This is a genomic window from Brachyspira pulli, assembly GCF_036997785.1.
Lineage (GTDB): Bacteria > Spirochaetota > Brachyspiria > Brachyspirales > Brachyspiraceae > Brachyspira > Brachyspira pulli.
In genome coordinates this window covers 1-55,058 of sequence record NZ_JAWLQI010000016.1, presented here as the reverse complement: position 1 = coordinate 55,058, position 55,058 = coordinate 1, and the positions used below count along the sequence as shown (strand labels likewise).

The 55,058-nt window shown below is 26.2% G+C and carries 54 protein-coding genes and 1 riboswitch; of the genes, 40 read left to right on the top strand and 14 right to left on the bottom strand.

The genetic code is table 11. The annotated features are described in order from the left end of the window. The 3 genes from R4K56_RS05435 to R4K56_RS05425 form a co-directional block, all read left to right on the top strand. On the top strand, positions 1 to 491 hold a 491-nt coding region (locus tag R4K56_RS05435), incomplete at its 5' end, for an aldo/keto reductase (RefSeq protein WP_335772222.1). A gap of 626 nt (positions 492 to 1,117) precedes the next feature. Next, positions 1,118 to 1,621, top strand: coding sequence for a flavodoxin (locus tag R4K56_RS05430; RefSeq protein ID WP_048594537.1), 504 nt, complete (start codon positions 1,118 to 1,120; stop codon positions 1,619 to 1,621). Positions 1,622 to 1,798: 177 nt separating this feature from the next. Next, a complete protein-coding gene (locus tag R4K56_RS05425) occupies positions 1,799 to 2,245 on the top strand; it encodes a (R)-mandelonitrile lyase (protein ID WP_335759505.1) in 447 nt (148 codons plus the stop codon). A gap of 65 nt (positions 2,246 to 2,310) precedes the next feature. Here the strand turns inward: R4K56_RS05425 and R4K56_RS05420 are convergent, their stop codons facing one another. Then, a complete protein-coding gene (locus R4K56_RS05420; RefSeq protein WP_335772221.1) occupies positions 2,311 to 3,204 on the bottom strand; it encodes a LysR family transcriptional regulator in 894 nt (297 codons plus the stop codon). A gap of 154 nt (positions 3,205 to 3,358) precedes the next feature. On the opposite strand from R4K56_RS05420, the gene R4K56_RS05415 reads away from it, so the two are divergent. The 19 genes from R4K56_RS05415 to thpR all read left to right on the top strand — a co-directional run bounded on the left by R4K56_RS05415 (position 3,359) and on the right by thpR (position 20,560). Further along, on the top strand, positions 3,359 to 3,709 hold the full coding sequence (locus R4K56_RS05415; RefSeq protein ID WP_335772220.1) for a MerR family transcriptional regulator: 351 nt from the start codon (positions 3,359 to 3,361) through the stop codon (positions 3,707 to 3,709). Between the two features lie 84 nt (positions 3,710 to 3,793). Then, the gene (locus R4K56_RS05410) at positions 3,794 to 4,306 is read left to right on the top strand and encodes a (R)-mandelonitrile lyase (protein WP_335772219.1); all 513 of its coding nucleotides are present in this window, start codon (positions 3,794 to 3,796) and stop codon (positions 4,304 to 4,306) included. A gap of 18 nt (positions 4,307 to 4,324) precedes the next feature. Then, positions 4,325 to 4,753 carry a cyclophilin-like fold protein gene (locus R4K56_RS05405; protein WP_335772218.1) on the top strand — a complete coding sequence of 143 codons (429 nt, stop codon included), beginning with the start codon at positions 4,325 to 4,327 and terminating at the stop codon, positions 4,751 to 4,753. Positions 4,754 to 4,780: 27 nt separating this feature from the next. Then, positions 4,781 to 5,626, top strand: coding sequence for an aldo/keto reductase (locus R4K56_RS05400; protein ID WP_335772217.1), 846 nt, complete (start codon positions 4,781 to 4,783; stop codon positions 5,624 to 5,626). Between the two features lie 29 nt (positions 5,627 to 5,655). Next, a complete protein-coding gene (locus R4K56_RS05395; protein ID WP_335772216.1) occupies positions 5,656 to 6,882 on the top strand; it encodes an NAD(P)-dependent alcohol dehydrogenase in 1,227 nt (408 codons plus the stop codon). 28 nt (positions 6,883 to 6,910) lie between these two features. Next, positions 6,911 to 7,747 carry a carboxymuconolactone decarboxylase family protein gene (locus R4K56_RS05390; protein WP_335759496.1) on the top strand — a complete coding sequence of 279 codons (837 nt, stop codon included), beginning with the start codon at positions 6,911 to 6,913 and terminating at the stop codon, positions 7,745 to 7,747. Between the two features lie 126 nt (positions 7,748 to 7,873). After that, complete coding sequence (locus R4K56_RS05385) at positions 7,874 to 8,431, top strand: flavodoxin (protein WP_335759495.1); 558 nt, start codon at positions 7,874 to 7,876, stop codon at positions 8,429 to 8,431. A gap of 72 nt (positions 8,432 to 8,503) precedes the next feature. After that, positions 8,504 to 9,574, top strand: a complete 1,071-nt coding sequence (locus R4K56_RS05380; RefSeq protein ID WP_335772215.1) for an alpha/beta hydrolase — start codon at positions 8,504 to 8,506, stop codon at positions 9,572 to 9,574. A gap of 27 nt (positions 9,575 to 9,601) precedes the next feature. Then, positions 9,602 to 10,450, top strand: a complete 849-nt coding sequence (locus tag R4K56_RS05375) for an aldo/keto reductase (RefSeq protein WP_335772214.1) — start codon at positions 9,602 to 9,604, stop codon at positions 10,448 to 10,450. Positions 10,451 to 10,475: 25 nt separating this feature from the next. Next, positions 10,476 to 11,309 carry an SDR family oxidoreductase gene (locus R4K56_RS05370; protein ID WP_335772213.1) on the top strand — a complete coding sequence of 278 codons (834 nt, stop codon included), beginning with the start codon at positions 10,476 to 10,478 and terminating at the stop codon, positions 11,307 to 11,309. Between the two features lie 47 nt (positions 11,310 to 11,356). Beyond that, a complete protein-coding gene (locus tag R4K56_RS05365; RefSeq protein ID WP_335772212.1) occupies positions 11,357 to 12,061 on the top strand; it encodes a flavodoxin in 705 nt (234 codons plus the stop codon). Between the two features lie 374 nt (positions 12,062 to 12,435). Beyond that, the gene (locus R4K56_RS05360; RefSeq protein WP_335772211.1) at positions 12,436 to 13,095 is read left to right on the top strand and encodes a DUF4405 domain-containing protein; all 660 of its coding nucleotides are present in this window, start codon (positions 12,436 to 12,438) and stop codon (positions 13,093 to 13,095) included. 239 nt (positions 13,096 to 13,334) lie between these two features. Further along, positions 13,335 to 15,353 carry a penicillin-binding protein 2 gene (gene mrdA, locus R4K56_RS05355; protein WP_335772210.1) on the top strand — a complete coding sequence of 673 codons (2,019 nt, stop codon included), beginning with the start codon at positions 13,335 to 13,337 and terminating at the stop codon, positions 15,351 to 15,353. Beyond that, a complete protein-coding gene (locus tag R4K56_RS05350; RefSeq protein ID WP_335759489.1) occupies positions 15,346 to 16,668 on the top strand; it encodes an FtsW/RodA/SpoVE family cell cycle protein in 1,323 nt (440 codons plus the stop codon). Before mrdA ends, R4K56_RS05350 begins: the two co-directional genes overlap by 8 nt. A 12-nt stretch (positions 16,669 to 16,680) precedes the next feature. Continuing rightward, a complete protein-coding gene (locus R4K56_RS05345) occupies positions 16,681 to 17,835 on the top strand; it encodes a fused response regulator/phosphatase (RefSeq protein WP_335757704.1) in 1,155 nt (384 codons plus the stop codon). Positions 17,836 to 17,986: 151 nt separating this feature from the next. Further along, on the top strand, positions 17,987 to 18,712 hold the full coding sequence (locus tag R4K56_RS05340; protein WP_297297055.1) for a periplasmic-type flagellar collar protein FlbB: 726 nt from the start codon (positions 17,987 to 17,989) through the stop codon (positions 18,710 to 18,712). Between the two features lie 146 nt (positions 18,713 to 18,858). Further along, positions 18,859 to 19,434: a hypothetical protein gene (locus R4K56_RS05335; protein WP_335772209.1), complete on the top strand. Its 576-nt coding sequence runs from the start codon at positions 18,859 to 18,861 to the stop codon at positions 19,432 to 19,434. Between the two features lie 34 nt (positions 19,435 to 19,468). Beyond that, a complete protein-coding gene (locus R4K56_RS05330; RefSeq protein ID WP_335772208.1) occupies positions 19,469 to 20,026 on the top strand; it encodes a hypothetical protein in 558 nt (185 codons plus the stop codon). 3 nt (positions 20,027 to 20,029) lie between these two features. Beyond that, positions 20,030 to 20,560, top strand: a complete 531-nt coding sequence (gene thpR, locus R4K56_RS05325; protein ID WP_335772207.1) for an RNA 2',3'-cyclic phosphodiesterase — start codon at positions 20,030 to 20,032, stop codon at positions 20,558 to 20,560. A gap of 88 nt (positions 20,561 to 20,648) precedes the next feature. On the opposite strand, the gene thiM is transcribed toward thpR, so the two are convergent. The 7 genes from thiM to uvrC form a co-directional block, all read right to left on the bottom strand. Further along, positions 20,649 to 21,443 carry a hydroxyethylthiazole kinase gene (thiM, locus tag R4K56_RS05320; RefSeq protein ID WP_335772206.1) on the bottom strand — a complete coding sequence of 265 codons (795 nt, stop codon included), beginning with the start codon at positions 21,441 to 21,443 and terminating at the stop codon, positions 20,649 to 20,651. 598 nt (positions 21,444 to 22,041) lie between these two features. Then, positions 22,042 to 23,391 carry a YjiH family protein gene (locus R4K56_RS05315; protein ID WP_335772205.1) on the bottom strand — a complete coding sequence of 450 codons (1,350 nt, stop codon included), beginning with the start codon at positions 23,389 to 23,391 and terminating at the stop codon, positions 22,042 to 22,044. Between the two features lie 101 nt (positions 23,392 to 23,492). Continuing rightward, a riboswitch (TPP riboswitch) is annotated at positions 23,493 to 23,596 on the bottom strand. A gap of 43 nt (positions 23,597 to 23,639) precedes the next feature. Beyond that, complete coding sequence (locus R4K56_RS05310) at positions 23,640 to 24,407, bottom strand: class I SAM-dependent methyltransferase (protein WP_335772204.1); 768 nt, start codon at positions 24,405 to 24,407, stop codon at positions 23,640 to 23,642. Between the two features lie 54 nt (positions 24,408 to 24,461). Next, positions 24,462 to 25,388: a helix-turn-helix domain-containing protein gene (locus R4K56_RS05305; RefSeq protein ID WP_335772203.1), complete on the bottom strand. Its 927-nt coding sequence runs from the start codon at positions 25,386 to 25,388 to the stop codon at positions 24,462 to 24,464. A gap of 105 nt (positions 25,389 to 25,493) precedes the next feature. Further along, complete coding sequence (locus R4K56_RS05300) at positions 25,494 to 26,132, bottom strand: DUF3226 domain-containing protein (protein ID WP_335772202.1); 639 nt, start codon at positions 26,130 to 26,132, stop codon at positions 25,494 to 25,496. Further along, positions 26,125 to 27,102 carry an AAA family ATPase gene (locus R4K56_RS05295; protein WP_335772201.1) on the bottom strand — a complete coding sequence of 326 codons (978 nt, stop codon included), beginning with the start codon at positions 27,100 to 27,102 and terminating at the stop codon, positions 26,125 to 26,127. Before R4K56_RS05295 ends, R4K56_RS05300 begins: the two co-directional genes overlap by 8 nt. 117 nt (positions 27,103 to 27,219) lie before the next feature. Next, positions 27,220 to 29,061 carry an excinuclease ABC subunit UvrC gene (uvrC, locus tag R4K56_RS05290; RefSeq protein ID WP_335772200.1) on the bottom strand — a complete coding sequence of 614 codons (1,842 nt, stop codon included), beginning with the start codon at positions 29,059 to 29,061 and terminating at the stop codon, positions 27,220 to 27,222. A 224-nt stretch (positions 29,062 to 29,285) separates the two neighbouring features. On the opposite strand from uvrC, the gene R4K56_RS05285 reads away from it, so the two are divergent. After that, a complete protein-coding gene (locus R4K56_RS05285) occupies positions 29,286 to 30,203 on the top strand; it encodes an Rpn family recombination-promoting nuclease/putative transposase (RefSeq protein ID WP_335772199.1) in 918 nt (305 codons plus the stop codon). 254 nt (positions 30,204 to 30,457) lie between these two features. Here R4K56_RS05285 and R4K56_RS05280 read toward each other — a convergent pair whose 3' ends face one another. The 4 genes from R4K56_RS05280 to R4K56_RS05265 form a co-directional block, all read right to left on the bottom strand. Then, positions 30,458 to 30,856, bottom strand: a complete 399-nt coding sequence (locus R4K56_RS05280) for a phosphoribosyltransferase (RefSeq protein WP_335772198.1) — start codon at positions 30,854 to 30,856, stop codon at positions 30,458 to 30,460. Positions 30,857 to 30,883: 27 nt separating this feature from the next. Further along, on the bottom strand, positions 30,884 to 33,307 hold the full coding sequence (pheT, locus tag R4K56_RS05275) for a phenylalanine--tRNA ligase subunit beta (RefSeq protein WP_335772197.1): 2,424 nt from the start codon (positions 33,305 to 33,307) through the stop codon (positions 30,884 to 30,886). A gap of 66 nt (positions 33,308 to 33,373) precedes the next feature. Continuing rightward, complete coding sequence (gene pheS / locus R4K56_RS05270; protein WP_335758510.1) at positions 33,374 to 34,393, bottom strand: phenylalanine--tRNA ligase subunit alpha; 1,020 nt, start codon at positions 34,391 to 34,393, stop codon at positions 33,374 to 33,376. 109 nt (positions 34,394 to 34,502) lie between these two features. Further along, positions 34,503 to 35,303, bottom strand: a complete 801-nt coding sequence (locus R4K56_RS05265) for a DUF4037 domain-containing protein (RefSeq protein WP_335769292.1) — start codon at positions 35,301 to 35,303, stop codon at positions 34,503 to 34,505. A 171-nt stretch (positions 35,304 to 35,474) separates the two neighbouring features. On the opposite strand from R4K56_RS05265, the gene R4K56_RS05260 reads away from it, so the two are divergent. The 17 genes from R4K56_RS05260 (at position 35,475) to R4K56_RS05180 (ending at position 52,711) form a co-directional block, all read left to right on the top strand. Further along, the gene (locus R4K56_RS05260) at positions 35,475 to 36,053 is read left to right on the top strand and encodes a hypothetical protein (protein WP_335759479.1); all 579 of its coding nucleotides are present in this window, start codon (positions 35,475 to 35,477) and stop codon (positions 36,051 to 36,053) included. Between the two features lie 101 nt (positions 36,054 to 36,154). Further along, positions 36,155 to 38,641 carry an NAD-binding protein gene (locus R4K56_RS05255; protein ID WP_335769291.1) on the top strand — a complete coding sequence of 829 codons (2,487 nt, stop codon included), beginning with the start codon at positions 36,155 to 36,157 and terminating at the stop codon, positions 38,639 to 38,641. Positions 38,642 to 38,643: 2 nt separating this feature from the next. Beyond that, the gene (locus tag R4K56_RS05250) at positions 38,644 to 39,288 is read left to right on the top strand and encodes an RNA polymerase sigma factor (protein ID WP_335758514.1); all 645 of its coding nucleotides are present in this window, start codon (positions 38,644 to 38,646) and stop codon (positions 39,286 to 39,288) included. 33 nt (positions 39,289 to 39,321) lie between these two features. After that, positions 39,322 to 42,195, top strand: a complete 2,874-nt coding sequence (locus tag R4K56_RS05245; RefSeq protein ID WP_335772196.1) for a toll/interleukin-1 receptor domain-containing protein — start codon at positions 39,322 to 39,324, stop codon at positions 42,193 to 42,195. Between the two features lie 88 nt (positions 42,196 to 42,283). Beyond that, complete coding sequence (locus tag R4K56_RS05240) at positions 42,284 to 45,385, top strand: toll/interleukin-1 receptor domain-containing protein (RefSeq protein ID WP_335772195.1); 3,102 nt, start codon at positions 42,284 to 42,286, stop codon at positions 45,383 to 45,385. Next, on the top strand, positions 45,351 to 46,244 hold the full coding sequence (locus R4K56_RS05235; protein ID WP_335772194.1) for a hypothetical protein: 894 nt from the start codon (positions 45,351 to 45,353) through the stop codon (positions 46,242 to 46,244). Before R4K56_RS05240 ends, R4K56_RS05235 begins: the two co-directional genes overlap by 35 nt. 155 nt (positions 46,245 to 46,399) lie before the next feature. Further along, the gene (locus R4K56_RS05230; protein ID WP_335772193.1) at positions 46,400 to 46,681 is read left to right on the top strand and encodes a hypothetical protein; all 282 of its coding nucleotides are present in this window, start codon (positions 46,400 to 46,402) and stop codon (positions 46,679 to 46,681) included. Between the two features lie 22 nt (positions 46,682 to 46,703). Then, complete coding sequence (locus R4K56_RS05225; protein WP_335772192.1) at positions 46,704 to 47,006, top strand: hypothetical protein; 303 nt, start codon at positions 46,704 to 46,706, stop codon at positions 47,004 to 47,006. Positions 47,007 to 47,039: 33 nt separating this feature from the next. After that, entirely contained in the window at positions 47,040 to 47,315 is a 276-nt protein-coding gene (locus R4K56_RS05220; protein WP_335786892.1) for a hypothetical protein, read from the top strand. A 32-nt stretch (positions 47,316 to 47,347) separates the two neighbouring features. Then, a complete protein-coding gene (locus tag R4K56_RS05215; protein ID WP_335786891.1) occupies positions 47,348 to 47,614 on the top strand; it encodes a hypothetical protein in 267 nt (88 codons plus the stop codon). A 244-nt stretch (positions 47,615 to 47,858) separates the two neighbouring features. Then, positions 47,859 to 48,131, top strand: coding sequence for a hypothetical protein (locus R4K56_RS05210; protein ID WP_335786890.1), 273 nt, complete (start codon positions 47,859 to 47,861; stop codon positions 48,129 to 48,131). A 31-nt stretch (positions 48,132 to 48,162) separates the two neighbouring features. Beyond that, entirely contained in the window at positions 48,163 to 48,429 is a 267-nt protein-coding gene (locus R4K56_RS05205) for a hypothetical protein (protein ID WP_335786889.1), read from the top strand. 20 nt (positions 48,430 to 48,449) lie between these two features. Next, positions 48,450 to 48,692 carry a hypothetical protein gene (locus R4K56_RS05200; protein WP_335786888.1) on the top strand — a complete coding sequence of 81 codons (243 nt, stop codon included), beginning with the start codon at positions 48,450 to 48,452 and terminating at the stop codon, positions 48,690 to 48,692. A 37-nt stretch (positions 48,693 to 48,729) separates the two neighbouring features. Beyond that, a complete protein-coding gene (locus R4K56_RS05195; protein WP_335773095.1) occupies positions 48,730 to 49,020 on the top strand; it encodes a hypothetical protein in 291 nt (96 codons plus the stop codon). Positions 49,021 to 49,121: 101 nt separating this feature from the next. Then, on the top strand, positions 49,122 to 49,883 hold the full coding sequence (locus R4K56_RS05190; protein ID WP_335773094.1) for a GAF domain-containing protein: 762 nt from the start codon (positions 49,122 to 49,124) through the stop codon (positions 49,881 to 49,883). Positions 49,884 to 49,886: 3 nt separating this feature from the next. Continuing rightward, positions 49,887 to 50,654 carry a S8 family peptidase gene (locus R4K56_RS05185; RefSeq protein ID WP_335773093.1) on the top strand — a complete coding sequence of 256 codons (768 nt, stop codon included), beginning with the start codon at positions 49,887 to 49,889 and terminating at the stop codon, positions 50,652 to 50,654. A 14-nt stretch (positions 50,655 to 50,668) separates the two neighbouring features. After that, positions 50,669 to 52,711, top strand: a complete 2,043-nt coding sequence (locus tag R4K56_RS05180) for an ABC transporter ATP-binding protein (protein ID WP_335773092.1) — start codon at positions 50,669 to 50,671, stop codon at positions 52,709 to 52,711. 95 nt (positions 52,712 to 52,806) lie between these two features. Here the strand turns inward: R4K56_RS05180 and R4K56_RS05175 are convergent, their stop codons facing one another. Together R4K56_RS05175 and R4K56_RS05170 are read right to left on the bottom strand one after the other, a co-directional pair. After that, complete coding sequence (locus R4K56_RS05175) at positions 52,807 to 53,343, bottom strand: flavin reductase family protein (protein WP_335773091.1); 537 nt, start codon at positions 53,341 to 53,343, stop codon at positions 52,807 to 52,809. A gap of 75 nt (positions 53,344 to 53,418) precedes the next feature. Continuing rightward, on the bottom strand, positions 53,419 to 54,762 hold the full coding sequence (locus R4K56_RS05170; RefSeq protein ID WP_335759475.1) for an MATE family efflux transporter: 1,344 nt from the start codon (positions 54,760 to 54,762) through the stop codon (positions 53,419 to 53,421). Between the last annotated feature and the right edge of the window lie 296 nt (positions 54,763 to 55,058).

Below are 55,058 nucleotides of genomic sequence, written 5' to 3'. Positions count from 1 at the left end.
AAGTATGTAAATTAACAGCCATACAAAGCGAATATTCTATGATTTGGAGAGAGCCGGAAAAAGAAATTATACCATTATTAGAAGAATTAAATATTGGTTTTGTTCCCTTCTCTCCATTAGGCAAAGGATTTTTAACTGGAAGATTCAATGCTGATTCAGAGTTTTCAAAAAATGATTTTAGAAGTTCTGTACCAAGATTCCAAAAAGAAAATTTAAAGCAAAATCAAGTATTGATTGAAATTTTAGAAGATATTGCTAAAACAAAAAATGTATCAAAATCACAAATAGCATTAGCTTGGGTATTATATCAAAAACCATTTATAGTACCAATACCGGGAACAAGAAAAATAGAAAGATTAAAAGAAAATATATACTCTGTTAATGTAGAGTTTACTAATGAAGAATTAAATAAAATAAATGAAGCAATATCAAAAATAACTATACAAGGAGAAAGATATCCGAAGGAACATTTAGAAATAGTAGGAAGATAATATTTTTTGTATTTATAATATTATACTTGGGGCTTTGCCCCATACCCCACTTCTTTTGCGACCGCAGGGAGTGCCTGTGGTATTGCCACAAAGAAGCTTATATCCTCGATAAACTCGGATACGCTTCGCGAAAGGCTATATTTGCCAAAGTCCACCTTCACTCTGCGTGCCTTTGGAAAGGTGTACTTAAACTTAATAGTTTATATTACATGTAAAAAAACTTAGTATTATTTAGTACTAAGTTTATACTTGCACTTTTTGGTTCTTTGACGAAGTCCGCAGAGCGTATGCGGCGGGAAAAAGAACAACAAAAAATTTATAAACTTAATTTTTTTTAGTATATACATAAAAAACTATATTTTATAAAAAATTTGTTTATTATTTTAATTATTTGTAATGACTAGTATAAATTATAAAATATAGTAAATACTTATTAATTTGTTAAAAAATAATTATATTAAATAAAATAAGCAACAATAAAAATAAACGAGCAGCTAATAATTTTAGTTATTAGCTAATCTAAAGCGAGTTTATTGATAACAATAATAAAATAAACGAGCAGCTAATAACTTTAGTTATTAGCTAATCTAAAGCGAGTTTATTAATAACAATAATAGGAATTTAAAATGAAAGCATTGATAGCATATTATTCACATTCATCAAACACTAAAAAACTTGCTGAGTTCATAGGAAAAGTTGTAAAATCAGAATTTGCAAATGCTGAAATAGACTTTTTTTATACAGAACCAGAAAAAGCATATTCACCAAGTTACAACACAGTTTTAAATGAAGCTAAAAGAGATATAAACAGTAATATAAAACCAAAATTAAAAAACAATATAAAAAGCATAGATGATTATGATGTTATATTTATAGGAAGTCCAAATTGGTGGAATACAATTGCACCTCCGGTAAATACATTCTTGAATAGTTTTGATTTCTCTAATAAAATAATAATGCCTTTCTGTACTCATGGAGGCGGAGGTTCTGGAAGCATTAAAAGAGATATAGAAAAAGAATCAAAATCTAAACAAGTGTCCAAAATATTAAGTGTATATGGAAGTTCTGCCTCAAGTGCTGAAAATGAAATAAAGAAATGGATCAAAGATATATTTGTAAAAATAAAATAATGTAATTTATATTTCATATTAATAGATTATATAAAAATGCAGTCTTTCGCAAAGCATATCCGAGCTTGTCGAGGATATAAGCTTCTCGCCGCAGGCGGGCTTCGCCTGTGCCAACAAAAGAACTAGGTGTGTGGGCAAAGCCAGCACAAATAATTAAAATAAAAAAGGAGAAATAAAATGTCAGATTATCAATATCCAAAATCACCAGAAAAAACTATATTTATAAAAAACGGAGAAGGTAAAAAATTCAAAGGAGCAAAAGAATATTTTACAGGAGATGTTGAAGTAGAAATTCTTACAGAGCCTAATGAAGATTCACATTTCTCTGTAGCTTATGTAACATTTGAAGCAGGGGCAAGAACCGCATGGCATACTCACCCTTGCGGACAGCATTTAGTAGTAGTTGAAGGTATAGGACTTACTCAAGAAGAAGGCGGAGAAGTTTTGGAGTTCCATGCGGGAGAGGCTCTTTACTGTCCAAAAGATAAAAAACATTGGCATGGTGCTTCACCAGACTGCAAAATGAAACACATTGCTATCACTGGAGACAAAGACGGCAACAATGTTACTTGGTTAGAACATGTTACTGATGAAGAATATAATGCTTATAAAAAGAATAAATAATTAATTATATAAATTGTTAAAAACTTATGAGTGCCTTTTACAAATAAGACGCTTATAAGTTTATATTATTGACATAATTTATTTTTTAATTTTTCTAAAAATATTTTTGAAGCTTCTGAAAATACTTGATTCTTTTTCCAAACCACCCTCAATTCTATTTCTAATCTTGGATTTAATTGTATAAAGTGTAAATCACTTGTATTAGTTGTATTAACTAATTTATCTATAGTTAAAGCATATCCTATACCTTCCTCAACCATTAATGCTGCATTATAAATCAAATTATAACTTAATATAATATTCAATTTATCAAAATCATTTCCTATCCATTCACTAAATTTTGAAGTCTGTATTTTATTATTAAAAAATATTTTTGGACACATTATAGGTATATCAAATAAATCATGTTTTTCTATGAATTTATTTTTAGATAAATGCGAATCTTTTCTCATTAATAATCCGTAAACTTCTTTATAAGGAATATCTATATAATCATATTTAGATAAATCTATATCGCCTATAAGTATTCCAAAATCTAAAAGTCCTTTATCAAGTTTCTCTGTAATTTCTGAATATGCTCCGCTATGAATATGGTATATTATTTTAGGATAAGACTGTCTAAGACCTTTTATAACATCTGCAATTAATTTTATATAATAAGTTTCTGCACATCCTATATAAATATCGCCTGCTATAACATCATCAGAAGATTTAAACTCCATTCTAGTTTTTTCTATCATATCAATAATTTCTTCTGCTCTCTTTTTAAGTAAAACACCATCGGAAGTAAGTTTTATACTATAATTACTTCGTATAAATAATTTTTTGCCAATTTCTTTTTCTAAATTGTTTATTTGTCTTGATAAATTAGGCTGTGTCAAATTAAGAGAATTTGCTGCTTTAGTAATACTTCCCTCTCTGGCAGCAGTTAAAAAATATGTTAAAGACTTTATATCCATTTTTTAAGACCAATTAATTTTTATTTTATAATATCATATTCAGCATTATATATCAATACCTTTTTAGCATAACTAATTATAAGATATAAGTATTTGATATATTTCAATAATAACTTAAAATTACTACATAAAACAAAGAAAAAAGGAGAATATTATGACTATATCAGAAGTAAGCGAATTAACAGGTTTATCAAAAGACACTTTAAGATATTATGAAAAAATAGGAATAATACCTGAAATAAACAGAAACAAAAGCGGCATCAGAAATTACAATGATTATAATTTGCAATGCATAAAATTCTCAAAGTCAATGCGTGATCTAGGAATACCATTAGATTCAATAATTAAATATATAAAATTATACAAAAAAGGAAAAAACACTTTAAACGAAAGAAGATCAATACTAATAAATGAAAGAGATATTATGCAAAGACATATTAATGAAATGAAAATGAAATTAGAAATGTTAAACAAAAAGCTAGAAGAAAAAGACTTTTTTAATTAAAAAATATATTTTCACATTGACATTGGAGTTAACTTCAATGCTACAATCATAAAACAATTTATTAATACACAAAAAGGAGAAAAAATGAAAAATATTTTATTAATCTTATTTGTTTTGATTGCAGCGATATCATGCAATTTAAATAATACCAACAATACTGCTTATAAATATAATGCAGCACCAACAAACACAGTTTTAATAAAAAATGGAGAAGGACAAAAATCAAAAGGTTCATCTGACTATTTTACAGGCGATGTTGAAGTTGAGACCATAACTTCTCCAAATGAAACTTCAAAATTTTCTGTAGCTTATGTAACATTTCAGGCTGGTGCAAGAAGTGCATGGCATACTCACCCTTCTGGACAGCATTTAATAGTTATTGAAGGTATAGGACTTACTCAAGAAGAAGGAAAACCTATACAAGAATTTAGAGCCGGAGATACTTTATATTGTCCTTCAAACATAAAGCATTGGCATGGTGCTTCTCTTAATTCACCTATGAAACATATTGCTATAACAGGAGATTCAAATGGAAACAGTGTTACTTGGATGGAACATGTTACTGATAAAGAATATTACAGTTATACAAATCAATAATTATGAGGATTATTATTTATGAAAAAAATTATTATAACTTTTATACTATTTACAGGATTATTCACTATGAATGCATTTACTCAAAACACAAGAATAAAATTAACTTTTGGCAGCAATGAAATCTATGCCGTAATCACAAATTCAAAAGCAGGAAATGATTTTTTATCATTACTTCCTTTAAATATTAAAGCAGAAGATTATAACAGCACAGAAAAAATATTTTATTTAAGTAAAAAATTAAATACTCAAAATGAACCAGACGGAATAAATCCTAAAGCAGGAGATATAACTTATTATGCTCCTTGGGGAAACATTGCTATATTTTATAAAAATTTCAGATATTCAAATAATTTAATTTATTTAGGAAAATTTGAAAATGCATCAGACATATCAAAACTTTCAAATATGAAAGGAGATTTTGATATACGTATTGAAAAAGTAAATTAATATTTTATTTAATAATTTGGAGATACTATGAATACTATAAAATTAAATAACGGTGTTGAAATGCCTATTCTAGGATTTGGAGTATACAGAGTAGAAGATTATGAGGAATGCAAAAAAGCATGTCTTTATGCCATTGAAGCAGGATACAGACATATAGACACAGCATCAATATATCTTAATGAAAAAGCTGTTGGAGATGCCATAAAAGAAAGCGGAATCAATAGAAAAGAAATGTTTATCACTACCAAATTATGGATACAGGATGCTGATTATGATAAGGCAAAGAAAGCATTTCAAATATCTATGGAAAAATTAGGATTGGACTATTTAGATTTATATTTACTTCACATGCCTTTCGGTAATTATTATGCAGCTTGGAAAGCAATGGAAGAATTATATGAGTCTGGATATATAAGAGCTATAGGATGCTGCAACTTTTATAAAGATAGATTAATTGATTTTACGGCACATAGTAAAATAACACCTGCAATTAATCAAATAGAAACTCATCCATTTTTTCAAAGATGGGAAGATCAGAATTTAATGAAAGAATATAACATCACATTAGAATCTTGGGGACCTTTGGCAGAAGGAAAAAATAATATTTTCAATAATGAAATATTAAAAAGTATAGGCAAAAAATACAATAAAACTGTAGCTCAAGTTATTTTAAGATGGCTTACTCAAAGAAATATACCTATTATTCCAAAGAGTATAAACAAAGAAAGAATAATAGAAAACTCTAAAATATTCGATTTCACATTAGATGATAATGATATGAATATTATAAAAACTTTGGATAATAATAAAAACATAATATTTCTTAATGATGATGCTGACTTTATAAAGCAATTATTAAAATTGAAATATTAAAAATTAATAAAAATTAAGGAGATTATTAAATGAAAAAACATATAAAAAATTTTATTTTAATTATTTCTTTTGTATTAATATTGTCTTGCAATAATCAAAGCAATAATAATACACAAGAAAATAATACTTCAAACACAAACATTCAAAATAATAAAGTATATGTTACAAATAATTATGAAGGCAGAATACCATCAAAAGGTTTTGCTGCATTTTCTGAAAATGGTGTGTTTGAACCTTATGAGTTTACAAGACATGAAGTAGGAAGCAACGATATATTAATAGATATATTATACTCTGGAATATGTCATAGCGATATACATTCAGCAAAAAGTGATTGGGGAACTTCAAACTATCCTATAGTACCGGGACATGAAATAGTAGGAATTGTAACTCAAGTAGGAGAAAATGTTACCAAATTTAAAGTAGGAGATTATGCAGGCGTTGGCTGTATGGTTAATTCCTGCGGAGAATGTGAAAATTGTCTGAACAATCAGGAGCAATATTGTTTAAACTCTTTTGTAGGAACTTATGATAACCCAGATAGATTCCATGATAATGAAATAACAAGAGGAGGATATTCTGATAATATAGTAGTATATGATAAATTTGCTGTAAAAATACCAGATAATGCAGATATTAAAAAAGTTGCTCCATTATTATGTGCCGGAGTAACAACATATTCTCCTATAAAAGTTATGAATGTATCTAAAGGAGATAAAATTGGAATAGCAGGTTTCGGAGGATTAGGACATTTAGCTGTAAAATATGCTGTTAATTTAGGAGCAGAAGTTACAGTATTTGATATCACAGAAGAAAAAAGAGAAGATGCTTTAAATATGGGAGCTGTTAAATATGTAAATGTTAATAATGCTAATGAACTTACAAATTTAAATAATACATTAGATTATATAATAAGTACAATACCTGCCAACTATGATATTTCAATGTATATGAATATGCTAAAAAGAGGCGGAGAAATGGCTATTTTAGGAATACCTGCAATAGAAAATATGCCTAATATAAATGTAGGAACTTTAATACTAGGAAATGGAAGCAGAAAATTATTTGGTTCTTTAATAGGAGGAATGAAAGAAACTCAAGAAGCTTTAGATTATTCTGTAGCCAATAACATATATCCAGATGTTGAAATAATCAATGCTGATGCTCAGGCTATTACAGAAGCATACAATAAAGTGATTAACGGTGAAGTAAAATTCAGATATGTAATAGATATGAAAACTATAGATAATCAATAAAAAACTAAAAAAGCGAGGTTATTAAGAAATGAAAAAAACTTTAAAAACTATTTTATCTTTATCTATCTTAGTTATACTATTTTCATGCATAGCAAATTCACAAAGTAAAGGAGGAAATTTAACTATGACAGAAAAAGCAAAAAACAAATATAATGAATTATTCAAAAGAGATGCAAGCTTAACTAAACCTAATGATCCAGATCTAGAAAGTATATTTAATAATTTCTTATACGGAGAAGTTTATAATCATGGAACATTAGATCCTAAATTAAGAGAACTTGTAACATTAGTTTCTTTAACTGCCTCACAAGGTACTGATATGATAAAACCTCATGTAGAAACAGCTTTGAATATTGGTGTTAGTCCTATAGAGATAAAAGAAGCATTATATCAATGTTCGCCTTATGTAGGATTTCCTAGAGTATTTGCTGCATTAGAAAAAGCAAATGAAGTATTTAAAGAAAAAAATATTTCACTTCCTATAGAATCTCAATCAACAGTTACAGAACAAACTAGATTCGATAAAGGACTTGAAATACAAACTAATACATTTGGCACAAGAATATTAGACGCTCATAATAATGCTCCAGCAAATCAAAAACATATTCAAAATTTCTTATCAGCTAATTGTTTTGGAGATTTTTATACAAGAAAGGAACTTAATATGAAAGAGAGAGAGTTATTAACTTTCATAATGATAGTATCTTTAGGGGGAGCTGAGCCTCAGGCAGCTTCTCATGCAAGTGCTAATATATCTATAGGAAACAGTAAAGATATGTTAATAGAAGCTGTAACTCAATGCATACCTTACATAGGTTATCCAAGAACATTGAATGCTATAGCTATAATTAACAATCTAAAATAATTAAGATTAAAAATTCACATTAATTATACTCTATCGTAATAAAAATATAATGAAAATTAAAAATGCAAGATAGGTATATATTTTTCAAAATAAAATTTTAAGAATAATAAAATAGGAGGATCAAAAATGAAAAAAATAATTAAAAGAATATTAATGTCATTGCTTCTTTCAAGTACATTATTGATCGGAGGTTTAAATGCTCAAAGTTCTAAAACTTTAATAGTATATTTTTCTTGGGGCGGAAACACTAGAACAGCTGCTAATATGATAAAAAATCTTACTCAAGCAGATATATTTGAAGTAAAAACTGTTGAAGCATATCCAAGTTCTTATAATGACACTGTAAATCAGGCAAGAAAAGAACAAAATGATAATTTTTTACCAAAATTAAGTGCTAATATAAATAATTTAGCTAACTATGACACTATAATATTATGTTACCCTAATTGGTGGGGCACTATTCCGCAGGCAGTAAAACAATTATTATTAACTCATGATTTCAGCGGTAAAAAAATCGCTCCTTTATGTACTCATGGCGGAAGCAGAATGGGAAGAAGCGTTACTGATATAACTTCATTATGTCCTAATTCAACTATACTAGAAGGTTTGAGTATATCTGGAGGAAGTGTTAATAGTTCAGAAAATAATATAAAAAACTGGCTTCAAAATATAAACATATTATAAAACTTTTATTCTCCTGCTGCTTATTATAATTAATAGGCAGTAGGAAATAAAAAATATTTTAAGGATTATATAATGAAAAAATTATTATTAGTGTTTTTAACAATATTATTAAGTATATCATGCAGCAATATATCTAATAATACACAAAATAAAATTATTATAGATAAACAAGGAAGTTTTACATTTGGCGGTAAAGTATCATCTGCAAATGGAGAATTTGAAAAATATACTTTATTTCCAAGTTCAAACGGACAAACATATCATAGCGACCATGGATATACATTTTATCAAATACCTGTCAATGCTAAAAAATATCCTATAGTATTTTTACATGGAGGCGGACAATCTGCTAAAAGTTTTGAAACTACTCCAGACGGCAGAGAAGGTTTTCAAAATATTTTCTTAAAAAAAGGATATAGTGTATATTTGGTAGATCAGCCAAGGAGAGGAAGAGCTGGAAGAAGTTCTGTACCTATAACTATTAACCCTACTCCTGACGAGCAGTCTTTATTTAATTGGTTTAGAATAGGTTCTTGGCCTGATTTTTTTGAAAATGTACAATTCAAAAATGATGAAGAAACTTTAACTCAATACTTTCAGCAAGTTACTCCTAATACTGGTAATTTTGATGAGGAAATAGTATCTGATAGTTTATCTGCATTATTTGATAGAATAGGAGAAGGAATTTTAGCAGCACATTCTCAAGGAGCCGGTCCTGCATTTTTTACAGCAATAAAAAATAAAAATGTTAAGGCATTAGTTTTATATGAGCCAGGCGGATGCAGTTTGCCTTTTCCTGAAAATACTTCCCCTACTAATATTACTATGCCTGCATATTTTCCTATAAAAGAAATACCTGAAGATGATTTCAAAAAATTAGCAAGCATACCTATAGTAATTTATTATGGGGATAATATACCAAAAGAAAAATCTGATAATCCTTATTTGGAAGAATGGAGATTAAGAGTAGAATTAGTAAAAAAATGGGAAGAAACTTTAAAATCTTATAATGCTGATGTAAATGTTGTAATTCTTCCAGAAATTGGAATATATGGAAATACTCATTTTCCTTTTTCAGATTTAAACAACTTAGAAATAGCAGATTTGCTTGAAAAATATTTAAAAGAAAAAAATTTAGAATAATATAAAAATATTTAAAAGGATTTATAAATGAAATACGTAAAATTAAATAATGGTTTAGAGATGCCTATTTTAGGTTTTGGAGTTTATCAAATTCAAGATTATGATGAATGTAAAAAAGCAGTATTAAATGCTATTGAAACAGGATACAGACTAATAGACACAGCAGCTTCATATAAAAATGAAAAAGCTGTTGGAGATGCTATAAAAGAAAGCGGTATAAATAGAAAAGAATTATTTATAACAACAAAATTATGGATACAAAAAAACGGTTATGAAGATACTGAAAAAGCATTTAATAATTCTCTTGAAAAACTTCAATTAGATTATTTAGATTTGTATTTAATACATCAGCCTTTCGGTGATTATTATGGAGAATGGAGATGCATGGAAGAATTATACAAAAATGGAAAAATTAAAGCTATTGGAGTATGCAATTTCTTTGCTGATAGATTAGTTGATTTAATAATGCATAATGAAATAGTACCTACTGTAAATCAAGTAGAAGTAAATCCATTTTATCAAAAAAATGATTATCAAACTATTATGCAGGAATATAATGTACAAATGCAGTCTTGGGCTCCTTTTGCTGAAGGAAGAAACAATATGTTTAATAATGAAATATTATTAAGTATAGCTAAAAAATATAATAAATCAGCAGCACAAATAATTTTAAATTGGCTTGTAAAAAGAAATATAGTAGTAATACCTAAAAGTGTTAGAAAAGAAAGAATGGAAGAAAATTTCAATATTTTTGATTTTGAATTAGATGACAGCGACATAAAGTTAATTTCATCTCTTGATAAAAATGAAAGTTCTTTCTTCTCTCATCAGGATCATAAAATGGTAAAACTCTTATCAGAAAGGGTCCTTGAATAATTTAATAAATATAAGGAGAATAGAAATGAATAATAATAAAGATGTTCTAGTTTTAACAGGAGCCGGATCTATAGGAATTGCTATAGCAAGAAGAATGGGCATAGGAAAACATATAGTACTTGCCGATTTCAATATAAAAAATGCTGAAAGAGAATCCAAAACATTATACAATGCAGGATTTCAAACATCAGTATGTGAGACTGATATTTCTTCGAGAGAATCAATTTTAAAACTTATAGATTTTTCAAAAGGCTTAGGAAAAATAAAATATTTTGTTAATGCGGCAGGTGTTTCACCTTCTCAAGCACCAATTGAAGATATTTTAAAAGTTGATTTATATGGAACAGCTGTACTTCTTGAGGAATTCGGCAAAGTAATAGAAGAAGGCGGAAGCGGAATAATAATATCTTCTCAATCTGGATATCGTTTAGGCTCTTTAACTGATGAAGAAAATAAAATGCTTGCAACTACACCTACAGAAGAATTATTATCTATGCCTATACTAGAAAAAGCTTCTGATACATTAAAAGCTTATCAATTATCAAAAAGATGCAATTGTCTTAGAGTAATGTATGAATCTGGTAATTGGGGTAAAAGAGGAGCAAGACTAAATTCAATAAGTCCCGGAATAATAATCACTCCATTAGCTAATGATGAATTGAACGGCCCAAGAGGAGCAATGTATAAAAGAATACTTGATCTTTGTCCTTCTAAAAGAGCCGGAACTCCAGATGATGTTGCCAATGTTGCTGAACTATTAATGACTGACAGAGGATCATTTATTTCAGGAAGCGATTTTCTTATGGACGGCGGCGTAACAGCATCTTGGTGGTACGGAGAATTATCAAACAATAAATAAAACTTTAATACTAATCATAAATTATAAAATCTATTTAAGGAGGATTTATGAAAAATTTAATATTTATACTTTTATCAATAATTATATTATCATCATGCAGTAATAAAAATAATTCTGACAAAACAATAAAAACAGATTACATGGTTTCTAATATTGAAAATTCAGAAAAACAAACCGTAAATATAAATTATACTCAAAGCGGTTCAAAAATATTAATAGCATATTTCACTTGGTCAGATAACACAGTAGTAGAAAATCCGGCCTCTATTGATGTAAACGCTGAAACTTCTGCAAGCGTACTTTCTCCAGGTAATGCTGAATTAATAGCTACTTGGATACAGGAAGAAACAGGAGGAGATTTATTCAGCATAAAAACTCAAAATAAATATTCAAGCGATTATGATGAATGTTTGAATCAAGCTAGAAAAGAAAGAGATAATAATGAAAGACCTGCATTAACTGACAAAGTTAATAATATAGATGATTATGATGTTATATTTTTAGGCTTTCCAAATTGGTGGTATACATGTCCTATGGCAGTATTTACATTCGTTGAAAGCTATGATTTATCAGGAAAAACTATAATACCATTTTGTACACATGGAACAGGAGGACTTTCAAGAACAATAAGAGATTTAAAAAAATTACTTCCAGCCGACTGCAAAGTATTAGAGCCTATAGGAGTATACAGACCAGAGGTGAAAAATTCAAAAAGTAAAGTTGTAGATTGGGTGAGAAAATTAAATTATTAAAATTATAATAGTAGTTTTTTGAAAAATAAATTAATAAAAATTTTTAAGTTTATCAGTTTTTTGTTGTTCTTTTTCTCGCCGCATACGCTCTGCGGACTTCGTCAAAGAACCTTATATCCTCGATAAACTAGGATACGCTTCTCGAAAGTGCAAGTATAAAATTAGTATAAATCATACTAAAATTATCTTACATGTAAGATAAATTATTAATTTTTGTGCAATAATAAATAATCAGCCGCACGTATAGTTGACATTTGATAAGATGGAATAGTACCGTGCGGGAAGGTGCCGCAGCTAGCGGTTGACAAAATATAGTTGTTTAGGTATATGCTAAAAACAATCAATTATATTATATAAAAAGGAGGAACTTATTTATGAAGAAAATAATTAAAATAATAATAGATATAATAATGACTTTGCTTTTTTTCATTTTAATGGCATATCATTTTACAGGCGATGCTATACATGAATATTTAGGTTTCTCGCTTTTTATATTTTTTATACTTCATCATATACTAAATTTTCATTGGTATAAAAACTTGCCAAAAGGAAAATACAGTTTTAACAGAACATTAAATACATTTATTAATACTATGCTTTTTATATGTATGGCAGGACTAATGATAAGCGGTATACTATTCTCTCAAAGGGTATTAGGTTTTCTTAATATTCATAATAGCGGAATGTTCACAAGACGCCTACATATGATTTCAAACTCTTGGGGATTCATATTTATGTCGGCACATTTGGGAATGCATTGGGGTATGTTCATAAATATGAGCAAAAAATTTATAAATATAAAGAAAGAAGTATCTATAATAATAGCTTCATTAATAGCATTATATGGAGTTATTTCATTTATTAAAAGAGGACTATATAATAAAATGTTTTTACTTGTGGAGTTTGCTTTCTTTGATTATGAAGAGCCTGTAATATTATTCTTCACTGATTATATATCTATTATGGGTTTATTCATATTTATACCATACTATATTCAAAAATTAAATAATTATATAAATAATAAAAATAAATAATATCAAAACTATAATAAATATAAATAAAGCGGCTAAATTTATATATTTAAGTCGCTTTTTTGTATTTAAATTTTATGTAAAATATTGTATTATTTTAGTAAACATTAATTAACATAATATTTAACATGCACTCAATAATATGATATAAAATACCGTTATTTATAGTATTGATAAAATTTTTTTGTTAATATAATATTATTATATTAATAATGATTCTTAAAAGGTAAAAGGTTTATTAAATGAATTTTTTAGAAATAGAATTAAACAAAGATAAAAAAATAATAAGTGAAGATTTTAAATATAGGAAGAAATTAATAGTTGTATTCATAATATCAATATTGGTAACAACTCTGCTTCTGGTTAGACTATTTTATTTACAGATAATAGAAAATGAACATTATGATAGCTTAGCTAGAAACAATAAGGAACAAATTATTCCTATAGATGCATACAGGGGGGAAATTTACGATAGGAACGGCATTATAGTTGCTGAAAACATCAAAACCTACACAATGTATATGATTCCTGTTTATTTACCTAAGAATTATTTTGAAAGAGAAGAATTACTATACAGAGTATCAAAAGTATTTAATATAGATTTAGGACATATAAAATCAAGTTTAGAAAAAGTTTCAAAAAACAGCTATGAATCTGTAGAGATATCAGAAAATATATCAATGTCTCAAATGAGTTATTTAGCTGAAAGGTCAGAAGAATATCCCGGAGTATATTATGGAAGCAAATCTATAAGACACTATCCTCTTGGCGAAACTATGACGCATGTACTTGGGTATATAGGAAATATATCTCAGGAAGAATTTGAAAGCAAACAGGCTGAAGGCTACAGAAGAAACAGCGTAATAGGTAAAGAAGGTGTAGAACAGTTTTACGATAAAGAGCTTAGAGGAATAGACGGATATGTACAATGGATAGTAGACTCAAGAAACAGAGTAAAAGAAACTATAAGCCCTGCAATAGGAAAGCCTATACCGGGAAAAAAACTTATATTAAGTATAGATTCTAAAATACAAAAAGACGCTGAAGACTTAATAAAAGGTCAAGTTGGTACTGTAATAGTATCAAAACCTACTACAGGTGAAATATTAGCTATGGTAAGTTCTCCTTGGTATGACCCTAACATATTTATAGGTAAAATAGACAGACAAAAGTATGCAGAACTTATCAATAACCCAGCAAACCCATTCTGGAATAAAGCTATAAGAGGTAGATATCCTCCAGGTTCTACATTTAAACTTGTAACTGCTGTTGGAGCATTGGCTGAAAAAAGAATAGGAGTTAATACTACAAGATTCTGCGGCGGCGGTATGCTTCTTGAAAACAGATTCTACAGATGTACAGGTCAGCATGGATATGTTAATATGTACAGAGCTATTCAGTACTCTTGCAACACATATTTCTATAACTTGGCTTATGAATTAGGACCTAACTTCATCAAAAGATACGCTGAAATGTTAGGATTCGGCGATGTTACAGGCATAGATTTACCTGGTGAAAAAGTTGGAGTTGTTCCTAGTGCCGATTGGAAAAGAAGAAAAATCGGTGAATATTGGTGGGACGGTGACACTATTCAATACGTTATGGGTCAAGGTTATATGTCTGCTACTCCTATAGCTGTACATATGGCAACTTCTGCCATAATTAATGACGGTGTAATGTACAGACCTCATGTTGTTAAAGAAATAAGAAGTTCTCAAACTGATGAGGTTATATACAATAATGATAAAATAGTAATTAAAAAATTAGATATAGACAAGAACATATTTACAGTAGTTAAAGAAGGTATGAGAATGGCTGTAACAGGCGGTACTGCTAGAAATGGTGCTTGGTCTCCTAATATAAAATTAGCAGCAAAAACAGGTACAGCACAAAACGCTCAAGGTAAAGACCATACTTGGGTTACAATATTCGGGCCTTACAATTCAAGACCTACTGATGATATGGTAGCCGTTACTGTTATGTTAGAGCATAGTGGTGGCGGTGGCGGTACTACTGCTGGCCCTATTGCTACAGCAATGCTTCGTTCTATACTTGGCGGTGAAGATGCTGTAGAAGCTAGAAACGTAATTTATGCTAGAATGCAGTATATATATCAGCAAATAAGACTTGCTAGAGAAAAAATGAAAGCAGAAGCAGAAGCTAAGGAAAACGAAGAAACTTTAGAAAATATTGACGGAGATCAGCAAAAAGAAGAAGAAAAAGAAAATAAAGAAGATGATGAAAGGATAAAATATGAATGATAAAAAAGAATTAAAAAAATTATTTGTCTTCGATTGGAAAATATTAGCAGCTGTTATATTTTTAATGGTTGCTGGAGCTATAGCGGTATATTCTTCTACATACTCTCCAGAATCAGGAAAAACTAGCTGGATGTTCTTGAAATTCATATTTTTCTGTGCTACTGGGCTTGTTTTGGTATTTATAAGTATGTTTATAAATTACACAAAATTAGCTGAACATAGAATGTCTTTATACATACCTATGCTTGGAGTTCTTATTCTAGTTTTAATACCTGGAGTAGGAACTACAGTAAACGGCAGCAGCAGTTGGTTATTTGGTATGCAGCCTTCTGAATTTGGTAAAATAGTCGTTATTATATTCTTAGCTGGTTATTTGGATCAAATAGGAGATAAGATAAAAGAGATTAAATATTTTGCCTTGGCTGGTCTTTTTATATCAATACCAATAGGTTTAGTATTGCTTCAGCCTGACTTAGGTACTGTACTTGTATACTGCTTTATAGTATTTATAATGCTTTTTGTCGGCGGTGTTCCTACAAGATATATTATAGCATTAATAAGTATTGGTGTTGTAGGACTTTCAATACCTATGTTCCTAGAATATAAAAGAATGTCTGATGATATTGATAATATACTTTTTAACTTTTTATCTCAAAGAATATATATAGGTTATTTGGCAGGAATATTCCTTTTTGTATCTGCCCTACTCCTTACATTAAATTTCTATATGAACAGTAAATATGTGGGTTTATTATCATTCACATTCTTTGTATTATTCTTATGTATGGGAGCAGCTTTAACTTTCGATATAGGATTAAAAGAATATCAAAAACAAAGATTATTAGTATTTATGAACCCTCAATTAACAAGGCTCAGTTCAGGATATAATATCATACAATCACTCATAGCCGTAGGAAGCGGAGGTTTATTTGGTGAAGGATTTTTAAATGGAAGCCAATCACAATTAAATTTCATACCTCAGCAGGTAAATGACTTCATATTCTCAAATATATGTGAGGAATGGGGATTCATAGGAAGTGCATTAGTAGTTCTTGCCTATGCTGTTATATTTATAAGAGGAACTATGGTGGCATATTTTGCTAAAGACAGATTAGGTGCTTTAATTGTATCTGGTGTTGTTGCTATGTTTTTATGCCATGTTATAATTAATATTGGTATGGTTGTAGGAATGATGCCTATAACCGGTTTAACTTTGCCTTTTATAAGCAGCGGAGGATCATCTATATGGACTTTTTCAATATCTATAGGTTTGATCTTCAATGTTGAGGCAAGAAGATATGTACATCAAGTTTAAGAAGTTATTGAAATGAAAAGCAGTAATATTTTAACAGAAAAGGTTTTAATAGTTGATTCCAATATAGACTATGCAAATTTTTTACAAAAGTTTTTAAAAGAATCAGGTTATTTGGCTTATATAGCTTTATCCTGCGAAGAAGCTATAAGTATGGCTTATGATAAAATACCAGATTGTATACTTGTAGATTATATGCTTCCTAATGCAGGTGCCGGACGTATATCTCAGCATATAAAAAACGATAACATATTAAAAAACATAGCCATACTATTTTTAACTGCAACTGATAATAAAAGTGAATGTTTAAAATCTTACGAATGCGGTGCTGACGGATTTTTCTTAAAATCTATGGACACAGATGTTTTATTGTTAAAAATGAAATCATATATAAGATTAAAAAAGGCAATAGAATCAAATCTTATGTATATGAACATATTAAAACAAGATATAGAATATGCTTCAAAACTTCAAAAAACTATACTTTCTTATGGAAACACATCAATTCCCAAAAATGACATATCTATATACCATTATGCTCCTAATGAAGTTTCAGGCGATTATATAGGAATAAAATCTATTAATGATGGTTGGTATGCTATATTGCTTGTAGATGTTTCAGGTCATGGAGTTGCTGCAAGTATGCTCACTATATTAATAAAGTCTTTTTTTGATTCACATGCTGTAATTGATTCAAAAAATACCCAGCCGGCAGAATTTATAAAAACTTTGAATAGTTTCTTTATAGAAGAAAATTTTGATAAAAGTTTATTTGCTTCAGTATTTTATGCTATATACAACAATGATACAGGCGATTTTATATGTTCATCTGGCGGTGCTCCAAAACCAATATACCATTCAAAAGATTCAACTGTAGAAATTGACACAGAAGGCCCATTAGTTGGTATGGTAGAGGACAGCAGCTATTCTGATATAACAACTAAACTCAATCATAATGATTTATTATTCATATTTACTGACGGAGCTTATGAAATATTTGGAAATGATGGAAAAATGCTTGGAGATGACTGCTTAAAAAAGATATTCGTTAAACATTGTCATAAAAATGTAAATATAATGCAAGACTGTATTATCAAAGAATTAAAAACTTATTCTAATAATGTACTTCCTGATGATATAAGCATGATTATATTAAGAAGAACTATATAAATTTACATTAAATTTTATTTCCTATATTAAAAAAATATGATAACTAAATATTTTATTATTACGATAATAATTATGATAACAAAATCTAGTTGACATATTATTGTTTTATCTATATTATTGTTAGCAAATATTATTAAGGTGAACAAAGGTTATGAGATTAAAAATAGCGATTTTAACTATAGTCAATTTAATAGCATTTATAGCATTACTTTATATGTTTGATATCTTTGGAGTTGTAAACTATTATACTTTAATGCGTAATAAAATAGCCCCTAATGTTCCGGGTTTTTTAACTAAATTTACACAAAAACAAAGAGTAGAAGATATGACACTACTTGCAAGAGAAGATTTAAATAAAATGAGAGAATCTTTCAATTTAAGAGAAAAAGATTTACAAGCTCAGGAATCTTTAATAGCAAGCAGAGCATTAGAATTAAATACTCAATCTGAATTAATAGAACAAGACAGACAGAACTTATTAAATGCTTGGTCTAATTATCAAGCAACTATGGACGAATCTTCTCAATATCAATTGGTATTAACAGATTTGGCTAATAAAATCAATAGTATGCCTCCTCAAAATTCTGTAGCATTACTTAATCAATTGGCTGCTAATGGTTCTGATGATTTAATCATAGACGTATTATTAGAAATGGATTCTATAGCTGCAGCTGAAGGAAGAAACAGTACTACTTCTTACCTTTTAAGTTTGATGGATCCAAATGTTGCTGCTAGAATATTAGAGAAATATGAAGCTAGATCTAATCCTGGCAATAATACAGTACCTTCTTCACCTAATGATTTCCCAAATTATTTACCTGATCAAATGAATAATGATGCTATGTTAAATGAAGGCATAATGGATATGGGTGCGTAAATAATAATATATTAAGTATACAACAAATAAAGCCCTTCTTAAATATTTAAGTTGGGCTTTTTTATTTAACCTAATTAAATAAATATTGACAAATAGGCTCTTATAAGATATAAATATTTAATTATAATTTGGGAGGATTATAATATATGAAAAAAATTGTCTTAATATTAACTATCTTATTTTCTTTTAATCTTTATTCACAAAATATTGATGAAAAACCAATGAAGGTAAATGAAAAATACTTTACTGAAAATGGAAACTTAAAGGATAACAGAAAATTATCAACTTATGCTATTAGAAAAATAAGATTCACTGATAATTCATCTTATGAAATGCTAATATCAAAAAATAATAACTGGTACTATTACACACTCTTTCAAATAGAACAAAGCAATAAATATAAATATATTGGAACTATTGCTTTAAAAAGTTTTAATCAGAATATAGAAGGACTTATTGGAAGTATAGTATATAAAGATGATTATTTCACTATAGAACATAGTGTTATGTCAACTTTAAAAATGTATATAACATTCAAATATAATGATGATAAAAAGATATATTTAAATAAAGCCAGTATGATTATAGAAGTTATTGAGAACAATGCAGATGAAATGAAAAAAACCGCTAAACAAGTTGACAGCAATGTAGTTCCAAACAAAATTTTATATAAAGATGTTACAATGGATATGATATCAAAATTATTAAGTCTTGATATATAAAAAGTTACTAAATATATTATGGAAATCATCAGCTATGAAAAAAATTGTATTAATATTAACTATACTATTTTCTTTTAACATATATTCTCAAGATTCTAAACCTATCAAAATAGATGAAAGTTATTTCACTGATAATGGTAATTTAAAAGAAGATAGCGATTTAAAAATTAATGTAATAAGAAAAATGAGATTTAAAGATAATAGTACCTATGAAATGATAATATTAAAAAATAAATATTGGTATTATTATACTTTATTTCAAATAGAAAAAAATAATCAATATAAATACATTGGCAGCATTCCATTAAATACATCTATATTTAACATAGACGGTCTTACTGCTAATGTAGTTTATAAAAATAATTATTTTACTCTTGAACATCATATAATGAACAACCGAAAATTATATATAACATTTAAATATAATGATGATAAACAAATATATTTAAATAAAGTTAGTATGCTTGAAATAAGCAATATAGGAAATGAAATAACTACAAATCAATATAACGGCAATATAACACAGAATAAAATTTTATATAAAGATGTTACAAAAGAAATAATATCTAAATCATTAAATATAGAGTTATAATATATGAGAGCATTTTTAGCATTAAACTTAAACGAAGAAATTAAAAATAAATATTCTAATATACTTAGAATAAATGAAAAAACAGCCGAATTAAAAAAAGTATCAAAAGATAAAATGCATATAACATTAGTATTTTTTGATAAGATAAAAGAAGAACAAATAGAATTAATAAAAAAAGAAGTGATAAACTCCTCGCCTACTCCATTTAATATAAACTTTGAAAATATTTCCTACTTCACAAATAAATTCAAAGATATAAATGTTATATTCATAAAAGCTGTAAGTGAAGAATTAGAAAACTATGTAAAAACTTTAAGAAAGAAATTAGACAATATAGAAAATCTTAAATACGACAGAAAAGATTTTAAATCTCATTTAACTTTAGCAAGATTAAAAAGAGTATATAACAATCAAAAATTAAAAGAAAATATTGAAGAAATAGAATTTACACAATCATATTTTTTAGCTAATTCTATAACTTTATATAAAAGCGACTTTGTAAATTACACAGAAATTTTCACTGTTAATTTTTAATAATTATATACTAATATAAAAAATAAAAAGCAATGGACTTAAAAATTTAAATCCATTGCCAAATAAAACTCCCACTATTGTTTAATATTTATTCTCTTACTCTATTAGCAGCATCATTGATATCAAGTTTATAAAGCTCATCAATAAAAGCAACTGCAAAACTAGCAGGGCCTTCGGCTTTTTTTGAAGCTTTATCTCCGGCTGAAGCCATTATACACATAGCTGAAGCAGCGGCGATTAAAGGCTCAGCAACTGCAATCATAGCACCAGTTACAGCAGTAGATGTACAACCCATACCAGTATTAACAGGCATTAAAGGAGAACCTCCGCTTACATATAAAACTTTATTACCGTCTATTATAATATCAATTTCTCCGCTTATGCTTACAACTGTATTATATTCTTTAGCTAAATGCTTACCTGCCTCAAGTGCCATATTAACATTAGCTGTACTGTCTACTCCTTTAGTTTTTATGCTCTCTCCTGCAAGAACCATTATTTCAGAAGCATTTCCTCTAACAACTTTAGGATTATAATTTTTAATCAAATCAATAGCTGTTTTAGTTCTTAATTTTGTTGCTCCTGCTCCTACTGGATCAATAACAAAAGGAACATTCTTTTTATTAGCTATTTCACAAGCCTTATGCATAGCCTCAATAGAAACTGTAGTTAAAGTTCCAATATTAACAACAAGAGATGAAGCAATAGAAAGCATATCTTCAAATTCTTCTTTCTCAAATGTCATCACAGGAGAAGCTCCAACTGCAAGCAAAGCATTAGCTGTAATTTGCATAACAACGTAATTTGTAATGTTATGAACTAATGGGCATTTTGCTTTCATATCTGTGATAGCTTTAACTATGTCATTTTGTAAAGTATTCATTTTATTACTCCTTAATATTTTTATAATAAATGTTTTAACTGCAACATAAATATTAAAGTTAACTATATATGCAGCTGCGAGCCGCAGCACCTTCCCGCACGGCACTGTTTCATCTTATCAAATGTCAACTATATGTGCGGTTGATTACTCATCATTACACAAAATAAATAATTAAATAAAATATGAATAGTATGATTAAATACTAATTATTATTTATACTTTAGTAAAGCATATAAAAGTTTATTAAGTAAATAAATATATTTTCTCAATTTCTATATTTTATAAATATATTATTAACTTTTTTGCCGCTCAAAAAAGTTGCAAAAAACGCAAATGCTAGAACTTTATATTAAAAACATGTCTATTAAATATAGGGTATAGCCTATAAAAATGCAGTCTTTCGCGAAGCGTATCCGAGCCTGTCGAGGATATAGGTTCTTTGTGCCAATACCACAGGCACTCCCTACGGTCGCAAAAGAACTGGGGTGTTACGAAGTACGCAGAGCGGTGGTGCTAGTCCCCACAAATAACCTAAATTTAAAATTGTGTTTTTAGTATACACATAAAATTTTTCTTATTATTTTCCCTACGCTCTAGGCTATATTAAAAAGAAATATGCAAAAGGCACCGCCAATATCAAAGAAAATATTATTCTCTCTATCCATATAACTATAATATCTCTTATCCTTATTGGAATGTCGGTAGCAAGCATACAAGGAATAGGTGCTGCAAAATAAAGTATCTCAGAAACGCATACTATAGCTATTACACTTTTAGCTAATTGACTTGAATCCATAATAATACTTGAAGAAGAAAACATCTCAACTATTGTTATAGAGCAAGCCTTGGCAACTGTATAAGCCTCATCTCCTAGTCCTAGTAATTTTGTAAACGGTAAAAATATATAACTAACAAAATCAAATAAAGGTGTATAATTAACTATTAAAAGTCCTATAAAAGTTATAGCCATAAAATTAGGCATTATAGATATTGATATCAATAAACCTTCTTTGAGATTTTTTAATATGTTATCTAAAAAATTATTTTGTTTATCAGCAACCTTTACACCCTCATCTAATGCCTTACTAAAAATATTACCTCCTGTAAATTTAGGTTCTTCAATTACATCTCTATTCAAATAGCCTTTATCCGATTTACTTCTTAATGGATAAAGTCTTACTGTAATTGCTGTAACTATGAATGTGATAGCCAAAGTTCCCCAAAAGTATATATTCCATTTATCTATAATACCTAGAGTTTTGGCAACAACAACCATAAATGTAGTTGATACTGTAGAAAATCCTGTAGCTATTATACATGCCTCTTTGGTAGAATAGTATCCCTCTTTATAAACTTTATTAGTAATGAGAAGTCCAACAGAATAACTGCCTATAAAAGAAGCCAAAGCATCTATTGATGACATACCCGGAGTTTTCCAAATAGGACGCATTATATAACGCATAAATATTCCTACAAAAGCCATAAGCCCATAATCAATAAGAAATGATAAACATACCGCACCTATTGGTATAAGAACTGCAACCTGTGTTAATAGTCTGTAAGAGAAAGGAAGCATATTAGGTTTATGAAAGTCAGCAGGGCCTAATTTGAAATAAGCCATTATAACAAAAGGTATTGCAAAAAGTTTAATAATTGAAAATACTATTTCTGTTTTATTTTTATTCCAAGACTTATTTATAAAAGGAAATACTCCGCCTATCATAGTAATTATTATACCGTAATAAGGTTCAACGAATGGTATCTTTCTTATAAAACTTACTAAATGATCTATAGGTATCGATTTCACACCATTAATATTTATGCTGATAAAAAACATAAATACACCTACAGCACTTAAAATAAAAAATTTCAAATATGATGATTTACTGTATTTAATGGTCAAATCATTGTCTTTTAAAACATTCTCAGAGTTTGAAACATTATTCATAAAAATTTCCTTAAATATAAATTAATAATTTATAGAAACCTTAATGAAAATAATGAGTGTATAAGAATTAAAAAATGAAAATAATTTTAGAAAACTTATTTTAATAAATAAAAATATTTCCCTACACTGGCATTATCCAACAGGTTATAAGGGTCTAAGTTATAAAACTTACTCTCAGCCTTTACAAGCTCCCCTAATTTTTATAATATTATATAACAAAATAAAATTATTTCAATGACTATATACTACTATAAGCAATATTTTTTAGATTTTATTATAATCATCATTGGACGTCTTAATTCATTTTGCATTTCTTTATTATCTTTAAGCATTTTTTCTGAAGGTGTAGGCTCTGTAACATTTTCTATAATAAAACCATTATTGATAAGAGTGTTAATATAAGTTGTTATTGTTCTATGATATTTAACAACACTTTCACCTAAAAATTTAGTATTTCTTTTTCCCTCATAAAAATAATTATCAACAGGAAAACAAACTATTTCACCATTATCATTATACAGCCAATCCTGACTTCCGTACGCTGTAAATATTGGGTGCTCTGCTGAAAATACAAAATACCCGTCATCTTTCAAAAGAAGTTTTACTGTTTTTACTACTCTGTCAAAATCTTCTATATAATGCAAAGCTAAAGAACTTAAAACTATATCAAATTTTATATTCTTTAATTCTTCATCATTTTTTATATTTTCATCAATACTTTCAATAGAAGACATAAGCAATTTTATATTATCAATATTTTTAGTTTTCTCTCTTGCCACGTCAAGCATTTTACTTGATATATCGCAGCCGACTGCCAAATTAGCTTTATTTTGGGCAGCATAAATCAAATGCCAGCCGTAACCGCAACCCAAATCTAAAATATTTTTATTTTCGAAAGAAGGAAGTATATTTTTTAAGCTCTCCCATTCTCCTGCAGCATTAAGTCCAAATTTAGACCTTTCCATTTCGCTGTATTTATTAAAAAACTTTTCATCATTATATTTATTCTCAAGCATAACTTATTATCCTTTTATAATTTTATTATATAATAGTTTCAATAAAAAATATAATCAAGCTCTTCTTAAATTTCTTTTTGTAAACTCAATTATTTCATCTTCTGTCATCTTGTCAAAACCTAATCTTTTTTCTTCTTCAAGCATTTTTAATTCTTCTTCCTTCTCTCTTTGTATTTTAATTAACTCCATCTCTTTAAATCTTTCTTCTCTTTTTATCAATTCTTCTTTAGTGTAATGTCTTTTAATAGTTTTTTCTCTGTCGCCTTTAATCAAATAAATTTTTAAATAGCTTAAAAAATCAAGCCATATACATGATAAATTATCATTGTCTTTTACTTTTTCCTTTGCTAATCCAATACATTCCTTCCAATCAAATTTCCTATCATAGAAAATTGATTTAATTTCTTCCTGCTTGTATTTAGTTTTAAAAGAATGTACCTGATATAATTTACTGGCCTTACTTCCTGTAAGAAAATTAAAAGTATTAATAATCTCATTAACAAATAAATCAAAACAATGAGAGGGAGAATTTATTTCTTTATCTGATATTATTTTCGATGTTATTTTATCTGTTTGTACTTCTAATTTTTCTTTACTCTCTATATTATTTAAGTTATTATATTTATTATTATCTTTGGCTTTTTTGTCTATACCGTTTATGCTTTTTTTACTACACTGTATAGACTTTTTTGCTGATACATAATTTTTTATATATATTTTTCTTTTTTCATTATTCTGCTTACTTTTATCATAAATGCATTTTATATAGCCATACTCCTCTAACTGTTTTACAGCTCTTGAAATGGTATCTTTACTCACAGAATAAATTCCGGCAAAGTAATTATTATTAGCCCAGCAATAGCCTTTATCATTAGTAAGTGCAGTAATTTCTCCGTAAATTAATTTTGATAATGGCTTTAATCTTTTATCATATCTTACATCAGAAGGTATTATAGTATAATAGTTTTTATCATTTTTCATTAAATATCACCTTAAAAAAACTTTATACTATATGCAAAAAATATAATAGATTATAAGTTTATATTAGTGCGTTTTTGTAATTTTTTATTAATTTATTTTAATTTTTTAAATTAATAATCTTAAAAATTCTTTCAAATCATCTAAAATATTATTATCTAAGTCCCATATATCTTTTTTCATAGAATATTCAAAACTGCAGTATTTATTAGCTTGTTTCTGATCCGACTTACTGCAGGTATCAAATCTAATATAGTTACTTATATAGAACTTATCAAAATCTTTATCGCTTATATCTTTATTATGAGCTTTTAAACATTCTCTCCAGCTTTCTAAACAGTCAGCAAAAACAGAATCAGATTTCTTTATTGATTTTAATACCGTTTCTAATTCACCATATCCATTTACATTCATAATATAACATGCAAAATCAACATCTAGTTCAGAAGATTTTTCTAATTTATTTATTGCAGTAATCTTCACATCATTACATACATTTTTCAAAGCCTTATTAATAAACTCAATTCTTTTATCTATTCCTTCTTTATCAGCATCTAAAATAATACCTATTTTATTATATTTATCAAATTTTATATCTTTTAATTTTTTATTAAGATTATTAATGCCGTCTAAACATTTAAATTCGCAAATATATTGAACATTTATATTATCTAAACTAGAATATTCTATTAATCTTTCTATAAAGAATTCATCATTCTTGCTTTCAACTATTATTAAATTACTCACCTCTAAACTCTCCATTATTAAGAAGTGCATATTCTAACTGTTCATTATCTCTATCTTTTATATTTATAAGATCTGTTTTTTGATTTCTATAAAACTCTAAATATAATCCATCATTATCTTTGTTTTCTTTATTAAAAGCCTCTATACATTCCTTTGAATGAGTAGCAGCAAATATTTGGCAATTGGCTTCTTTTGATATATCAAAAATTAATTTCCACAATTTAGGATAATTTGTATAATGTATGCCGTTTTCTATTTCATCAATAAATAAATATCCGTCCTTACTAGCCCATATAGCACAAATTATAGCAATGTATCTGTTTATACCCTCACCAAATGAAGATAATAAAACAGGCTTTTCTCTGTCTTTTAATTTTAATTTTAATGTTACTTTATTATTATTAAAAATTTGTCTAAGACCAATAATATTTTCATCAAATATTTTTAATGAATTATCAATATAATCTTCTTTGCCCAAATTTATTAATTGACCATATAAAGATGCGATATATTCTTCATCAGCTTTAAAAGAATGTATAAAATGATAATCATCTTTAATTATAATTTTATCATTACAAAAATCATATATATCTAATTCAAATTCACTATAACCAACAATTAAATTAAAATAAGGAGTAGTAATCATTATGTTTTCTTTTGAAGGATCTTTTACATATATTATTTTTATATTTTTCTTATTTGTATTAATATTAATAATACCCTCATCATTATAAAAAAAATCTATATCAATATCATCATTTTGTCTGCTTTTAATCATTTGTCTTATATTAGTATGAAGTTTCAAAGCATCTTCTGAATATACTGAAAGATTAACTCCTTCCATAAAAGAAGTTTTTCCTACATTGTTTTGTCCGCCTATTAAATTAACTCTTTTCAAACCATCAAATTCTAACTTTTTAAAGCATTTAAAATTTTCAAAAGATATATTTTTAACAAAATGATTTTCCATTACTGCCTCTTAATATTTTAATAATATTAATGTTAATAATATACTAATTATTATATTTTTACAATAAAATCAAATATTTAATATCATCATAATAAAAATTAAAATACAATCAATTTATTATTTATGGAAATGATCATATATATTATTGGCAACTTTATAGCTGATTCCCGGTATGCTTCTAATGCTGTCGAATGAAGCATTTTTAATATTATCTATATTGATAAAATGAGCATATAACTTTTCTATTCCTTTCTTTCCAAGTCCTTCAATCTTTTCTAATTCACTTTTAACCATTTCTCTGCTTCTCTTTTTACCATGACTTGTATTAACCCATCTGTGAGTTTCATCTCTAACCTTCTGTAGAAAAAGTCTCGCAGGTTCATTATCGCTCAATTGAACTGGTTTATACATATTAGGTAAATATATTTCTTCAAACTTCTTAGCAAGTGCCATTATAGGCTGTCCTTTAATATCTAGTTCTTTCAAAGCTTCTATTGCTGAATTAAGCTGTCCGCGTCCTCCGTCTATAAGTATCAAATCTGGAAAAGTAAGATTTTCATCTCTTAGTCTTTTATATCTTCTATATACTGCCTCTTTTATGGAAGCGAAGTCATCTATACCAGTAACAGTTTTCATATTGAATATTCTGTAATTCTTATTATCAGAAACACCATTAACGAATCTTACCATTCCAGCCATAGTATAACTTCCCTGAATATGGGCTATATCGAAAGATTCTATTATTGTAGGAGCTTTCTTTAATTTAAATATTTCCTGAAGTCTTGTTATGCCTAAAGGAATTTCTCTTACAAGTGTTTTTTCTTTGAATAAATGTTTTGCATTTTCATTTGCTATTGCCATCAAACCTTTTCTAGTTTTATCAAGTCTTATTTCAACTTCTCTGCCTGCTACTTGTTTAAGATAATCTTTTATTATATCAACATCTATAAGAGGAAAATCGGTTGATATAGAAGCAGGTATCAAATTGGCATGGGTATAATATTGTGTAAAGAAAGCAGAAAGTATTTCAGAATATTTTGATAATCCTTTTTCTTCATAATCATCATCATTGTTAGGCGACTGCATACTGAAAGTTTTTCTATCTATGAGCTTACCGCCTTTTACTGATAATATTACAATAACATAATTACCATTTTCTCCATAAGCACCTATTATATCAATATCATCGCTTTCCGGAACATATATGCTTTGCTCTACTGTTATATATTTAAGCAAATCTATTTTATCTCTTAAATCTTTTGCAGCTTCAAATTCCAACTTTTCAGCATGTTCAAACATTTCCTGTTTTAATCTGGCAACAAGTTCATCAACATTTCCTTCAAGCACCATAACAGCATCATCGATTGTTTTATCATAATCTTCTTCTTTGATTAAATCGGCACAAGGAGCGGTACATTTTCCTATATGATGATACAAACAAGGTCTTATTGGTCTTTTTAATGGAAACTCGTATTTACATCTTCTTAATTTAAAATTATCTATTATAAACTTAACTATATTATCAGCCTTTTCAGCCGCAACATAAGGCCCATAATATTTTTTGTATTTTCTGGCATTCTCTTTATCTATAACATTTCTGGCTTTAATAACTCTTGGAAAATGTTCATTTGTAATAGCTATAAATGGAAATGATTTCTGATCTTTAAGAAGTATATTATAATGAGGTTTATGCTTTCTTATCATCTCAGCTTCTAATATCAAAGCTTCAACTTCATTTTCTGTAAGTATATATTCAATATCTCTAATATGCTCAACTAATGCTGTTGTTTTGGCATCTTTATTAGAATTATTAAAATATGATGATACCCTTTTTTTTAAAGATTTTGCTTTTCCTATATAAATTATTTCGGATTTGGAATCCTTCATAAAGTATACTCCAGACTTATCCGGAATACGCTTTAATTTATCATGTATATAACTTTTAACTTCCTGATTCATAATATTCAACTTTTTATTAATTATACATAAAATAAAAAACTTTGTCAAAGTATAGGTAATAAGCCTATATTTTTATGGTATTAATATATTTTATTTATAGATATATAGCAATACATTAATATTTTATTATACAATATCAAAATTGAAAATAAAAAAATAGTTCATTTATAATAAATAAAATTATAGTAGCTTTACATTTATAGTTAATTTAGTATAATAAAATTATGAAAGATTTAGAAAAACTAAAACAAATACTAAATGAAACAGTTACAATAGATAATTTAAATAGAATTAATGACTATTTCATACGTTATTTATTCTCACATGAAGGCAATGAAAATATAGCTTTAAATTTCATTAATGCTGTATTTAAAGATTTAGACTTTGAAACTTTTAATAAAATTGAGATTTTAAATCCATTTAATATAGCAGAAAATTATGATGAAAAAGAGTCTATAGTTGATATTAAAGCTACTACAGAAACAGGAATAACTGTATTAATAGAAATTCAAGCTAGAGGTAATGAAGATTTCATAAAAAGAACTCTATATTATTGGGCTTATAATTATAGCAGCAGTTTAAACAGAGGTTCTTTTTATGATGAATTAAAACCAACTGTAAGCATAAATATTACAAATTTCATATTAACAGATGAAGATAAAGTACATAGCTGTTATGTATTAAAAGAATTAAATAATAATAAAATTCTAACAGATCATTGTCAATTACATTTTGTAGAGATCCCAAAATTCAATTTAAAAGATATTTCAAAATCAGAAAATTTTGATAATATACATAAAGAATTTATTTCTTGGATAAAATTCTTTAAAGGAGAGAACATGTCTATACTTATGAAAGAAAATACTATATTTGAAGAAGTTGAAAAGAAATGCCGTACTTTTCTCAATAATACTCCTGTAATGGATAAATATAAAAAACGCGAAGTAGATGCATATTTCTTTGACAAAAGTATAGAATTAGATTTAAAGAAAGCTAAAGAACAAGGCATAACTGAAGGTATAGAACAAGGTGAAAAAAATAAAGCCATATCAATAGCAAGAAATTTAAAAAAATCTGGAATAGATATAAAAATCATAAGTGAAAATACAGGTTTAAGTATAGAAGAAATAAAAAAATTATGAGCATCTGATAAATTTATTTATCAGATCTTTTAAGCGAATAATTTTTTTATGAATGAATTAAAGAAATAAAAAATTTATAAAAATATACTAGACAAATATTTTTAGTAATAATTTATTTGTACATAATATAAATAAAGAATGTATATTATAAAACATCTAAAATATATTCATTAAATATAAAAAAACAAACATTAACTTATACAAAATATAAATTAATGTTTGTCTATATTAAAATTTAATAATATTTTTAATTATTATTTACTTGAAGATTGAGTTTCCCAAGGGAATAAAAGCCAATTATCATGATTGATATTTTTATATATATATTTAGGTTTTATTTTACTTGTATGTTCTCTAACAAAAAGAGTAGCAATATCAAATTTCTGATCATCAAAATATCTTAATGTCTCACCAGTATCTGATATATCATCAACTATTAAAACTGATTTATTTTTAACTTTTAATCTCCAAACTTCTTCCATATTAAGAACCATAGGAATCTTTAATCTATGAGAAAGCATAACAGCAGGTACTAATCCTCCGCGTGCAAGTCCATAAATAACCTCATAATGAATTTTAGAATCTTCTATTTGTTTTGCTAAAACCTCAATAGCCTCATCTATATCAGTCCAAGTAATTATATAATACTCCATTATAATAACTCCTATATTTACAATAAATTAAGAACGTAAAGTAATATTAAATCTTGTACTTAACATCTCAAGTAAAGATTTTTCAACGCTATTAATATCTTCTTCTCTCAAAGTCTTATTAGGATCATAATAAGTTATAGAAATAGCAATAGATTGTTTGCCTTCTTCCACCTGTTCGCCTACATATCTATCAACAACATCAACATTTTGTATAATATTATTGAATCTAACTATAGACTTAATAACTTTATTGAATTCTATATCATTGCTGCAAACTAAAGCTAAATCTCTGAATACTGCTGGATATTTACCAACTTCTCTTAATTTTTGTTTTTTTACTCTTTCTTTAACAAGTTTAAGAGTTTTTCTAATATCAATATCCAAGAAATATACATCTATAGAAATTTCAAAAATAGATAAAATCTTAGGGTGAAGTCTTCCTATAACACCTATTTTTTCTCCGAATACTGATATTTCAGCAGACATTGTAGGTATGAACCAATTATGTTCTTTTGGTATTAAATTGTAATCTGAACATCTTAAATCTTTTATTAAAAGTTCTTCAATTACACCGCTCATATCAAAGAAATCATAAGCTCTTGATTCTTTATTCCATAATTTCTCTTGATATAATCCAAACATAACTGCAGAAAGATGTTTTTCTTCAATGAAATTCTCTCCGCCTTTATAGAATATATTTCCTACTTCAAATAATGCCCCGTTTTTATGTCTGTGATTCTGATTATAAACCACACTATTAAGTAAAGAAGCTAAAGTAGTAGGTCTTAAAACGTCCATTTCACTTGTTAAAGGATTAGCAACTTTAATAAGTTTTTCTTCCTCTATACCAAGAGCTTTGAATATATTACTATCGCCCATAGAATATTGTTTTGTTTCATAAAGACCATAAGAAGCCATTCTATGCTTAACAAAACTCAATTCAGCATAATCTGTATTTATAGGATTACATTTTATATGAGGTACATTAGAATCTATATTATTATAACCATAAACTCTTGCAATTTCTTCTATTAAATCTTCTGCTATAGATAAATCATGTCTGTAGCAAGGTATTTCAACTTTTAAATTATTCTCTCCAAGAGCAACTGCTTTAAATCCGTATCTTTTAAATATTGAAGATATTTCCATTTTACTCATATTAAGACCTAAATATCTTTTTACAAGTCCGCAGTCGAATACTATAATAGTTGAATCGAATTGTCTTACATTTAATTCTTTAGATCTTGAAGCTATTTTACATCCATTATCTAAAGTAACTATTAAATCAACAACTCTATTTAAAGCTGCAAGTGTTAAAGTATGATCTATTTCTCTTTCAAATCTATATGAAGCATCTGTTTTTGTATTAGTAACTATAGTAGATTTTTTTACTGCTATATGATCAAAATAAGCACTTTCTATTAAAATAGTTTTTGTTTCAGGTTCTATTTTGGTAGAATCACCGCCCATAACTCCGGCAACACCTATAGGCTTTTCACTGTCTGCTATTACTAAAACATCTTCTGTAAGATCAACTTCTCTGCCGTCTAATAATTTTATTTTTTCACCATTTCTGGCATTTCTAACTATAATTTTACCGTCTTTTACTTTATCAAAATCATAAGCATGTAAAGGCTGACCATATTCCAACATTACATAATTAGTAACGTCTACTATATTATTAACAGGATTAATTCCGCACATTTTTAATCTGTTCTGCATCCAATCTGGAGAAGGACCAACTGTTATATCTTTTATAAGTCTGCCTACATATTTATAACAATTTTCTTGATTTTCAACTGTAATATCAATATTACCGCTTGCTGCCTCATAAGCATTAACAGAAGGAATACTAACTCTTCTTTCTAATACCAAAGAACATTCACGAGCAAAACCTATAATACTAACCAAATCCCCTCTGTTTGCTGTAATTTCAACATTGAATATATGATCAGTACTTCCAACTATAGTAGAAAGCGAATTACCTAAAATACTATCTTTATCAGCATGTACTTTTTCAATATCATCATCTAATATCCAAATACCATAAACACCTTCTATTTCTTCATATCCTAATTCAGTTCTTGAACATATCATACCATTACTTTCAAAACCGCGTATAGAAGCTTTTTTTATAGTAAGTCCATTAGGAAGTTTAGCTCCTATTGTTGCAATAGGAACATATATGCCTTCTCTAGCATTAGGAGCCCCACAAACTATTGACAAAACATCTCCATCTCCGATATCTACTTTACATACACTCAATTTATCTGCATCAGGGTGTTTATGTACAGATATTATTTTACCAATAATAACTCCAGGTATATCGCCTCCTGTTGTTTCTATTGATGAAATTTCACTTCCAGCAAGTGTTATTTTCTTTGCGATTTCTTCTACACTGAAACCGTCTAAATTAACAAATTCTTTAAGCCAACTTAATGGAACTCGCATTATTATATCCTCAACTTAATTCACTTATATGTAAAATGTTATAATAACATATTAAAAAATAACTAATTACCATTGTTTTAAGAAATCTAAATCATTTTCGTAGAACATTCTTATATCAGTAATACCATATTTAATCATTGCCACACGTTCTATACCCATTCCAAAAGCAAAACCTGTATATTTAGTAATATCATAACCAACATGCTTAAATACATTAGGGTGTATCATACCAGCCCCCATAAGTTCCAACCAACCTTCACCGCCGCAAGTTTTACATCCGCTTCCGCCGCAAATTACACAAGTAGCACTCAAATCAGCACCAGGTTCTACGAATGGGAAATAATCTGGTCTTAATCTTATCTGTGTCTTTTCACCAAACATTTTCTTACAGAATAATTCCAATATACCTTTTAAATCATTGAAGCTTATTCCATGATCTACCATAAGTCCTTCTATTTGATGGAATACTGGAGAGTGCTTTGAATCTATAGCATCTCTTCTAGCACATTTTCCTGGGGAAACTACTGCTATAGGAGGAGGAGTTTCTAACATAGTTCTTATCTGCATACCTGATGTATGTGTTCTAAGTACATGTTCTTTAGAAATAAAGAAAGAATCATGGCTGTCTCTTGAAGGGTGATAATAAGGAATATTTAAAGCCTCGAAATTATGAAAATCATCTTCTATTTCATTACCTTCTACTACTCTAAATCCTATTTCTGTTAAAATAGATACTATTTCTTCTTCTACTCTAGTAAGTAAATTAACACTGGCTGCTTTAGGTCTTCTGCCAGGCATAGTTATATCTATTTTATTTTTTTCCAAAGATGAAAGAAATTCCCTCTCTGAAAGCATATTTTTCTTTTCAGATAAGGCATTTTCACAATAATTTTTTATTTCATTGATTTTTCTTCCGAACTCTCTTTTCTCATCTATATTTTCTATAGAAGATAAATTTTTTAAAAGTTCTGTAATCTGACCCTTACGTCCTAAATAGCGAATTCTAATATCATCTATTTCGGCTTGAGTATTAGCATTTTCTATGCTGTTTTTTAAAAAGCTATGAAGCTCCTCTAAATTATACATGATTTTTCCCTAAACTAAAAAATTAACTGTTATATTATAATATAACATAAAATTATTTTCAATACAATAAAAATAATACAATAAATTACTGAAAATATAAAAAAATAATCTACATAATTTTTGAAATATTTTCAATAAGATTTTTTACTTTTTCTAAAATATTTTCATTTTTTATATCAAAGGCATTGAAAGATACAACATTTTTTATATCATTTTCAAAGTTAGAAGGTATTTTATCGCATAATTGTAATACATATCCTACAAGTTTCTTCTCGCCTACATGCAATTGTTTATTCAAAGCAAACAAAATATCAAAATAAGATGATAATACAGCTGATATTCTATGATTAATGCTAACTATATCATTTCTTTTTACTGCATTTTCTAATTGCTTATAAAATGAAGCCATTTTCTTACCATACATAACTTGATAATTCTTTTCTATAATATTATTCTTAAGTTTTTGAGGATATTCAGTATTTAATTCATCTTGTAATTTTTTAAACTCACAATTCTTATCATAAAGTATTTGAGAATGCTTAATATTGTATAAAAATGCAGTTGTATAGCCTATTTTTGCATTGCATCCTTTCCAGACCCAATTAATTTCACCTTCTACCCAAGACAAATCTCTATACATGAAATCTAAACATATACCGCTTTCCTTTAATATAAGTTCATCTCCATGTTCAAAATAATCATTTCCTATTTCAGAATAAGACGCATACTTATCAGCAAAACTTTTTCTTATATCAATATCAATCCTATCTTTAGAATACACATATATATCATAATCAGACATTTCATCATTAATTGAACTTGTTTTAGAACCAGACAACACTACCGCATCAACATCATTCCTATTTACTGACATATCAATATATGCATTTATAATATCATATACTTCCATAAATAAGCCTTCAATATTAACAATATATATAATAGCCTAAATATAATCGAAAAAATTAAAATAAATAATATAAAAAATAATTCTTATCTGCAGGTATAAAAATATACCGATAATTTTTAATAAAAAATAAGATTATTTTTATAATTTACGTATTATATAGTGGAAGATGTTATGTTAGAAAACCAAAAAAGCATAGAGGAACTAATAATGGAATATTTCACAGATATTTTTAGGCAAAAAAATCTTAATAAAAAAAATTTAACAATGTTTGATAAAATAATCTTAGATTCTTCAAACAATTCTGATAAATCAAATATCGATCATTTATTATTAGATGAAAAATATTCTATTATTAAAAATATTACTCATGACTATTTAAAAAAGTATTTAGAAATAAATGATATTATATGTTTTTCAATACCTAATGACAATTTTATATTGTATGATGAACAGGAAGAAGAAGAAAGCAAAGTTGTTGGATATAGTAAAAATATAAATGAAAAAACAATAAAATTAAATTATATAGATTCTGATTTGCCTGTATATTTAACATTTGATAATTCAAATATATATGTTACAGGAAATATTGAATGTATAAAAAATATTCCTTCAGAACTATGGATTATAAATCTTAAAACTAAAGATAAAAAAAGATTATGTGTGTTCAAAGGCACATTATTCTCAAATTATAATCAAGAAGATATTTTTTATGAAAAAAATAAAATTTTTATTATAAAAAAATCTACATAATAACAAAATTACGTATTTATTTATATATGTAATATTGTGAAGATATCTTCATATTCAAATATGAGTTATTATATTATGAAATCACTTAATTGAAGGTTATTATGAATCACCCTATAACTATATATATATCAGATCTATCAAGAAATGTAGATAAAGACAAAATATTAGAATCTTTTTCTTATATAATAAATCATTTAAGAAGAATTTATCCTAAAAGATTGGTAAAATTATACACCACATTATATACTGAGGCAGAAATAGCTATTTCAAAATTAGCCATAGAATATCAGCTGGTTATAGATATAATTACTCAAAACAAACTAGAAAAAGATAATAAAGATATAGAATTTATCTTAAAAAAATCCAATTCTAGTTTTATTATTGATGAAGATATTACAAATCAAGAGTTAATATCATTAATATCCCATAAAACAGATATATCCATATTTATAACAGACAGTAATACAAATATAGAAAATTACATAAACAATAATCATAAAAAGAAATATAATATACCAACATTATTACTTGAAAATTATTATAAAAATCCATTTATATTAAATATAGACACAAATAAAAATTTAGATGATATAAAAAAAAACTTATTAAATAGTATTAATAGTGATATATGTTCAAAAATAATAGGTGAAAAAATATATAAGAAAGCATCGTATTTCAGTATGACTGTTGCTTGGGTTATATCTTTTGTTTTCATATCAATACTTGGAATAATCGCTTGGAAAGATTTCTGTTTAAATGAATATAATGAAGATATAAGTATATTAACAGCATTCTATAAAACCTTACAAATATTCCAATTAGAAGCCAGTTTTGATATGGAAGAATTACCTCCGCTGCTTAATATAATCCGTTTTTTAGCACCTATAACCTTGGCTGGAGCATTATTCCAAATGCTTAAAAATCTTTTCTCGGATTTAATAACAAGAACTATAATTTCTATATTCTTTAACAACCATACAATAATATGCGGATGTAATACAAAATCATTATGCGTACTTAATGGAATATCTAAAGATAAAAAAATAGTACTTATATGTAATGAAGATGAAATAAATACTAAAGATATTTTTAATAAAAAAGTATTAAAATTAAAAGGTGATTACACTCAACCTTCTACATTATTTAATGCTGGAATATTAAAATGCAATGAAATATTTTGTATTTCAGAAGATGATGATAAAAATATAGAAACTATGAGTATAGCTGCTAAAATAGTTAGAACATATAAAATTAATCATAATATAGAATTAACTGTAGATATAGAAGATAATAATAAATATAAAAATTATGAAAAAATCAAACCTATATCTTATGACGGAGACCCTATTTATATAAGATTTTCTTCTTTCAAAAAAAATGCTATACGACTATTTATTGATAATATAGCTAAGTATTCTGTTGTAAGAAATATTCATATTAATGAAGGAAAAGAACCTATAATACTTATTTTCGGTGTAAATGATAATGTTATAGAAATAATAAGGGAATTAATACTTCTTGTAGTTGGTAAAGATAATAATATTAATTTAATATTTGTAGATAAAAATCAAGAATTTTATAATAATGTATTGATAAACAAACTTCCTGAATTAAGCAGAGTTGCAAATTTGCATTTCTTAGATTATCCTTCATTTATAAATAATGAAATTCCTGAAAACATAGCTAAACTATTAAAGAAATTATCTTCTTGTTTAATTTATGCTGAAAATGAAGAAAATTCATTAAATTGGGCAATAGAAACAAGACAAATTTTGTTCAAAAATCTATCATTAAAAGATGAGCCAAAAATATTTGTATATTTAGATTCAAAAACAAATATATTAGAGGCAAATCCTGAGCTATATAATAAATACTATAAGGTAGGAATAGATATATTTGCTTCTATGAATTACCTATCTTCTATAGATTATTCATTACAATATAACGATTTAGATATAATAGCTAAAAAAATACATTCTGAATATTGTAAAATGCCAACAGCTAATAATAATGGAATATGGAATACTTTATCTGAAGGAGAAAGAAATGATAACAGATATGCTGCCAGATTCCTTAATATTAAATTAGATTATATAGGATTATCAATATTAGATTTCAATGATAAAAGAAAACATACTCCTTTAAAAGAAATAAAAGATATAGATTTACTCAGAAGATTAGAACATAAAAGGTGGTATGTATCTAAAATATTATCCGGATTTGACAGTATAGGTTCTAATTACACAAAAGAAACTTTGAATTTCATAAAAACTCATATGAGGCTCCATAATTTACTTGTACCATTTGATGAATTATCAAATGATGAATTATACAAAGATTCTATGGGATTAATAGATATACCTATAGCAATTAACAATGAAGAATATCAAATGATTATAGAAGATTTAAATGATAATGATAAAGAATTTGTAACTAAATATTATATATTAGATGACAATTCTACAAATAGAAGTTTATCTACTGATTTTATCGTAAACTATGATTTGCTGGATAAGATGAGAGATATACTTTTTAATAATAAAAAATTAAATTCATTTATAAAATATAAAATAGGTAAAAATTATTAATTATGTGGGAAATATTAGATTTAATTGATTCTATTGATAGAAATCACAAAACGTATATATATAAGATATACTCTAAAGTCGGCAACTATGAAGATGCCAATGATATTATGCAGGAAATATATATAGAGCTATTAAATAAAATAGGAAATGGGTTTGAAAAAAACGGGTATGAAAAAATAGACGGCTATATATTTATAATGATTAACTCAAGAGTAAATGATTTCCTTAGAAGAAAAAACAATAAAATAAATACAAAATATGAATTACAAGAATTTAATGATGAACTCATAAATTTATCTATATCCGATAATGAAATAAATGATTTATATAAAGAGTATAAAGAAGGATTATTCTTATTTATTGAAGCCATAATAAAACAAAGTATGGATGTTGTATGCAGTAAATGCAATATGTGTAATGAAAAATTATCAAATTTAATAGAAGTAAAAAATAAATCTCATGAATATATAGATGACAGTTTTATTATATACAAAGAGTATGTTTTTTCATTTTTAAACAAAGATATAAAAATAAAAGACATAAAAGCTAAATATAATATATCCGATCATACTTTAGAAAAAATAAAATTAGCTTATAATAATAAAATAAAAAATTGTATAACCAAATTAAACCATAAAAACATATAAAATTTCTCTTGTCATATTATGGGGAGCAGCAAGATGACTGATAAAGAAATTATATACAATTATGATGTATTTATAAGCTATAGACATTTAGAAGAAGATAAGAAATGGGCTAAATGGTTATTAGAATCTCTTGAAACTTGGAGAGTACCTAAAGAATTAGTAAAAAAAGGTTTCCCTAATAGAATAGGCAGAGTTTTTAGAGATGAAGAAGAATTACCAAGCAGTTCTGATTTAAATAAAAGTATAGAAAAAGCATTAATACATTCTAAATATTTAGTAGTAATATGTTCTAAAAATACACCTGAATCTATTTGGGTTGAACGTGAAATAAAAATGTTCAAAGAACTTGGACGTTTCAATAGAATAATAGCTTTATTAATAGATGGAGAGCCTTATGAATCTTTTAATAAAGAATTAACATACATTGAAGAAAATGGTATTATAAAAAATATAGAACCTTTAGCAGCTGATGTTAGAAAAAGAAATGACCAAAAAGAAAAAGAAACTAAGCAAATAGCATTATTGAAAATATTATCCCGTATATTAGCATGCAATTTTGATGAATTAAGACAAAGAGAAAAATTAAGAGAAAAAAGAAAATTAAGAAATAAATTATTAATAACTGCTTCTCTTTTAATAATCTCAATATCTGCCCTACTATTCACTTGGGACTATAATAGAGTAAAAACAACTTATTATAATGACTTTGTATATCAGTATGGAATTCCAAAAGGTATAGGAAAACTCAGCAAATCTCAATATTCTAAAAGAACTGTCACATATATATTTGAAGAACAGAGAAGAACTTTAAAAAGTGTAAAAAGAGTTAATAGTTATGGAAGACTTAGAGATGATGAAAATAATTTTAATATAAGTATATGGATTCCTGAAATAGATACCAGAGGCGGAGTAAAACGAGTAGTATGTAAAGACCATAACAATAAAATAGTAATAATTAGGGAATATAGTGCTGATTTAAGAATCATAGAACTTCAAAACGAATTCAATCTTCCTTTTATATCTGGAGGAAATGAAATAGTAAGGTATGAAGTTTCTTATAATGATGATGGGTATGTAACTAATGAACTTTATTACAGAGATGCTTGGAATACACCTATATCAGACAAAGACGGATTTTATGGCAAAAGATATGAGGTAGATAATAACGGAGTTGTTACTGCTGAATATGGTATCAATTTTGACGGTAATGTAGAAGCTAATAATGAAGGAATGTATAAACTTCAATTTACTTATGATAATAATTACAATCTTACAAAAGAAGAACTAATTGATGAAAATAATAATTTGATTTATATAGGTACAAATTACGGATATTCCTATATAAAAAAAGATTATGACAAAAACGGCAATTTAATAAAAAAATCTTTCTTTGATGAAAATAATCAGAGTATAAAATCAAATTATTTCGGAAGTGCATCTTTAGTTTATAATATTGATAATAGAGGAAATATTACTAATATAACAAGCTATGATGAAAATAATAATTTATTTTTACAGCCACCAGTATACAGATCAATATCATATAGCATGCATAATATGATATATGATGATAAAGGTAATGTTATAGAAGGAAGTTTCTATGATAATAATACTAATAAATACATAACAGAATTAAAATATCATCAATATAAAATAAAATATGATAATAATGACAATATAATTCAAGAAAGTTATTATAATCAAAATAATAATTTAACAGCAACATATAATCAGTATGCTATTATAAAGAAAGAATATAATGACAATTATAATTTAATTAGAGAAAGCTACTACAATATAAATGATGAACCAGTATCTCAAATAGAAGAATATCATTTGATAGAATATAAATATGATAATTACAATAGAATAATCAATAAAAAATATTTTGATACTAATAATAAACTAATATTAAATAACGGCTATTGGGGAAAAGGAGGAGATTGCAGAATAAAATATGATAAAAAAGGGAATATTATAGAAGAAAGTTATTATAATGATAAGAATGATCTCATTCTAAATGAAAGAAATTATTCTGTAAAAAAAATTAATTATGATGAAAAAGGATACAAAATAGAAGAAAGTTATTACGGTATTAATGAAGAACCTGTTTATTCTAAAGAATATGTTTTTACAATTGACAATTATGTAAGCACCCATAAAACAAAATATGAGTATGATGATAAAGGAAATATTATAGAAAAATCATTCTATGATATATATGATAAACCAATGTTATTAACTTTAGATATATCCGACTCAATTGGAGAATTTGAATATATATTAGTAAATGCCTCTAAAATAAAATATGAATATTCCAATTCTATGCTAATAAAACAATCATATTATGGAATAAATGATGAACCTATAAATGCTTATGATAATTTATCTATTATAAAATATGAATATTTAGATTATGGATATATTACTAATTTAATAAAAAACGAAAATATAAAAATAAAGAATATCATAAAAAATTCTTTTTATGATAAAAACAATAATCCTATAATTCTAAAAAAAGAAAATTATCATTCTGAATATTACGGAAATAATAACAAATATTCAATACGTATTTACTGTGATACCAATAATAAATTAATAATAAATAACATATACAAATATGCATATAATATAACTGAATATTCATATACAAATAATATATCAATATCTGTTTCTAAAAACTTTGGAATAAATAATAATCCTGTATTAAATAGTGATGGTGTTTTTAAAATTATATATATAAAAAATTATCTTTCCAATACTATTGAAAACTATGGAATTAATAATGAACCTGTTATATCCAAAATTTTTAAATGTTTCAGACGTATAGAATTTTTTGATAATAATTATAAGCGTATGTATAAATATTATGATGTAAACAATGAATTAATATTTGATAAAAAATAATTATATACATTGATAATTTTTATAATTATGATATACTCTGCCATGTATATTAAAAAACTTTTAAATTATTAAAAAAGTATACAATATTATGTCAGATAAAGAAATTATATACAATTATGATGTATTTATAAGTTACAGACATTTAGAAGAAGATAAGAAATGGGCTAAATGGTTATTAGAATCTCTTGAAACTTGGAGAGTACCTAAAGAACTTGTAAAAAAAGGTTTCCCTAAAAGAATAGGCAGAGTTTTTAGAGATGAAGAAGAATTACCAAGCAGTTCTGATTTAAATAAAAGTATAGAAGAAGCATTAATACATTCTAAATATTTAATAGTAATATGTTCTAAAAACACACCTGAATCTATTTGGGTTGAAAGAGAAATCAAAATATTTAAAGAGCTTGGACGATTTGACAGAATCATCGCTTTATTAATAGACGGAGAACCGTATGAAGCATTTAATAAAGAATTAACATATACAGAAGAAAATGGTATTATAAAAAAGATAGAACCTTTAGCAGCTGATGTCAGAAAAAGAAATGACCAAAAAGAAAAAGAAACTAAGCAAATAGCATTATTAAAAATATTATCATGCATATTAGCATGCAATTTTGATGATCTGAGGCAAAGAGAAAAATTAAGAGAAAAAAGAAAATTAAGAAATAAATTATTAATAGCTTTCTCTCTATTAATAGTTTTAATATCTGCCATACTATTCACTTGGGACTATAATAGAGTAAAAACAACTTATTATAATAGTTTTGTATATCAATATGGGATTCCAAAAGGCATAGGCAAATTAACTAAATCCCAATATTCAAAACGCACTATAACATACATATTTGAAGAACAGAGAAGAACTTTAAAAAGTGTAAAAAGAGTTAATAGTTATGGAAGACTTAGAGATGATGAAAATAATTTTAATATAAGTATATGGATTCCTGAAATAGATACCAGAGGCGGAGTAAAACGAGTAGTATGTAAAGACCATAACAATAAAATAGTAATGATTAGAGAGTACAGTGCAGATTTAAAGATAATAGAACTTCAAAATGAATTCAATCTTCCTTTTATATCTGGAGGAAATGAAATAGTAAGGTATGAAGTTTCTTATAATGATGATGGATATGTAACTAATGAACTTTATTACAGAGATGCTTGGAATACACCTATATCGGATAATGAGGGATTTTATGGTAAAAGATATGAGGTAGATAATAACGGAGTTGTTACTGCTGAATATGGTATTAATTTTGATGGTAATGTAGAAGCTAATAATGAAGGAATGTATAAACTTCAATTCAATTATGATAATAATTACAATTTAATAAAAGAAGAATTCATAGATGAGAATAATAATTTAATTTATATAGGTACAAATTACGGATATTCCTATATAAAAAAAGATTATGATAAAAACGGCAATTTAATAAAAAAATCTTTCTTTGATGAAAATAATCAGAGTATAAAGTCAAATTATTTTGGAAGTGCATCTATAGTTTATGATATTGATAATAGAGGAAATGTTACTAATATAACAAGCTATGATGAAAATAATAATTTATTTCTAACTCCATACATTATTGATAATTATATTTCATACTGTATTCATAGAATGAAATATGATGATAAAGGAAATATAATAGAAGGTTCATTCTATGATGTAAATACAAATAAATATATAACAGGTGAAATATATCACAAATATAAAAGACTATATGATGATAATGATAACTTAATAGAAGAAAGCTATTATGATAAGAATGATAATTTAATTATATGTGATGATAATTATGCCATTTATAGAATAAAATATGATGATAAATTTAATGTAATTGAAGAAAGTTATTATGATACTAAATCTAAACCAACTATTCAATATGAATATTATCATTTAGTAGAATATAAATATAATCAATTTAATCAAATAACAAATAAAAAATATTATGGAACCAATAATAAATTAGTTTTGGGATTTTACGGATTTAATTCTAAATTTGCTGATACTAGAATAAAATATGACAAAACAGGCAATATAATAGAAGAAAGCTATTATGATGATAATAATAATCTTATACTAAATCAAAAAAATTATGCTGTAAGAAAAATAAGTTATGGAAGTCAGGGATTAAAAACTGAAGAAAGCTATTACGGCACCAACAATGAACCTATATTAATAACAGATCAATACAATTACTTTGATACAAATAAATATAAAGCTATGCTTCATAAAATAAAATATGAATATGATACTAAAGGTAATGTAATAGAAAAATCATTTTATGGAACTGATAATAAATTAACATTAGCAAAAATCTATGCTGCCCATATAAATGTGTATGAAACTACAGGCGATATTTCTTACATAAATGCGGCTAAAATTAAATATGAATACTCTAATTCTATGCTGATTAAAGAATATTATTTTGGCACTAATAATGAACCTATAAATGGCTTAGAAAATATATATGCTGTAAAATATGAATATTTAAAATACGATGCTGCTGACTATTTTATAAAGAATGACAGTATAAAAAATTTAAATATTATAAAAACATCATTTTATGATAAAAAAATGAATCCTATTATTGCAAATGAACTAAATTATCATAGCAAATATGAAGGTTCAAACTATAATAATGAAGTATATATTTATTGTGATACAAATAATAAGCTTACTATTAATTATCAGAATATAGCATACTCTATAAAATATTATTTAAAAGAAGGAACAAGAACTAGAGTAACAGAGAATTACGGTATTAATAATGAGCCTGTATTAAGCTATGAAAAATTCTTCAGACAAATAGTAAGATTTAATGATAAATATTATATTCACTCAATGGAAAATTATGGTACTAATGGAGAGCCTGTCATTGGAAGTAAAGGTTATTTTTATATGACAAATACCTATGACGATAATGTCAATTGGGTATCATTAAGACTTTATGGAACAAATAATGAATTGGTATTATCTAAAAAATTGAATTATGCTATATTTCTTATAGAATATGATGAAAACAATAGAGAAATAGCTGAAAAATATTTTGATACAAATGGAAACCCTACTATGAATACTATAGGATATTCCAGTTATAAAATAGAATATGATGATTACGGTGTTCCAACCACAAATTATTATGATGAAAAAGGAAATGTCATTAAAATACTTTTTTATGATGAAAAATAAATTATATATGGCAAATGGCAAATTTCAGTATTGGGTATTTGATGAAGGTAAATGTGCAGGTTTACAATACGAATATAACAATGCCAAAAGAAGCAAAATAACATATTTAGGAACAGATGAAAAACCTATAAATATTGCAAAAAATATATCCACTATAACATATGAGGATATACCTTTAGAAAAAATAAAAGATATAATCAATAACAAAGAAATAAAATGCAATAACTTCCAAAAAGAATCCTATTATGATGTTAATAACAATCCAATATTAGTAGACGGATACCATAGCAGTTATATAGGCAATAATAATGGAGAGAAAATTTCTATTTTTACAGGCATTAATAATGAACTCGTTATTAATACAAATATTCAATATGGATGTGCCTATTTAATATATAAATATAGAAATCCATTTACAAATGAAGATGAACTTACATATTATGATTCAAATAATAAAAATATGCTAAATAGTTTCGGATATTATAAACGTATCAATAAATATGATGATAAAGGTTTTAATATTATAAGCAGAGAATTTTATGATACTAATAATAATCCAACTTTTTTAGCTGATAGATTTTATAAAGTAGAATTTGATTATGACAATTTCGGTAATTTAATTAATGAAAGACATTATGATACTAATAATAATCTAATAATAGACAGCGTTGACAAATATGCCAGATCTCATAGAGAATATGATTCAAACAACAGAATAACTCAATGCGTTTTTTATGATTTAGACGGAAATCTTATTACAAGCAGATTCGGATATGCTAAATACACGGTAGATTATGATACTAATGGAAATTCTTATACAAACTTTTATGATAAAAACAATATATTAATTACTAAATAATAACATTAATAGAATTAAAAATAAATCATAAAAAAGTGAATTTTATTAAAAAAAATATAAAAAAAAACGTTTTTTCTTTAAAACTACGTATTTATTTATGTAAGATAATTAGTAAATATTTATTTTCTAATATCTATAATAAATAAGGAGCCATTATGATATTTACAGATGAAAATGGTAAAATTTATGAAATACCAGAAGAAAAATATTCAGAATTTAAAGTATCTGATGCAAGAGCAAGAGAAATATTAGAACATGTTAAAAAAGAAGTAGATTCTAATATTTCTAAAAATGATTCTGATGTTAAAGGTTATAATAATATGTTAGCATTTGCAGGTACATTAGATGCTAATGGTAAATTAAATACTGGAAGTGTACTACTTGTGGGAGAAAAACCTTATAGGGTTTCTGATACAGGTTGGAATCTATTAGTATAATAATTTTTATAAGGAGTAAACAATGATATTCACAGGAAAAGATGGTTCTATATATGAAATACCAAAAGAAAGATATGCAGAATTTGAAGTATCACCTCAAAGAGCTAAAGAAATTTTAGATATGGCTAAATCTATGAACAAGTCATCATCTAATAATGAAGTGGCAGGGTATATGAATGATACTGGTCAAGCTGTAGGTCTTGGACTTTATGCTGCATATGGAGTAGTTGCTGCTATTTCTACAATACGTACAGGAAATCAAGAATATATAAATCAATTTAATCAAACTGGTCAAAATATTATTAATAATATGAGAAGATATTAATCTATATATACAAAATATTTTAAGGAGTAAATAATGATATTTACAGATGAAAATGGTAAAATTTATGAAGTTTCTAATGAAAGATATTCAGAATTTGAAGTTAGCGGACAAAGAGCTTCTGAAATTAATGAAGAATTAAAACAATTTGTTTCAAATAATTCAGATAATAATGAGGTTTCTGGTTATATGGGAGGCCCGGCTTGTGTAGGTTTTACTCCAAGTACAAAAAAAGCTACAAAAGGAAGTCTTTGCTATAGCTTTGGTAGTGGTTTTAAGCAATATGACGGAAATAAATGGAATAAGATGTAAAAAGTATTTAAATTAATAAAAGGGAGAAAATAATGATATTTAAAGATGAAAGTGGTAAAATTTATGAAATACCAGAAGACAGATATGCAGAATTTGAAGTAAAATCAGAAAGAGCATCAGAAATACTTGCTGACATTAAAAAATGTATGCTAGAAACCAACAATATAGAGAATATAGAAGTAAAATCTTATCAGGATATTGTTGATAATCATTTAAAGCTTCATAATAAAAAACTTAATTCTATAGTTTTAATGACTGCAAATGATGGCGAGTATAAATCCGCATATATATTTTATTAATTTGAAAAATATTAATAATATGATTTTTAAAGATAAAAGATAAAGAAGTAAAATTTTACGAAATATCAAAAGAAATATATGCAGAATTTGAAGTATATGTTGAAGTTGTAAAAACTTCTTCAAACAATAATAAGATATTTGTTATTTTGTAATTCTAGCCTGTACAATTTGTAGTATAAGTGTATATATAACAAATAAAAGTTTATATTAATTTTATAAAAATATAAAATGGAGGATAAATATAATGATATTTACAGATGAAAATGGTAAAATTTATGAAGTTCCTAATGAAAGATATGCTGAGTTTGAAGTTAGCGGACAAAGAGCTTCTGAAATTAATGAAGAATTAAAACAATTTGTTTCAAATAATTCAGATAATAATGAGGTTTCTGGTTATATGGGAGGTATGTATTGTTCAGGTTTAGGTCCAAATAGACAAGTTAGAAAAGGTGCTACGTGCGAAAATTTTTGGGGCGGTTCTGTGCAATATGACGGAAAGAAATGGAGTAGAATTTAAAAATATTTAAATTAATAAAAGGGATAAAATAATGATATTTAAAGATGAAAGTGGTAAAATTTATGAAATACCAGAAGACAGATATGCAGAATTTGAAGTAAAATCAGAAAGAGCATCAGAAATACTTGCTGATATTAAAAAATGTATGCTAGAAACCAACAATATAGAGGATATAGAAGTAAAATCTTATCAGGATATTGTTGATAATCATTTAAAGCTTCATAATAAAAAACTTAATTCTATAGTTTTAATGACTGCAAATGATGGCGAGTATAAATCCGCATATATATTTTATTAATTAAAAAAAGGATTAACAATATGATTTTTGTAAGCAAAGAAGGAAAATTTTACGAAATACCAAAAGAAAGATATGCAGAATTTGAAGTAAATAGTCAGAGAGCTGCAGAGATTTTAAGTAAAATAAAAAACAAATCTTCAAATAATAATAATAATGAAGTAGCTGGATATTGGTATCCTACTGTCCACTACCAAACAGATTCAGGAAAAATAGTACCTTGTGAATATAACCGTGAGCGTAATGCCTGGTATTGCGATATTTAATTCTAAATTTTCAAATTAATTAAAAAGGAGAACAAAAATGCTTTTTACAGATAAAGATGGAAAATTTTACGAAATTTCCAATGAAGAATTTAAAAAATATGAAGTATCCCCTCAAAGAGCTAAAGAAATAATAGACACTATGAAAGATATTCTAGTAAAAAGTGGTAAATATACAGAAGCAGAAGTTCAAGGTTATAGTTATGGACAAGATTTAGCAAATATAGTAGGATCAGTAACAGTTGACGGTTTTAATTCTTCAAATGTACGTGCTATAATGGACTTTGGAAATACATATAATGTAGATACTATAAGAAATAGTATTAGATAAAATCAATCGTATTTTTTTAATTTCAAATATGCTCATAATTTTTCTGTATTAATTTATGGGTATATTTGATTTATATTTTAAATAGAAGGTATAATAATAAAATGGAAAAGTCAGATTTTTTTTCTTTAATTAAGCAAATGGATTTTGCTCTTTTACTTACCTCTTCAAAACAGGAAGAAGAATGTTTCAATAGAATAATAGAAACTGCTGTTTCTATCACAGATTCAGAAGCCGGACATTTATTACTATTAGATAATAGCAGTGAATATTTGGAATTAAAAGCATATAAAAGTTTAAATAATGAAAAAGTTGAAAATTTTAAAGTACCTATAGGTAAAGGTATAACAGGAAATGTATTTATATCAGGACAAGCTTTGAATATAGCTGATGTTTCTAAAAATAAAGAAATGTATAAATCTGTAAGTTCTGCTTTGCATGATACAGAAAATACCATTAATATACAAATAGATGATATAGCAATAGTTCCAATAAAAATAAAAGATAATGTTATTGGTGTTTTAGAAGTTATAAATAAAAAAGATGATACTCATTTCTCTCAGCTTGATATGCATCATCTATACTCATTTGCTAAAATAGCTTCTATTGTCATTGAAGATAATTATACAGATAGAAATATAAGAGAAATTTTTGTATCTGCTATTAAAAATTTAGAAGATGATAAAAAAGAAGAAATCAAACAAGATTTATCATCATATACTAATAATCCATTATTAAAAGAAAATTTAAAAATAGCTGAAATATTAAATAAAATAGGCGACATAGATGAAAAAGAATTAAATTTCTGCAAACTATTTTTAAGCAACTATCTATCCCATTTAGAAAAAAAATTATTAAGGAAATGATTTATGAGTTCTAATATTTTTAATATGGATAAATATGAATTCCTAAAAGGTTTAACAGGAAAAGGAGTTAAAGTAGGAATAATAGACAGCGGTGTAGAAGCATCTCATGATGTATTCAAAGGAAGTGATGTTATAAAAGGAGGAGTTGTTATAGAATATGAAAATGATGAGGTTGTATTAAAAGACTATAAAGGTTTTGATCAGTACGGACATGGTACTGCATGTGCCGGTATAATACATTCTATAGCTAAAGATGCTGAACTTTACAGTATACAAGTATTAGGAAATAAATTATCCGGAAAAGTAGATGTATTTCTTAAAGGATTGGAATGGGCTATAGAAAATGATATGGACGTTATAAATTTAAGTTTAGGAACAACTAATCAAACTTACAGCAGTAATTTTTATAATTTATTAGACAGGGCATATTATGAAAATATAACATTAGTTGCAGCTGCTAATAATGATCCTATACCAAGCATACCTTCTATACTATCACCTGTAATATCTGTTGAAGCGATAGCAAGTGATGATAAATATGAATTTTATTTTAGAAATAGTAATCGTATAGAATTTTTAGCTAGAGGAATATATATACGAGTACCTTGGGTAAACAATTCATATATGATGATGATAGGAAATAGTTTTGCTGCCCCTCACATTTCAGGAATAGTAGCACTTTTAAAAGAAAATAATAAAGATTTATCACCTTTTGAAATAAAAAGCATATTAAAAAACATAAGCAATAAAAAAGAAGACAATAATAAATAAAATGGAATCATATCATGAATAATAAAAAATATGGAATAAGCAAATTATTTCCTTTTTTAAAACCATATATAGTAATGTGGATTATAGTATTTATTTTTGCTGCGGTTATAACCTTATTAAATATATTACCTATTAACAATCAAAAATTAGCAATAGATGCTATAGAAGCAGGTAATAAAGAGCTATTATTTTACTTTGCAGGTTTAATGGCAATATTCATAATACTAGGAATTTTATTATCTCAAATCAATACAATATTCTACACTAATTTGAGTCAAAAAATATTATTGGATATAAGAGTTACTATATTTAATCATATAATAAAACTATCTCCAAAATTCTTTTCCACTTATGAAACAGGTTCTTTATTATCAAGAATAATGAATGATGTTGGTACTTTACAAAACTTCATAACTAATTCTCTTCTATCACCTATTTTAAGTTTATTTACATTTATAGGTGTTTTATTATATTTATTAAAATTAGATACAATGATAACTTTAATATCTATATCAATAATTCCAATATATATAGTCATTTATATACCTTTTAATAAATATGTAATGAAAAAAAATCAATTAGTTTTAGGCGATTATGATAATGTTATGAATGATTTGCAAGAAACTATATCTGCTGTAAGAGAAGTTCAAGTATATTCTAAAGAAAATGAGGAAACTGAAGAATTAAAACAACATTTAAATAAATTAATGGGATCTCAAAAACAACTTATTACAACCGGATCTTTAGGAAGTAATATCTTAAAATTCTTAACAGATATGATGCCAGTTATTTTATTAGTATTTTGCGGAAATTTTATTATACTTAATTTGTATGGAATAACAATTTCTAAATTTATAACTTTTACATCTTCAAACTCATTGTTATTATCTTCTGCTCTATCAATAGTAAATTTTTCTATGCAATACTATCAAATAAAACCTGTTATAACAAGGGTATTTGAGTTCTTAGATTATAAAGATGATAACATTAATTTATTTAATGAAGATTCTAAAAAAGATTTCACTTTCAATAAAGATATAGTATTTGAAAATGTATGTTTTGAATATAAGGAAAATTCACCTATATTAAAAAATATAAACTTTAAAATTAATAAAGGTGAAAGAATAGCTATAGTTGGTTCAAGCGGAAGCGGTAAAAGTACAGTATTAGGATTATTATTTGGATTTCATAAATTAAAATCAGGAAATATAAAAATAGACGGAGAAGATATATACAGCTATTCCCTTAAAGAAATAAGAAAAAATATTACATACGTAAATCAGTTTCCATATATATTTAATCGTTCTATATATGAAAATATAATATATGGAAATGATAATGTAGCAACAGAAGATATAATAAAAGTATGTAAACAAGCTAATATTTTTGATGATATATTAAAAATATTTTTCAATAGTCCTATATTTTCAGTACAAAATAATATAATATCTATAGAAGAGCTTGAAAACATATCGAATATATATTTATCAAATTTAGATAATTTAAAATATAAAGAATATATAAGAATAATAGAAAAAGAAGAAATGCCTGATTCTGTTACAGTGTTTGATTTTATCACAAGAAGCAGATTAAAAATGGAAAAGATTTCCAATAATTCAAATTTAGAAAATGATATTAGAAATGAAATATATAATTACATATTAGAAATTTTAGAATCAAATTCATTGACAAATAAAATATTTATGGCATCTTTACAATTCCAAGCAGGAGATAGAGGACGCAATTTATCCGGAGGACAGGCACATAGAATAGCAATAGCTAGAGCTTTACTTATGGATAGTCCTATACTATTATTAGATGAACCTACAACAGGACTTGGAAGAGGAGATGTTTCTATAATAGAAAAAACTATTAATGATATTGCAAATAGTACAGATAAAACAATTATTTTCGTTACACATGACTATTCAATAACAGATTCATCAGATATGATATACTTCTTTGATAATGGAAATATAATACAGTATGGTAAACATGAAGAACTTCTGAAAATAGAAGGGCCTTACAAAAAAGCATATTATACTGAAAACTTATGATTTACTATTGTCGCTTATAAAATATATAAATCCTTATATTATGAGTTATAAAATTCATAATATAAGGATTATGTTTTAAAAAGTTTATTGTTAAATTATTCTATGATATAGCTGTCAACTATTTCACCATAATAAGCAATATGATAATCTTTATTTGATCCATAGAAACTGCTGTCTACATCTTGAGGATAAAAAGATTTTTTTATAGCATCAGGTATTTGTAAATCATCTTGTTTTTGTTTGTATATAACTTTGCATTCAAGAGTTAAAGGCAATTCCTTTATTGAAGGTACTGAAATAATATTAGGTTCTTCCAAAGTTAAATTAAGTTCTTTTATTTTATCAGTATCATATCCGGATTTTGTACCGCATACCTTTATTATATTTCTATCTATATCGCTTGTAGGAATATTAACGCAAAACTCTTTAGTTTCTTCAAGCATAGATTTAGTACATCTGTTTTCTCTAATAAAAATTATAAATATATTCTTATTCCATTCTATACCCAAAGTTCCCCAAGAAATTGACATAGCATTTACTTTATCATTTGATTTAGTTGTTACAATAATTCCTTTTTTAGTTTCTTTAAGTATATGAGTTGCATAATCTAAAACATCTATTTTATTTTTCATTTTATTATCTCCATAAAATATAATTAATGATTTTACTAAAAATCATTTTATTTTCAAGTATAAGTAATATAAAAATCAATCAGTAATTAAAACTGCAGCACTTCTATTTTTATATAAAGCACAAGATACCAATAAAGTAACTACTTCGCTTATAGGCAAAACTAAAACCAATCCTATAAATCCAAATATGTTAGGCAAAGTTAATACCAATAAAATAGGTAAAATCATACTTCTTAAAGCAGCAACAATTGCAGAAGCTCCAGCCTTTTGAACAGAAGTATAATATGCACTCATTATAACATTGATTCCAACTCCTATAAATGTAGGTATGGAAGTTCTTACAAAAAACATAGCATCATCAAAAGTTTGAGCATCAACATCTTTCAAAAGCATATTAACTAGCAAACTAGGATTAATTAGAAGTATAATTGAAGCCAGTATTGATATAGATGAAATTAAAAACACTGATATCTTTAAAAAATCTTTCATTCTGTTTTTATTTCTGGCACCATAGGAAACACTTACTAAAGGTTCTAATGCCTCACCTATAGCATAAGCAAGCATTATAAAAAACATTATAGCATAATTGGCTACGGAATAAACAAGTATGCCTCTATTTCCTGAAATATTATAAGCTGTTATATTAAAAAGCCAAGGTATGAGTCCTGATGATACATTACTTAAAAATTCTGAAAAACCATTGAAAGCAGCTTTTAATATATATATCCAGCCTCCATAAATTTTTATTATTCTTAATCTGCAATTAGGTTTAAAGAAATATAATAATCCCATTATAAATGCAATTATCTGAGCAATAGCAGTAGCCCAAGCAGCACCAGCAATACCAAAATGAAATACTATTATAAAAAGCGGATCCAATACCATATTAACCAATGATGATACTATAAACATAGCGGAAGCAAATCTAGGAGAACCATTTAGCCTTACAAACTGACTTAAAACATAAGCCATTCCCCAAAAGAATGTAGCAAATAATACGCCTTCTATATAATCTAATGATAAATTATAAACTTCTCCATGTGCCCCAAATATAGGAAGTAAAGCCTCCCTAAATAAATATGATATTAAAAGAGGAACACTGGCTATTGTAAGAACCACTATTAAAGTTTGAGTGAATATCAAATTAGCACGTCTTATATTATTTTCTCCTATACATTTTCCTGCAAGAGCAACAGAACCTATTGTAAGCATTACATAAATACCAAATGATAATGCCGTTATAGGCCAAACAATATTAATAGCTGTAAATGCTTCTGCTGATATAAGATGTGCCACAAAAAAACCATCTACAAATACTGCAGCACTTCCCATTATCATACCTAATATGCTTGGTATGGCAAATTTAGAAAATAAACCTATACTGCTATTTTCTATTAAAGTTTTATTATTAAGTTCCATTTTTAATTCCTAAAATTAATAGCAAAATTACAATACAAATAAAATAATTAAATAGTTTTTTTAATAATTAATACTTAAACTAATAATCAATCCTATAGAAAAGAAAAACAGTGTGTTAAAGAAAATTTGGAGGATATAAAAATATCTATTAAAAGTTTAAATATATATAAACAAATAAACATTATATTACCCCCTATAAATAGTATGTTTTTAGACTAATTAATAGTATAATCGTTTTATTATTTAATGTCAAGATATCATCATTATAACAATATTTTAAGTAATAAACAATGAAA

What these genes read in the sequence shown, in the direction of transcription:
- mrdA (WP_335772210.1), top strand. Translation starts at nt 13,335, where the DNA reads ATGAATTTTTTAGAAATAGAATTAAACAAAGATAAAAAAATAATAAGT.
- R4K56_RS05220 (WP_335786892.1), top strand. Translation starts at nt 47,040, where the DNA reads ATGATATTTACAGATGAAAATGGTAAAATTTATGAAGTTTCTAATGAA.
- R4K56_RS05310 (WP_335772204.1), bottom strand. Translation starts at nt 24,407, where the DNA reads ATGCTTGAGAATAAATATAATGATGAAAAGTTTTTTAATAAATACAGC.
- R4K56_RS05335 (WP_335772209.1), top strand. Translation starts at nt 18,859, where the DNA reads ATGAAAAAAATTGTCTTAATATTAACTATCTTATTTTCTTTTAATCTT.
- R4K56_RS05260 (WP_335759479.1), top strand. Translation starts at nt 35,475, where the DNA reads ATGTTAGAAAACCAAAAAAGCATAGAGGAACTAATAATGGAATATTTC.
- R4K56_RS05195 (WP_335773095.1), top strand. Translation starts at nt 48,730, where the DNA reads ATGCTTTTTACAGATAAAGATGGAAAATTTTACGAAATTTCCAATGAA.
- R4K56_RS05405 (WP_335772218.1), top strand. Translation starts at nt 4,325, where the DNA reads ATGAAAAAAATTATTATAACTTTTATACTATTTACAGGATTATTCACT.
- R4K56_RS05205 (WP_335786889.1), top strand. Translation starts at nt 48,163, where the DNA reads ATGATATTTAAAGATGAAAGTGGTAAAATTTATGAAATACCAGAAGAC.
- R4K56_RS05250 (WP_335758514.1), top strand. Translation starts at nt 38,644, where the DNA reads ATGTGGGAAATATTAGATTTAATTGATTCTATTGATAGAAATCACAAA.
- R4K56_RS05360 (WP_335772211.1), top strand. Translation starts at nt 12,436, where the DNA reads ATGAAGAAAATAATTAAAATAATAATAGATATAATAATGACTTTGCTT.
- R4K56_RS05240 (WP_335772195.1), top strand. Translation starts at nt 42,284, where the DNA reads ATGTCAGATAAAGAAATTATATACAATTATGATGTATTTATAAGTTAC.
- R4K56_RS05330 (WP_335772208.1), top strand. Translation starts at nt 19,469, where the DNA reads ATGAAAAAAATTGTATTAATATTAACTATACTATTTTCTTTTAACATA.
- R4K56_RS05315 (WP_335772205.1), bottom strand. Translation starts at nt 23,391, where the DNA reads ATGAATAATGTTTCAAACTCTGAGAATGTTTTAAAAGACAATGATTTG.
- R4K56_RS05370 (WP_335772213.1), top strand. Translation starts at nt 10,476, where the DNA reads ATGAATAATAATAAAGATGTTCTAGTTTTAACAGGAGCCGGATCTATA.
- R4K56_RS05420 (WP_335772221.1), bottom strand. Translation starts at nt 3,204, where the DNA reads ATGGATATAAAGTCTTTAACATATTTTTTAACTGCTGCCAGAGAGGGA.
- R4K56_RS05175 (WP_335773091.1), bottom strand. Translation starts at nt 53,343, where the DNA reads ATGAAAAATAAAATAGATGTTTTAGATTATGCAACTCATATACTTAAA.
- R4K56_RS05235 (WP_335772194.1), top strand. Translation starts at nt 45,351, where the DNA reads ATGTCATTAAAATACTTTTTTATGATGAAAAATAAATTATATATGGCA.
- R4K56_RS05285 (WP_335772199.1), top strand. Translation starts at nt 29,286, where the DNA reads ATGAAAGATTTAGAAAAACTAAAACAAATACTAAATGAAACAGTTACA.
- R4K56_RS05280 (WP_335772198.1), bottom strand. Translation starts at nt 30,856, where the DNA reads ATGGAGTATTATATAATTACTTGGACTGATATAGATGAGGCTATTGAG.
- R4K56_RS05190 (WP_335773094.1), top strand. Translation starts at nt 49,122, where the DNA reads ATGGAAAAGTCAGATTTTTTTTCTTTAATTAAGCAAATGGATTTTGCT.
- R4K56_RS05430 (WP_048594537.1), top strand. Translation starts at nt 1,118, where the DNA reads ATGAAAGCATTGATAGCATATTATTCACATTCATCAAACACTAAAAAA.
- R4K56_RS05255 (WP_335769291.1), top strand. Translation starts at nt 36,155, where the DNA reads ATGAATCACCCTATAACTATATATATATCAGATCTATCAAGAAATGTA.
- R4K56_RS05395 (WP_335772216.1), top strand. Translation starts at nt 5,656, where the DNA reads ATGAAAAAACATATAAAAAATTTTATTTTAATTATTTCTTTTGTATTA.
- R4K56_RS05185 (WP_335773093.1), top strand. Translation starts at nt 49,887, where the DNA reads ATGAGTTCTAATATTTTTAATATGGATAAATATGAATTCCTAAAAGGT.
- R4K56_RS05230 (WP_335772193.1), top strand. Translation starts at nt 46,400, where the DNA reads ATGATATTTACAGATGAAAATGGTAAAATTTATGAAATACCAGAAGAA.
- R4K56_RS05340 (WP_297297055.1), top strand. Translation starts at nt 17,987, where the DNA reads ATGAGATTAAAAATAGCGATTTTAACTATAGTCAATTTAATAGCATTT.
- R4K56_RS05385 (WP_335759495.1), top strand. Translation starts at nt 7,874, where the DNA reads ATGAAAAAAATAATTAAAAGAATATTAATGTCATTGCTTCTTTCAAGT.
- pheT (WP_335772197.1), bottom strand. Translation starts at nt 33,307, where the DNA reads ATGCGAGTTCCATTAAGTTGGCTTAAAGAATTTGTTAATTTAGACGGT.
- R4K56_RS05375 (WP_335772214.1), top strand. Translation starts at nt 9,602, where the DNA reads ATGAAATACGTAAAATTAAATAATGGTTTAGAGATGCCTATTTTAGGT.
- thiM (WP_335772206.1), bottom strand. Translation starts at nt 21,443, where the DNA reads ATGAATACTTTACAAAATGACATAGTTAAAGCTATCACAGATATGAAA.
- R4K56_RS05415 (WP_335772220.1), top strand. Translation starts at nt 3,359, where the DNA reads ATGACTATATCAGAAGTAAGCGAATTAACAGGTTTATCAAAAGACACT.
- R4K56_RS05210 (WP_335786890.1), top strand. Translation starts at nt 47,859, where the DNA reads ATGATATTTACAGATGAAAATGGTAAAATTTATGAAGTTCCTAATGAA.
- pheS (WP_335758510.1), bottom strand. Translation starts at nt 34,393, where the DNA reads ATGTATAATTTAGAGGAGCTTCATAGCTTTTTAAAAAACAGCATAGAA.
- R4K56_RS05365 (WP_335772212.1), top strand. Translation starts at nt 11,357, where the DNA reads ATGAAAAATTTAATATTTATACTTTTATCAATAATTATATTATCATCA.
- uvrC (WP_335772200.1), bottom strand. Translation starts at nt 29,061, where the DNA reads ATGAATCAGGAAGTTAAAAGTTATATACATGATAAATTAAAGCGTATT.
- R4K56_RS05225 (WP_335772192.1), top strand. Translation starts at nt 46,704, where the DNA reads ATGATATTCACAGGAAAAGATGGTTCTATATATGAAATACCAAAAGAA.
- R4K56_RS05345 (WP_335757704.1), top strand. Translation starts at nt 16,681, where the DNA reads ATGAAAAGCAGTAATATTTTAACAGAAAAGGTTTTAATAGTTGATTCC.
- R4K56_RS05245 (WP_335772196.1), top strand. Translation starts at nt 39,322, where the DNA reads ATGACTGATAAAGAAATTATATACAATTATGATGTATTTATAAGCTAT.
- R4K56_RS05425 (WP_335759505.1), top strand. Translation starts at nt 1,799, where the DNA reads ATGTCAGATTATCAATATCCAAAATCACCAGAAAAAACTATATTTATA.
- R4K56_RS05410 (WP_335772219.1), top strand. Translation starts at nt 3,794, where the DNA reads ATGAAAAATATTTTATTAATCTTATTTGTTTTGATTGCAGCGATATCA.
- R4K56_RS05295 (WP_335772201.1), bottom strand. Translation starts at nt 27,102, where the DNA reads ATGGAAAATCATTTTGTTAAAAATATATCTTTTGAAAATTTTAAATGC.
- thpR (WP_335772207.1), top strand. Translation starts at nt 20,030, where the DNA reads ATGAGAGCATTTTTAGCATTAAACTTAAACGAAGAAATTAAAAATAAA.
- R4K56_RS05390 (WP_335759496.1), top strand. Translation starts at nt 6,911, where the DNA reads ATGAAAAAAACTTTAAAAACTATTTTATCTTTATCTATCTTAGTTATA.
- R4K56_RS05380 (WP_335772215.1), top strand. Translation starts at nt 8,504, where the DNA reads ATGAAAAAATTATTATTAGTGTTTTTAACAATATTATTAAGTATATCA.
- R4K56_RS05400 (WP_335772217.1), top strand. Translation starts at nt 4,781, where the DNA reads ATGAATACTATAAAATTAAATAACGGTGTTGAAATGCCTATTCTAGGA.
- R4K56_RS05265 (WP_335769292.1), bottom strand. Translation starts at nt 35,303, where the DNA reads ATGGAAGTATATGATATTATAAATGCATATATTGATATGTCAGTAAAT.
- R4K56_RS05170 (WP_335759475.1), bottom strand. Translation starts at nt 54,762, where the DNA reads ATGGAACTTAATAATAAAACTTTAATAGAAAATAGCAGTATAGGTTTA.
- R4K56_RS05180 (WP_335773092.1), top strand. Translation starts at nt 50,669, where the DNA reads ATGAATAATAAAAAATATGGAATAAGCAAATTATTTCCTTTTTTAAAA.
- R4K56_RS05350 (WP_335759489.1), top strand. Translation starts at nt 15,346, where the DNA reads ATGAATGATAAAAAAGAATTAAAAAAATTATTTGTCTTCGATTGGAAA.
- R4K56_RS05215 (WP_335786891.1), top strand. Translation starts at nt 47,348, where the DNA reads ATGATATTTAAAGATGAAAGTGGTAAAATTTATGAAATACCAGAAGAC.
- R4K56_RS05200 (WP_335786888.1), top strand. Translation starts at nt 48,450, where the DNA reads ATGATTTTTGTAAGCAAAGAAGGAAAATTTTACGAAATACCAAAAGAA.
- R4K56_RS05305 (WP_335772203.1), bottom strand. Translation starts at nt 25,388, where the DNA reads ATGAAAAATGATAAAAACTATTATACTATAATACCTTCTGATGTAAGA.